The following is a 55,791-nucleotide window of genomic DNA, read 5'->3' as shown; positions in this document are numbered from 1 at the left end:
TAAGCAGCACTGAAACCAGCACATAGCACCAAACCTGCAGGTTCGGCACATTCACCAGCGGTAATGCCGCGAGGCAGATCAACAAAGCGGTGCCGTCTACCATGGCAAGCGTCATGAACCGACTGCTTCCTGCCCTGACAACGGCGTTCCAGGTGGCATGCATGAAGGCAGAGATCAAGACCAGCGTGATCGCGATATCGGAGTTGTCCATAAACCTGGCTTTTTAATTAAACCGACAAGGGGGGGCGTTATGGCTTGCGCAGCCACATACGCAACATGTAGCGATTGAGCCCGCTCGAAACCGTCAAGGATCACCACATGGTTGCCATGATCAATCAGGCTTCTGATGTTGCGTATTTCTTCACTCACGGTGGGGGAGCAATCCCTTGTCCGGTCAATAGTCTTGGGCGCTGACAGCTCTTCAAATGCAAGGTTGGACAGCCTGAATCTAGGAACTTCTTGACGAAAGTTACTGACATTTATGTTCATCGCAGTCCTTTACGGCAGTGAGGGGTGCCGCTATTTAACGTGGCCAGCCAATGCTGCAAAAAGCGAAACCTCATCAGCCCAGCCATCAAAACCTGTCATGCCTGGATGGGCCCAACTTATGCTCAGCGGCTTCAGGTGGGTCAGACTTTTCCGAGCGTGCGCACCCCCGGCGAACCAATCGACCCTCCGTCGGTCAATGTGACCGGCGCCACGGCGGCATTGCAGGCGCTGATATATAGTTCACCCCTCGGACCCCTCTCAAAACGAGTGCCCCATGCTTAACAAAGGACTGTTCCTGGCCTGTGCGCTGGCCCTGCTGAGCGCCTGTGATTCCTCCGACAAACCCGCCGCGCCGCCCGTTGCGCAGGCGCAGGCCAAGGCGGCGGTGGATGTGGCGGCGCTCAAGCAGCGGTATGCCGGGCGTGAAGTGAGTGTGGTGGATGTGTCCGAAATCCAGCTGGACGGCGCCAGTACGTTGTCGGTGACGTTCTCGATCCCCCTGGACCCCGACCAGAAGTTCGCCGACAAGCTGCACCTGGTGGACAGCAAGACCGGCACGGTCGACGGCGCCTGGGAGCTGTCCGACAACCTGATGGAACTGCGCCTGCGCCACCTGGAGCCGCAGCGCAAACTGGTGCTCACCGTCGACCCGGGCGTGCGCGGCGTCAACAGCCAGTTGCTCCCCGCCGAGTACACCAGCCGCCTCGAAACCCGCGACTTGCAGGCCACCGTCGGCTTCGCCAGCCGGGGCACGTTGCTGCCCACGCGCCTGGCCGAGGGGCTGCCGGTGATCGCGTTGAATGTCGATAAAATCGACGTCGAATTTTTCCGCATCAAGCCTGAATCCTTGCCGACGTTTCTGGCGCAGTGGGGCCGCAACACCAGCCTGCAAAGCTATGAATCCCGCGAATTGCTGCCCATGGCCGACCTGGTCTACGGCGGGCGCTTTGACCTCAACCCCGCCAGGAACACCCGCGAAACCCTGTTGCTGCCGATCGCAGGCCTCAAGCCATTGCAGCAACCCGGTGTTTATCTGGCGGTGATGCGCGCATCCGGCACCTACAACTATTCGCAGCCGGCCACGCTGTTCACCTTGAGTGACATCGGCCTGTCGGCGCACCGCTACGCCAACCGCCTGGACGTGTTCACGCAAGCCCTGGAAGGCGGTAAGGCCATCGACGGCGTGGAGTTGGAGATCCTTGACGACAAAGGCCGCGTACTCGGCCAGGGCAAGACCGAAAACGGCGGGCATGCCGAGCTGCCGCTGCCGAAAAAAGCCCAAGTGCTGCTGGCCAAACAGGGCGAGCAAACCAGCCTGTTGCGCCTCGACAGTGCGGCGCTGGACCTGGCCGAATTCGACATCGGCGGCCAGCCCGCCCACCCGCTGCAGTTTTTTGTATTCGGCCCACGCGACCTGTATCGCCCCGGCGAAACCGTGCTGCTCAATGCCCTGCTGCGCGACAAGGACGGCAACAGCGTCAAGCCGCAGCCGGTGAGTGTGGAAGTGCGCCGCCCGGATGAACAGGTCAGCCGCAAATTCGTGTGGGACGCCGACGCCTCCGGTCTGTATCAATATGCGCTGCAACTGGCGGGCGAGGCGCCGACCGGGCGCTGGCAGTTGGTGTTCGACCTGGGTGACGGCAAGCCGCAGCTTTATGAATTCCTCGTCGAGGATTTCCTGCCCGAGCGCCTCGCACTGGAACTCAAGGGCAGCGACACGCCGCTGAGCCCGGGCGATGACGCCACCATCCACGTCAACGGCCGCTACCTGTATGGCGCACCCGCCTCCGGCAACCGTGTCAGCGGGCAAGTCTATGTGCGGCCGCTGCGCGAGGCGGTGAAGTCGCTGCCGGGGTATCAGTTTGGCTCCGTCACCGAAGAGGAACTGAGCCAGGACTTCGAGCTGGACGAAAGCGTGCTGGACGCCAACGGCGATGGAAACCTGGTGCTGGAAAGCAAATGGGCCGACGCCAAGTCGCCGCTGCAACTGATCGTGCAGGCCAGCCTGCAAGAGTCCGGCGGGCGCCCGATCACCCGCCGCCTGGTGCAGCCGATCTGGCCCGCCGAGCAACTGCCCGGCCTGCGCGGTGTGTTTGACGGCAAGGAAACCAACGGCGACGGCCCTGTCGAATTCGAGGTGCTGGTGGCCAACCAGGACGGGCAGAAACTTGCCGCCGACAACCTCAAGGTGCGCCTGATTCGCGAGCGTCGCGACTACTATTGGAACTACTCCGATAGCGACGGCTGGAGCTACCACTACAACGAGAAATTCCTCAACGTCGACGAGCAGAGCATCTCCATCAAGGCGGGCGACACTGCCAAGCTGAGCTTCCAGGTGGAGTGGGGCCCGTACCGTGTCGAGGTTGAAGACCCCCAGACCGGGTTGGTCAGCAGCGAGCGGTTCTGGGCCGGTTACCAGGCCCAAGACAACACCGAAGGCGGCGCGGTACGGCCCGATCAGGTCAAGCTGGCGCTGGACAAGCCCGCTTATGGCGACGGCGACACCGCCAACGTGACGGTCACGCCGCCCGCTGCGGGCAAGGGGTATTTGCTGGTGGAGTCCAGCGAAGGGCCGTTGTGGTGGCAGGCAATCGACGTACCGGCCGAGGGCAAGTGCTTTGCCGTGAAGCTGGACCCGAAGTGGTCGCGCCATGACCTGTACGTGAGCGCCCTGGTGATTCGCCCGGGCGAGCGCAAGGCCAATATCACGCCCAAGCGGGCGGTGGGCCTATTGCATCTGCCCCTGGATCGCACGCAGCGCAAGCTGGGGCTGACCTTGAGTGCGCCGGAAAAAATGCGCCCCAAACAGCCGCTCACCGTAAAAATAGCCGCCAAAAATGCCGACGGCAGCGTGCCCAAAGAGGTGCATGTGCTGGTGGCGGCGGTGGACGTGGGCATCCTCAATATCACCGAATACCCGACGCCCGACCCGTATTCCAGCCTGTTCGGCCGCAAGGCGTACGGTGTGGACCAGTTCGACATCTACGGCCAACTGATCGAGGCCGGGCAGGGCCGCCTGGCCTCGCTGGCCTTTGGTGGCGACGCTGCGCTGGCCAAGGGCGGCAAGCGGCCTGACACCAGCGTGACCATCGTCGCCTTGCAAAGCGCGCCGGTGACGTTGAATGAGCAGGGCGAGGGGGAAGTGAGCGTGAACATCCCCGACTTCAACGGCGAACTGCGCCTGATGGCGCAAGCCTGGACCGACGACCGCTACGGCATGGCCCAAGCCAAGACCGTGGTGGCCGCGCCGCTGGTGGCCGAGTTGTCGGCGCCGCGCTTTTTGGCCGGGGGCGACCAGACCCGCTTGGCGCTGGACCTGTCCAACCTGTCGGGCAAGGCGCAGACACTGGACGTGCAACTGACCGCCGAAGGCCAGCTGACCCTGCTGGGCGAGCCCGCGCACAGCGTGCAATTGGCCGAGGGCCAGCGCACCACGTTGCAGATTCCGGTGCGGGCACTGGGCGGGTTTGGCCAGGGCACGGTCCGCGTCACCGTTAACGGCCTGGACCTGCCGGGCGAGCAACTGCCGGCGTTTACCCGTGAATGGACACTGGGCGTACGCCCGGCTTACCCCGCGTTGCTCAAGCAATACCGTGCGGTGCTCAAGGACGACACCTGGACCCTGCCGGACGCCGAGTTGTCGCTGTTTGAACCGGCGGGCCGCGAGGCGTTGCTGAGTTTGTCGAGCCGTCCGCCGTTGAACCTTGGCGAGCAGATTCGGGCACTCAAGGCCTACCCGTACGGCTGCCTGGAGCAAACCGCCAGCGGCCTGTACCCCTCGCTTTACGCCGACACCGCCGTGCTCGCCCGGCTGGGCCTCAAGGGCGAGCCGGATGCCGAGCGCAAACGCAAGATCGAAATCGGCATTGAGCGCCTGCTGGGCATGCAGCGCTACAACGGCAGTTTCGGCCTGTGGGGCGCGGACGGCGAAGAGGAATATTGGCTGACGGCTTACGTCACCGACTTCCTGCTGCGCGCCCGCGACCAAGGGTTTGCCGTACCGCCCGACGCCCTGAAAAAAGCCAGCGAACGCCTGTTGCGGTATGTGCAGGAACGCAACCTGATCGAAGCCGACTACAGCGACAACGCGGACCACACCCGCTTTGCCGTGCAGGCCTACGCGGGCATGGTCTTGGCGCGCAGCCAGCAGGCGCCTTTGGGCGCGCTGCGCAGCCTGTTCGAGCGCCGCACCGATGCCCGCTCCGGTTTGCCGCTGGTGCAACTGGCCATTGCCATGCAGAAGATGGGCGACCAGCCGCGTGCCGATCAGGCCTTGATCGCCGGGCTTGCGGTAAAGCGCAAGGCCAACGAATGGCTGGCCGACTACGGCAGCCCGTTGCGCGACCAGGCGATGATCCTGGCGTTGCTTGAAGAAAACGACCTGGCCAAGGGCAAGCGCGAGGAGCGTCTGTTTGATCTGTCGGACCAGTTGGCCGCCAGCCAGTGGCTGTCGACCCAGGAGCGCAATTCGCTGTTCCTCGCCGGGCGCGGGTTGCTGGGCAAGCCGGAAACCAACTGGAGCGCCCGCTTCACCAGCGGCAGCGAAACCCGCGAGCTGAACAACGGCCAGTCGGGGCTGAAACTGGAGGGGCCTCTGTTGGCGTCTCCGCTGACCTTGCACAACGAAGGCAGCGAGCCGGTTTATCAACAGCTGAGCATTTCCGGTTACCCCACCCAGGCGCCGGTGGCGGGGGGTGAAAACCTGAGCATCCGTCGCGATTACCTGGGCATGAACGGCGAGCCGCTGAACCTGCGCAACCTCAAGAGCGGCGATCTGGTGCTGGTGCACCTGGCTGTGAGCGCGAACAAACAGCGGGTGCCGGACGCGCTGGTGGTAGACCTGCTGCCGGCGGGCCTGGAGCTGGAAAACCAGAACCTGGCGCAGAGCGCGGCAAGCCTGGACGACGCCAGCAGCCAGGTGAAGCAGTGGCGCGAGTCGATGCAGAATGCGGCGATCAAACACCAGGAGTTCCGTGATGACCGTTACGTGGCCGCGCTGAACCTGGACGGTTATGGCACCACGCACCTGTTGTACCTGGCACGTGCCGTGACCCCGGGCACTTACCGTGTGCCGCCGCCGCAAGTGGAGTCGATGTACCGTCCCAACTGGCAGGCGGTCGGTGAAACCCCAGCCGACCTTGTCATCAAGGGCCGTTGAGGCATTACGTCCGTGGGCGCCGCCGGGCGCCCACGGACGGTCAGCGAACCACCCAGCTCAGCAGCCAAAGCCCGAGCATCAACCAGATGATCCCCATGATGATCGAGGCCCGCATGAAGGCGCGCACCGCCGAATACAGCAGCATCAAGCCGATGATCAGGGTGAGGATGCTGATGATCGACGTGTCCATGCCCAAGGTTTTGGCCAGCCCGTCGATGAAGTTGCCACCGGCATGCGTGAGCGCATTGAACAACCCGCCGAGCCCGTCGACGATAAAACGGATGACCGAACCCAGGGCCTGGCCCAGCCATTCAAAAAAGCTTTCTACGTGCATGTGTGTGTCCTGATGAAGAGGTGGCTGAGCCTTTGGAAACTTTCCCCGGTGGCGGGTTCCGTGAAGCATAGAGGTTTGCAGGTTTGAATTTTCGATTAATGCGGCGCCTCACAGGCATGCGCAGCCTGCGTTGGGGGTTGGGGCTGCTGGTGCTGGCCATTGCGCTGCTGTGGCTGGCAGACCGGATCTGGCCGCTGCCGCTGCCGCAGGATGACCTGGCCCGTGTGGTGCTGGCCGAGGATGGCACGCCGTTGTGGCGGTTTGCCGATGCCCATGGTGTGTGGCGTTACCCGGTGCGCACCGATGAAGTCTCGCCGTATTACCTCGATGCCTTGCTGACGTACGAAGACCGCTGGTTTTACACGCATCCCGGCGTAAACCCGCTGGCGCTGGTACGCGCCACCTGGCAAAACCTGACGGGTGCACGGGTGGTGTCGGGTGGCAGCACCTTGTCGATGCAAGTGGCGCGGCTGTTGGATCCGCATTCGCGCACCCTGCACGGCAAGGTGCGCCAGCTGTGGCGCACGGCGCAGCTGGAGTGGCACCTGTCCAAAGACCAGATCCTCAACCTTTACCTAAACCGCGCGCCCTTTGGCGGCACCTTGCAGGGCGTGGCCGCGGCGAGTTGGGCCTACCTGGGCAAGTCGCCACAACAGCTGACCCACGCCGAAGCGGCGATGCTCGCCGTTTTGCCTCAAGCGCCCAGCCGCCTGCGGCCGGACCGCTACCCCCAACGCGCCCAGGAAGCGCGCGACAAGGTGCTGCGCCGCCTGGCCGAGTTCCAGGTGTGGCCGCCCTCGGTCGTGAATGAGGCGCTGGAAGAACCGCTGCTGCTGGCCCCCCGCCAGGAGCCGAGCCTGGCGCCCTTGCTGGCCCGGCGCCTGAACCGCCCGGACAGCCCGCCGCTGATCCGCACCACCCTGGATGCCGCCCTGCAGCGCCGCCTGGAAGACCTGCTGCTGGGCTGGCGCGCACGTTTGCCGGAACACACCTCTGCGGCGATTTTGGTGGTGCAGGCCGACACCATGGCCGTGCGCGCCTACTTAGGCTCGGTGGATATCAACGACGCCAAGCGCTTTGGCCACGTCGACATGGTCAACGCCCTGCGCTCGCCGGGCTCTACGCTCAAACCCTTCCTGTATGGCATGGCGCTGGACGCGGGGCTGATTCATTCCGAATCGCTGCTGCAAGACGTGCCGCGCCGCTACGGGGATTACCGCCCGGGCAACTTTTCCATGGGGTTTACCGGCGCGGTGCCCGCCAGCACGGCGTTGTCCAGCTCGCTGAATTTGCCGGCGGTGCAATTGCTGGAAGCCTACGGGCCCAAACGCTTTGCCGCGCAAATGCGCATCGGCGGCATGCCGTTGGCGTTGCCGCCCTTGGCCGAGCCGAACCTGGCGTTGATCCTGGGCGGCGCGGGCAGCCGTCTCGATGACCTGGTGAGCGGCTACAGTGCGTTTGCCCGGGACGGCAAAAGTGCCAGCCTGCGGTTTCAGCCAGGCGACGGGCTCAAGGAGCGCCCATTGCTCTCGCCGGGGGCCGCCTGGATTGTGCGGCGCATTCTCAGTGGCCAGGCCCGCCCCGACCGCGACCCACGCGCCGAGCTGGTGCAGCGCCCGGTGCTGGCCTGGAAAACCGGCACCAGCTACGGCTTTCGCGATGCCTGGGCGATTGGCGTGGGGCCGCGTTATTTGATCGGCGTGTGGATCGGCCGCCCGGATGGCACCCCGGTGCCGGGCCAGTTCGGCCTGGCGTCGGCGGCGCCGTTGATGTTGCAGGTGCACGACGTGCTGACCAACCGCGACAGCCAGCGCGGCATCAGTGCGCCGGTCACGCCGGTGCCGTTCAACGTGGGCGTGGCCGCGATCTGCTGGCCGTTGGGCCAGCCGCTGAGCCGCAGCGACCCCAATTGCCGTCGCCAGCGTTTTGCCTGGACGCTGGACCACACCACGCCGCCTACCTTGCAGGCGCTGGACCAGCCGTTGAGTGTGGGTTTGCAGGAAAAAGTCTGGGTCAATGCCAAGGGCCTGCGGGTGGACGCCAGCTGCCCCGGCGCCCAGGCGCGAGACATCGCCCTGTGGCCCGCGCCGCTGGAGCCGTGGCTGCCCCGGGTGGAGCGGCGCGAAGCACGCATCCCCGCAGCGGACCCCGACTGCCCACCACCCCCGTTGGCGGTGGCGTCCCCGTTGTCGGTGGTGGGGGTGCGAGAGGGCGATCAACTGCGCCTGCCCGCCGCCAGCCAGCAACCGCTGCGCCTGAAACTCTCGGCACTGGGCGGCAGTGGGCGGCGCTGGTGGTTCCTCAACGGGGCGCCGCTGGGGGACAGCGCCAATCAGGACAGCCTCAATGCAAGCCTGGAGCACCTTGGGCGGTATCAATTGAGCGTGCTCGATGAGGCGGGGCAGACGGCCCGGGTCGAGTTCAGCGTGGTGGATTGACCGGCGTCGGGGTATTCACTTGCCTTCATCCAATATCCCGCTGAAGCTATACGCCTTCAGGAGCCCCCCATGAACCTCGAACACCTCACCGAACGCCTGCACCGCATCCGCGATACCAACGACTGGAAGCCTTTTCACAGCCCCAAAAACCTGGCCATGGCCGCCAGTGTCGAAATGGCCGAGCTGGTGGAGATTTTCCAGTGGCTCACCGAAGACCAGTCCCGCCAGCTGCCCGCAGACAAACTGGCCCATGCGGGCCAGGAAGTCGGTGACATCGTGTTGTACCTGCTGCTGTTGTGCAGCGAGCTGGGCCTGGACATGGACCAGGTGGTGCGCGCCAAACTGGCCGACAGCGAGCGGCGGTTCGTCCATGACTGACCGCCATTTCGACCAGCTCGCCACGCGCTTTGCCGAGAAAATCTACGGCGGTGCCAAGGGCGCCATTCGCCTGGCCGTGCTTCAGGCCGACCTGAGCGAGGCGCTGCCACAGCGCCCGTTGCGCGTGCTGGATATCGGCGCGGGCCTGGGGCACATGTCGCTGTGGCTGGCCGAACAAGGTCACGACGTGACCCTGGCCGAACCCGCCGAGCCGATGCTCGAGGGGGCCCGCCAGCGTTTTGCCGAAGCCGGGCAGCGTGCAACGTTTATCCATGCGCCCTGGCAAGCATTGCTGGGCCAACTCACCGAGCCCTACGACCTGGTGCTGTGCCACGCCGTGCTCGAATGGCTGGCTGAACCCCACGCTATCCTGCCGGTGCTGCACCAGTTGACCGTGCCGGGCGGCTGGCTGTCGCTGGCTTTTTACAACCGTGATGCGCTGATTTACCGCAACCTGCTCAAAGGCCACTTTCGCAAAATGCGCAAGAACGACATGGCCGGCGAAAAACAGAGCCTCACGCCGCAACAACCCCTGGACCCACGGGAGTTGGCCGCGCAACTAGAGGGCGTTTGGCAGGTCCAAAGCCGTAGCGGCGTGCGGGTGTTCCACGACTACATGCCGGTGGAGTTCCAGGCCCGCGCCGATTTACAGGATTTGCTGGAGATGGAACTCGCTCACCGTCGTCACCCAAGCTTTGCCGGACTTGGGCGTTATTTACACTGGATCTGCCGTCCGGTTTAAGCGGCCCAGTCCTCGGAGGTCGAAATGAAGCGCTGTGTTGCATTGATCTTGCTGGGCCTGGGCCTGGCGGGGTGTCAGAGCCCCAACCCGTATGTCGCGGCGTCGCGCCCGCTGCCGCCTGCGCCTGCCCAGGCGGCCACCACCTTTGATGCCAGCGCTTACCCGGCGCCGGTGCGTGACTACGGCGCGTACCGCAGTTGGGGCTGGCTCAACGGCCAATTGCCAGCGGGCTCGGCCTGGGCCGACTCGGCGCAGATCGCCGAGGCGGTCAGCGGCGCCCTGGACCAGCGTGGCCTGCGCCCGCTGCATGACCAGCGCCCGCCCGACCTGTTGGTCAGCGCCGACGTACGCCTGGAAAAACGCCTGCGCCAGGTGCAGGACGATTATGGCTACGGCTATGGCGGCGGATATAACCGCTACGGCAATGGCTACGGCATGTACAACTCGGTGCCGGTGGTACGCACCTATGAAGTGACGGTCGCGGTGGTGCGGGTCAACCTGTTTGACGCCCGCAGCGGCCAGCCGGTCTGGAGCACCAGCGCCGAGACTGCCAGCAATGGCAGCCTCAGCGAACGCGCAGACGCCTTGCGCAAGGCGGTGCAAAAGGCAATGACTGCCTATCCGCCCAGTTAAACGCGATGTTCATTAAGGCTCAGTCAAATAATCCCTCGGAGAACCATCATGCTTCGTCGTATTGCCGCACTTGCTGTCGTTGTGTTGCTGAGCGGTTGCCAGACCAGTCAGGTCAACCACGATTTTGACGCCAACAGGGATTTTGGCGCCTACCGCAGCTGGAGCTGGAAAGAGCCCGCATTGCAGTACCGCCCGGATGACCCGCGGATCAAGAGCGACCTCACCGAACAACGCATCCGCCAGTCGGTGGGCGAGCAACTGGACCAGCGCGGCCTGCGCCCCGCTGCCCCCGGCACCAAGGCTGACCTGAACGTGCAGGCCTACCTGATCGTCGAAGACCGCCAGCAACAAGTCACCACCAACTACGGCGGCGCCTGGGGCGGCCCATGGCACGGCTACTGGGGCGCGCCTGCGTACAACGAAACCCGCAACATCACCTACCAGGTCGCCACCATCCAGGTCGACCTGCTCGACAGCAAGGACGGCAAACTCGTATGGCGCGGCAGCGACGAGCAGATCCTCGCCGACTCGCCCAACCCCCAGGAACGCAGCGCCGCGATTCGTAGCACCGTGACCAAGATCCTCGCCAACTACCCGCCCCACTGATCAAGCCCCGGCTCTGATCGTCCGCCAGTCGCCCCAAGTGGCGACTGGCCAGCGAGCGCCCTGCGCCTTGTCTACACTCACCTGAACCCAGGTGAGTAAGCGCGATAGGAGTGCTCGATGTCTCCTCGACTCCGTTCCGGGCAGCGTGGTGCGATCGGATTGATGGCGGCACTGACGCTGGCGATGGCGTTGGTGTTCATGTTGTTGGTCATCGACGGCAGCCGACTCTATCTGCAAAAGCGCCAATTGCAGGGCATCGCGGACGTGGCGGCGCTCGAAGCCGTTCAACGCAAAGGTAACTGCCTGCCAGCCAGCACCACGGCCGCCGCCACCTATGCAACGGCCAGTGCGCTGCGTAACGGTTATGTGACGCCGCCGGCCAGCGCGCTGGATGTGCGTTGCGGCGGCCTGGCCACCGGCGCCAATAACGTGCGGGTGTTTTCCGAAGACGCGACCAAGACCGACGCCGTCCAAGTGATTGCCTCACGCCCGGTCGCGACCAGTGCCGCCGGTGGCCTATGGGCGATGTTCAACAGTGGCATGAGCGCGACCACGCAACTGTCGGCTGTCGCCGTGGCGGCCCCCAAAATTTTGCCGCCCCAGGCCCAGTTGACGATCAAGTCCACGCTGGTGACGGTGGACTCCTCCAAGTCGGCCGCCCTGAATCTGCTGTTTAGCCAGCTACTGGGTGGTTCACTCAACCTGAGTGTGGCGGGCTGGCAAGGTTTGGTAGACACCCGTATCAACCTGCTGAGTTACCTCAATCAATTGGCGCTGAACGTCGGTGTGACGGCGGGCAACTACAACGAGCTGTTGGCCAAGAACGTCAAGATCAGCCAATTGCTGGATGCGGCCATCACCGTGCTTCAGGCCGGGGGGAGCACGGCGCAGGTGGCGGTCAATGGGCTAACCAGCATTAATACGATTATCGGCAACCTGGATGTCACCCTGGGCAGCCTGCTGCAACTGCAGACTGGGGCCGTATCAGCGGGGCTCAATACCAACCTGAACGTGTTTCAACTGGCGCAGGCTTTTGTGCAGCTGGCCAACACCAAGAACGGTGTGGTGGCTTCAATCCCGGTGAACATTCCCGGCCTGCTCAATGCTGGGGTTCAGCTCAGAGTGATTCAGCCGCCGCAGTTGTCGGCGATTGGCGATCCTACTTATGCCACGGACATAAATTTGCCAACAAGTATTTCTGTGCAGACGGCACAGCTGAGTCTTGGGCTGACGCTTGGGCTGCCGGTGCTCGATTCGCCGTTGGTTCAGACGGCCTTGAACGGTTTGGTTGGGCAGCTTTCGGACGTGTTGAACAACGCGTTGAGCCTGAACCTGGGCGCAACGATCAATTCGTTATTCTGTGTGCTGGGAGGCTACTGCCAGCGTACCGACTTGCGAGTGCTCTCGTCTTCTTCTGACCCGCCAGCCGCCCGTATCGATGTGGTGCTTGAACTGGGGGCGGCGCAAAGTTATGTGACCGGTTTCACCTGTGTCAGTGATGCCACCAAAACCCTGACCACTAAATCCAATGCCTCGATTGTGACGGTGAAAATTGGTCAGGACCCTCAATTGATCAACGCGTTCAACAGTAATACATCCCTTAGCCAGATCCCTCCGCTGCCCGTGGTGGACATTGGTGCGATTACTTGTTTCAAGCCCTTGCTTGGGCTGGGCCCGACCACTTGTGATCCATCGACGCGTAAGCCGTTCTACGGTGGTGGCCTCGGACTGAGCGTTAAAGCTGAGCTCGATAAAGTGCCAAATACACAGTTTTCTTATACGTTCCAGCAACCACCTGAAATAAACCAACCGCCGCTGTACTCCTCCTCGTCGACTTCCAGTCTTGTGAGTGCGATCGGTAATGCGCTGCAAGGCCTTCAATTCCAGGTTTACAAACCAACCGGCGTCAATGTGTTAGGGGGGTTACTGGTCACGACAGGCGACTTGCTGAACGGTATCAACGGTGCGCTGGGTACGATCATCAGCGGCGTACTCAGCCCCATTGTGGATCCGCTGGTGAACAACCTGCTGCTGACGCTGGGGGTCAACTTGAACGCGGTAGAGCTGGGGGCCAACCTCAGTTGCCGACCTCATGGGCAGGCCTCGTTGGTGAATTAGTCGGCAGTGCCCAGCGGCAGTTCCACGCAGAACCTGGCGCCATGTTCTGCGTTGGTGACGCTCAGGCGCCCGCCCATGTGTTCCACGATGCCGTAGCTCACCGACAAGCCTAGCCCCGTGCCCACGCCAATGGGCTTGGTGGTGAAAAACGGCTCGAAAATGCGCTCCATCAATCTTGGGTCAATGCCGCCGCCGTTGTCTTCAACCCATATGCGCACATACCGGCTGTCTTGCTCACTGTGCACGGCTATCCATGGTCGGAAATCGCGGTCCTTTTCGCGCTTGCTGAGCAACGCATCGCGGGCGTTGACCATCAGGTTGATCAACACCTGTTCCAACTGGTCGACGTAACCTTTGACATGCACCGTGAAATCCGCAGGCACGACCCTAAGCTCAACACCCTTGCCGCGCAGGCCTTCGGCAAGCAGCGACAGCGTGCCTTCCACCGCTTGCGCCGGGTCAAAGGGTTGCTGTTCGACCTCCGAGCGGCGGCCAAACACGCGCATATGGTCCACCACCCGGGCCGCGCGCTGGACTTGGGCGTCAATGCGTTGAAGTTTTTCCGTGAGGTAGTCGGCCTGCGCGTCGCCGTTGCCCAGGCGTTTGAGCATATTAACGATGGCCATGCGCATCACGTTCAGCGGCTGGTTGATCTCGTGTGCAAGACCTGTGGCCATCTCGCCGAGGGTCGCCATCTTTGCGCTTTGGGTCAGTTGTTGCTGTGAACGGCGCACTTCGGTGTTGTCGCGTCCCACGGCCTGGACTTCCAGCAGACGCCCGTGCTCATCAAACACGCCACGGTCGGACCATACCCACCACGCGTGCTCGCGCCCGGGCAATTGCAGGCTGATTTCAGCGGTACTGACCGGGAACTCCGGGCTCAGTTGCTCGATACGGTGCATGAATGCCTGCTGCTGTTCTTGCGAGAGCCATTGGCTCAGGTTCACGCCGGGCAGTTGTTCAGGCGTGCATTCCATGTAGTTGGCCAGCGGGGTATTGCCGAACGTGAGTGTGAGGTCCGGGCGGTAGCGGCAGATCATGGCGGGGGAGTCTTCCACGAGGATACGGTAGCGCTCCTCGCTCTCCTTGATGCGCTGGGCGGCCAGGGTGGCGTCGGTGACGTCCAGCCACAAGCCCACGGCCTCGACGGGTAGCCCCAAATCGTCGCGCAGCAGTTTGGCTTCGTCGAGCAGCCAGTGATAGTCGCCCTGTTTGTCACGTACCCGGTAGCGGCTGCGCACGTTGCCTTCACGCAGCAAATGGCGGGTCCGGTCAAAGTAGAGGTCACGGTCGTCGGGGTGGATCCACTCGTTCAAGCTGGCTTGGGTGCAGTCGGCAAGGGTGCGCCCCAGCAGGGGCAACAGGCTGTCGCTGAAAAACACCGGCTGCAAGGTGCCTTCTACATAACGCTGCACGTAGATCACCGCCGGGGAGCTGGCGATCAGGTTGTCCAGCCGCGCGTGGGCTGCGGCTGCATGTTGTTCCTGGTTCTTGACATCGCTGATGTCGAGCATGAACCCCACCAACCTGCGATGGTTGCCGGTGCCCAGCGCTTGTCCCTGAATGCGATACCAGACGGGTTGATGCGCGGGGTCGTCCTGCTGCAGGCGTACGCTGGTGGACAGTGGTTTGCCGAGGCTTTTCAGGTCTTGCAGACGGCTGGCGAGTTCTTCGCGGTCAGCGGTGTGAATCAACGCCAGCCAGGTGGACAGCGGCAGGCGCGGTGGCGCGTGAGTCAGGTTGAGCGTGCCCAGCAACTGCGGGGCCAACTGGATCTCTTCGCTATGGGGCGCCAGTTCCCACCACCCCGTACCCAGCAGACCTTGCAGCGCTTCCAGGCGGTCCAGTTGCTGCTGATGGCGTTGGTCGCGCAAGCGGCTGAGCAGCGGGGCGGCGAGGCTGGCGGCCAGTTGCAGCCAGTCGCGGTCGCAGGTCTGGTGCTGTTCCTCAAAAAAGCCGCATAACAACCATGCCGCGACGCCTTGGCTATCGGCATAGGGCACCAGCCAGCCACTGGCATTGCCAAAGATGCCCTGTAAACGCGGGTGATCGCTGTGGCTGAGGTTGACGGTGAGACTCACCGGTGCAGCGCCGCCCAGGCTATCGAGGCTGGCGCCCAGGTTTTGTCCGTTGCGCCATAGTGCCGGCGCGTCGTGAGCAGTGTAATGGCCCTGGATCATCCACCCTTGATCATGTTCATCCAGCAGGGCGATCGCCACACACGGGATGTGCCAGCCCTGAGCGATGACCTGCAGCGCATCCTGCAACACGTCGGGCAGCCGAGTCAGGCTGCACACCCGCAGTTGTGCGCAGATCTGGTCGCTGATGCGCTGGTGTTGCTCGCGGGCTTGGGCGACGTGGCGATGGGATATCAGGTCGCCGATATCCAGCAGTTGCAGCAGCCAGCCTTGGCCGTCAGGTTGAACCCAGCCGCGAGTACGCAGCACCTGGCCGGCCACGCCCTTTAAGTTCAAATCCAGGACGTGCCCTTGCCATTCGCTGGGGAGGCCTTCAAGCGTCAATGCGCTGTCGCTCGCCACGTATTCCCGCAAGGGCGTCTGTTGTGGGGGCTGCCCAGCGGGTAGGGCCAGTTGGTGGCGTAGAGCGCCCTGGATATCGGTCACATGGCCTTGAGCGTCCAGCGACACCCGCAAGGCGGCGCTTGCCGGTGCTGCTGGCGTTTGAGGTAACGGAGGGTGACGCCCGAGCAGGCGCCCGAAGAGTTTGTCTGCGGGGGTCAAAATTGCAGGCTCGATTGGGCTGAGAGCGTTGTTGGAAGGTTGGGCACAGTGCCGATGCCGGGTAACACCAGGAACGGCAGGACACTCTTGAGGTTGTCGGACGGATAGTTGATCTGCACGGTCAACAAGCCGGTAGGGCTATAGGTTGCCGTGACGTAGCCGGGTAAAAACTTGAAGGCGGGCGGGATCCAGTTCAACTGCGCCTGCGCGGCGGCAGTGGCGCGTGCAGTGACCGCTGCGTTGTAGCCTGCGGTGGCGGGGTCCAGCGCGACCGCGCGCCTGGCCCCTTCAGCGGTGGCCTGCGTGAAGGATTGCATCAACAGCAACGGCAAGCTGTAGCTGACCAAGCCATAGAACACGGCAAAAAAAATCATGAATACCATCGCGAACTCGAGCGCGGCGGCACCTTTTTGCTGGCGAGGGAGGCCTTTTTTCATGACTGAGTCTACCCTGACTACCACTACCTGATATCAGCATAGAATCATTCAGCCGAAAGGGATTTTTTTTACGTGCTTCAAAGCCTCGTTTTGTTCGTTTGGCTTGGGTTATGCGCCCTGCAGGACATCCGTTCGCGAGAGATCGCCAACCGTTTGACGTTAGGCGTTGGCTTGCTGGCACTGGTTTATCTGCTGTGGAGCGGTAAAACCTGGGTGGGGTCGCCTGCCGCAGACGGCGGTTGGGCATTTGGTCTGGCGTTGCTGTTTACGCTGCCGGGTTATGCGCTGGGCCGCCTGGGGGCGGGTGACGTGAAGCTGCTTGCTGCGTTGGCCCTGGCCACTGACGCGCTTTATCTGCTCGGTACGTTTATCGGCGCCGGGGTTGCCAGCGTTGTATGGCTGTTGATCGCCCCCAGGGTATGGCCGCTTATGAATCAGCGGGTTAGGCACCTATTGCGGCACTTGCAACCCGGGCAGACGACAAAACAACCCTTTGCGCCGTTTTTACTGGTCGGATTCGCACTGGCGTGGTTTTGGATCCATTAGTCGCGACGCGGGTATATCGCTATGTACATAGTAGGAAAGTACGTCTACGTTTATGCATAGCAGTATCGGAAGCGTGATCGGAATGGATAGGTTGGTCTTTGGCTTGCCCAGGCATGGAGTAGCGCGTGAACAAGCTTACCTCGCAATTGAAAGTGCTCGTGGTCGACGATCAACCCCTGATCGTGGAAGAGCTGTGTGAATTCCTTGAAAGCAGCGGCTATCGTTGCGTCCCCTGTCAGTCTAGCCAGCAGGCCATCGAGCGGTTTCGCGACGATGACCAGATAGGCCTTGTGCTGTGCGATCTGCACATGCCGGACATGGACGGCATTGAGTTGGTCCAGGCCCTGCAGCGCTTGAGCGGGAAGGTGCGGGTATTTGAAGCGATCATGCTGACAGGCCGCTCCGACAAACAGGACGTGATCAAGGCCCTGCGTGCAGGCATCGCTGATTACTACCAGAAACCGATCAATCTGGAGGAACTGCTCGAAGGCGTTCAACGTCAGGAAGTCGCGTTGCAAGACCGGCAGAAAAACCTTGATTTGGGGCACCTCAACCGCAAGCTGCAGTTCCTCTCGGCATCCATCGATGACTTGTACCAAGACCTGGACAAGGTCCGTAGTAGCCCCCAAGCCGTGGGGCTTCCAGGTGACGAGTCCGCGAGCGAGCCCGATGGCGTTGAAATGCCCGCGGTCTTCCTTCAGTTGTCACCACGCCAGCTTGACGTCGCGCGCCTGGTGGGCAAGGGCAAGACCAATTATCAAATTGCCTGTGAGCTGGGCATCACCGAAAACACCGTCAAGCTGTATGTGTCCCAGGTGCTGCGTTTGACCCATATGCATAACCGTACTCAACTGGCCTTGGCGTTATCGCCCGGTCTCTCGCTGGCAAGTCAGCGAGTCACCGCACATTAATTGCTGCCGCTCGGTGTCTCTCCGCCCTGTTTCTGATCGAAGTATTCAGGAATAGGGTGCTTGTAACTTTCCAGCAAACGCTGCAACGCCAGCTCCCGCTCGGCCGGAGCTGCTTTTTGTGGGCGTGTGGAGGCCAACTGTCCACTGACCTGCAACTGCAGCCAGTCCTCGGTCTGTTTCTGCTGGGCGGATGAAGGACCAGGCTCAAACGCCTGCGCTGACAGCGGCAGGCTTGCAAGCAGCAAGCTGGCGAGCAGTGTGAGTTTCATGGTGTGCACTCCCTTGTGGCTTATTTGATCGAGGGTTGTGTGTCGCCCATCGTTGCAACCTGATCACCAGCGGTCTTCGCCGATGATGCGGGCGCCTTGAGCCGCTGCGCGCGGGCCTGGGCGCTCGTGACCTGTTCAGGGCTGAGCCCCACTCGGCTGACCACTTGAGCGGCTTGTGCCCAGTTGTCCTGATAAATCAGCAGGGTGACCAGGTTCACGGCGGCCAGTGGGTCATCCTGCTTGAGTTCCATCGCGGTCAAAAACTCGAACCGCGCGTCTTCCAGGCGAAGTTGGTTGAGGTAAACCACGCCCAGGTCATTGCGGATCTTGTCATCGGTGGGCGCAATTTTTGCGGCTCGCTGCAAGTGGGCCATGGCCTGGCCGTTGTCACCCCTGGCGGCGGCCAACTGGCCAAGGCCATGCTCGCCTTCAGCCGCCATGCACGTGCCCAGCAGGCTTTTGTACAAGGGTTCTGCCTCGCTGCGCCCCAACAGGCGGTACACCTTGGCTTTGCGCTGACGCACCTGGGGCAGGGCATCGGGCAGGTTTTGCAGGTTGGCCAGGCTGGCATGCAGCTTGCCGTCATTGGCCATTTCATCGGCCAGGTTCAGCGATAGCTCTTGGTCGGAGGCCGGTTTGGCACAACTGCCGGGTGTGCCCGCGGTGGCCCACGGTAACTGCCCGTTGCCAGCACAGCCTCCCAGTAACACCAGGCTGCAGGCGAGTATCAATGTTTTCATTGCGCGTCCTCTCAAGGTCCCATCACCTTGGCGATGGCGATAAAGCCAGGGCCGGCCAGTACGATCAGTAATGCGGGAAACAGGAAGACCATCATCACGACGGACATCTTGGCCGACATCTTGGAAATGTATTCCTGCATGCGTGTCAGGCGCCGGTCATCGAGCAGTTGCTTGAGTGACTGCAGCGACTTCATCGCGCCACCGCCTTGTTGCAGCAGTTGTTGCAGAATCAGGCAGGTATCGCTGAACTCATCGACGGCCAATAGCTGACTCGTCTTGTTCAGCTCTTCGCCCAGTTCCAGGCCCGAGTCGACCCGTGCCAGTACCAGGCGCAGCTCGCTGGTAAGCACCGGCAGCAGCTTTTGCGCCTCGCCCGACAGCACCCGTAAGGTTTGCTCCACGGCCATGCCTGACTCAAACAGAATGCGCAGCAGTGGAATGAAGGTGGAGACCTCGCGCCCGATCTGCTCTTTGCGTTTATCGGCCAGCGTTACCAGGATTCGCTTGGGGAGCAGGTAGCCAATGGCCAAACCGAACAGGGCGATGAGCCAGGGATGGTCGGTATCGGCGAAAAACAGTTTTTGCACGACCAGGGTCAAGCCCAGCAGGAGGAACGGGGAGCCGACCTGGCAAGCAGCGAACATCGAACGCTGGCTGGTTTTACGCCAGCCCATGCGATTGAGCAGTGTCTGTGTTTCGTTATCGAGGCTAACGGTGCGCTGGCCAATTCGAGTGTTGCCCAACTGATGCAACAACGCGCTCATGGCCTTGTTACGGCTGGGCTCACCTTGCAGCCGTTGATTGATCAGGCGTTGCCGACGGCGGTGGCTCAACACATTGGCAAGTAATAGCAACAGCGCGGCCAGAAACAGCAATGCACCGATCAGGAGTGCCATGTCACACGCTCCTCAGCATGCGCCACAACGCCACGCAGCCGGTGATTTGCAAGGCAAATGCGCCCAGCATCATGGTTTGACCGCTGTCGTCTTGCCACATGTTCATCAGGTAAGTGGGGTTGCTCACCAGAAAATAGCCCGCGACGCTAACGGGCAATAACGCCAATACGATGGCGGTAATGCGGGTTTCGCCGGTCATTGCGCGTAATTGCCGCGCTCCCTGGTCGCGCTCGCGGATCATTTTGATCAGGTTTTCCAGCAGTTCACTGGCATTGCCGCCATAGCGATGATTGACCTTCAGCCCCAGTGCAAACAGGCGAAGCTCGTTTTGTTCATAAAACTCGGCATAGTCCTGGGCGGCCTCCGGCAGGCTGACGCCCAGTTGTACGTTGCGCTTGATGCGGCCCATGGATTTTTTCAACGGATCCTCGCTGGCATCGATCGCCCCCAGCACCGCGTCTGCCAGCGTGCGCCCGGATTTGAGGCTGCGTACCGCATGGTCGAGCAACTGAGGCAACTGCTCGATCATGCGGTGCAACCGACGCTGATACCGCCAGGCGATGTACAGTCGCAGGATCAGCGGCGGCATGAACACCATAAGAAGCAGGCCCAGCCAGTCGGCCGCCAACCACCCAAACACCGCGCCGAGCGCCCACAACGCCAACCACACGCCCAGGCGTTCGGTGGGTTTGCCCAGGCCCGCCCGAACAAACGTGCGCTCCAGGCGGGTCGTTACGGCGTTCTCTTTGGTGACCAATGGCTGCCCTTCGGCCAACCGCTCCAGCACTCGATCTGCCTGCGCCTGGCGCAACCCGTTGCGTATCAGCAGCCCTGCCATTACGAACTGGGCCAGGGACATCAGGGCAAGTAATATCGGCGCGATCATATGAGCGGCCCCTCACAGCGGCAGATGGTTTTCATGGCGCAGTTTTTCGCCAGCAGGGTTGATGGCTTCGCGCAGGAAGCCAAAACCGCTGCGCTTGTCGAGGCGAAACAGGGTGTTGGTAACGTAGACATCTTCGCGCACGCCCACCACTTCCACGACTTCGCTGACGCTACGACGGCCATCGGGTAGGCGGGTCAGTTGAATCACCACGTCGAGGGCCGCACAGATCATTTGCCGCAGGGTTTTTTCCGCCACCGTGCGTCCCGTCAGGCCTACCAGGGTTTCCAGGCGCAGCAAGGCATCCTGTGCGTTGTTGGCGTGCACGGTGCTCATTGAGCCGTCGTGGCCGGTGTTCATGGCGGTCATGACGTCCAGTACCTCGACACCCCGAATCTCGCCAAGAATGATACGGTCGGGCCGCATCCGCAGGGCGTTGCGGATCAAGTCGTTGGCGCGGACTTCGCCATGCCCCTCTGCGTTTGGCGGGCGGGTTTCCAGGCGTACGACGTGGGGATGGCCCAGTTGCAGTTCGGCCACGTCTTCAATCGTGACGATACGTTCATGAGGGTTGATCAGTTGGCTGAGAATATTGAGCAGGGTGGTTTTCCCCGTGCCAGTGCCGCCACTGATGAGGATGTTGCAGCGTTTGCCGACCGCCAACTTGAAGAAATCGAAGATCGATTGGTCGATCGTCTGCATCGCTACCAGGTCGCTGCTCTTGAGCATGTCCTTGCGAAACTTTCGAATCGACAGGCAAGGCCCGTCCAACGCAATGGGCGGGATAATCGCGTTGACGCGGCTACCGTCCGGCAAGCGGGCATCCACCATGGGTGAAGACTCATCCAGGCGCCGGCCCAGCGGTGCGAGGATGCGCTGCATGACCCGCTCCACATGGTGGTCATCGATAAAGCGTAGGTCGCTCAGGTGTAGCAAGCCTTCACGCTCGACAAACACGCGATGCGGGCCATTCACCAGAATTTCGGTCACGGAAACGTCGCGCAGCAGCACTTCGAGTGGGCCGAACCCGGTCAATTCATCAACGATTTCCTCGGCCAGGCGCTCCATTTCATAGCGAGAGATCGCCAGGTGCATGCGTGTGATGTATTCGGCGACTTTGTCGGTGACAAACTGCGCAAGGGCATGACGGGTGCTTTCCAGCAGGTTTTTCCCCGAGTCCTCAATGGCATCAATGATGTAGCGGTGCAGGACCAGCTTGAGGCCGTCATGATCGGTATTGCCGGCGCCGCCACGTACCGGGGCGCCGAACAGTTTCTCTCCGTTCATTTGGCTCTCAGCAGGCGGTTGAGCCAGTTGATGGAGGGTTTCGCAAGGCCTTCGGAGCGCTTGGCCAGACGTTCGCCCAAGGTGCGCAGCGCTTGGGTGAGAGGCTCGCGAGGGGCCAGCGCAAAGAGCGTCTGTGCCTGGTTTTTTGCACTCAGGCGAACTTCAGGCGCCAACGCCAGTACGGCGATAACCTCCAGCCCGAAGCTTTTGCCCAGGGCCTCGGAGTCTGGGGCGGCCCCTTTGATGTAGCGGTCGATCAGCAGGCGGGCGTGCTCCAGCTTCATGCCTTTTTCCCGCCACAGGTTGAGCACTGCCAGGTTGCGGCGGCAGTCCGGTACGCTTTGGTCGGTGGACCACAGCAGCTTGTCGCAATGACTGACGAAGGTGCGCAGCGCTTCACTGTCCGACTGGCCGGTGAGGTTCACCACGATGTGTTGGAAGTGCTGGCGCAGTGCACTGAGCAACATGTACAGCTCGGCGGCGCTGGTTCGTTCCAGTGGCTCGTCGGTATCGCTGTAGGCCAGGATGCGCAGGCCGTCTTCGGCACATGTGAATGCGCTGTTGATGAGCGTTGTGTCCAGGCGGCGCAGGTGGCGCAGCGCATCGCCGAAGTGAAACGAGCTTTGCAGGCCCAGCAGCGCCAAGCTGTCGGCGCGGGGTAGGCCCAGATCGAGTAGAAGGGTTTGCTGACCGGTTTTTTGCACCATCAATGCAAGGTGACTGGCGATCAAGGCGCCGTCGGCATTGCCCTGGGTGCCGTAAAGCACGGTCAGCCCCCCCAGGTGCGCACTGGGTGTGACGGCCGGCAAGCGTTTGTTCAAGCGGCGGACCAACCCGCCCACTTCGCTGGAGCGTGAGCCATAGGCGACAAAATCCCGGGCGCCGGCGCGCATGGCATTGAGCACCAACTGGTTGTCCATGCCGTCTCCCAAGGCAACGATGGCCAGCATCGGCTTGGCTTCCAGTGCACCTTCAATCAGTGCGCATTGAGTGGTGACGTGCTCGCGGTCAAGACCGATGAACACCAGGTTGGCGAAGGTGACGTCTACCAGCGCCAACAACTCGTCCAGGCTGCCCCCACCCGCGCTGACGACTTGCCCCAGCGGCGCGAGGGCACCCTGAAGCCATTCCAGATCCGTGGTATTGCGGGTGATCGCCAAAAACGTCTGGCTCAGGCTCTCACTCATTGGGAAAGTCCCGTTTGACGGTCGAAGTTGCCGTTTTCGAGAAAGTACAGGCGGTACCAATTCGGGTCGAAGTTGCGCAGCTTTTCGCCAGGCAGGGAGGGTAATTGGGCCGTGGCCGCCAGTGGCTGCACCAGGTGCGGCGTGACGATCATCAACAGCTCTTTTTCCTCGCGGCTCACGTTGGAGTCCCGGAAAAACGCACCCAGGATCGGAATGTCCCCCAGCCCCGGGAATTTGCTCACGCTGGAACGGTTGTTGGTACTGATAAGGCCACTGATCACGAAGCTTTCGCCGTCGGACAGGGAAATGCTGGTGTCGGTGCGGCGTATCGTCAGCGCAGGCACCGAAATGCCTTGGATCACGACGGCATTGCTGTAGTCCAGCTCGCTCACCTCGGGCGCCACTTTGAGGGATATACGACCGTGATCGATAACCGTTGGCGTCAGGGTCAGCCGGATGCCGAACTCTTTGTACTCAATAGAAATACTGTTGCTGCCGCTGCTGGGTACTGGGATCGGCACTTCGCCGCCGGCAAGAAAGGTTGCGCTTTGCCCACTCAGTGCAACCAGACTCGGACGAGCCAGGGTGTAGGCGAAGCCACTGCTTTCCAGGGCGTTGATCATGGCCGAGACGCGCCCGCCGCCAAAGCCTATGTTGAAGGAATCGGCATTCACCGGGAGCCCGCGAAATGCCGTTCCGACCGGGTTCGCGACATTATTCGGAGCGCCTATCAGGAAGTTGCCGCCGCGCCCGAATATCGACGTGCTGGCTTCTTTTAGTTTGGTGCGGCTCACTTCTACAAACCGGATATCGGTTTGTACCTGGCTGGGCAACAAAGGGTCATCGGACGGTGACAGGGTGAGGCTGGTAAGGGCCGAGGTGGCCTTGCCCTTTACGAACACCATGGTCTGGCGTGGGCCGGTTGCACAGCCGGTCCAGACCATCAGGCTGGTAGTGCCGGGGGCAATACCGGTCAGCAGGAAGGCTTGGCTGCCATTGACCTGAACATCGGCAATTTTCGGGTCGCCAATGGCCAGGCGAGTGATAGGCACCGGCGACTGGATAGCCTGTTGGGCGCCTTCGCCGACCTCCATCACAGCAGGTAACTGCCCTAAGCTGGCACAGTTACCCGGTGCTGCCTGCACGGCTTCGAGCGGCAAACCAAGGCTCAGCAACGCCCAGAACACGCGTGGGAATAACGGCACGAAACGACTGCTCATTCAGGCATCCTTAGCTCTTTTTTCAGGGCGTTTATTGAGTAACCTGGTTGCCACGTATCACTTCGACACCCGAGCGCCGTGCGCCCGCGCCTCCCGCTGCGGGATTCACGCCGCTGACCGGCGGGGGGCTGAATGCCAGTTGATTGAATTGATAAAGCTCACGCTTGGCGTTCTCCAGGTTGGCAGCGGCGTTGGTTTCCCCGGCCCAGTACTGACTCAACAACTGCTCGTCGGCACTGCGCACCGCCAGGCGCAGTACGCCCGATTGAGCCGCAAGCATCAGTCGACTCAGCAGTTGCTCCGGCACCGCCAATGTCACCGTACGAGCACCGGCGCGACTTTGTAGCTGCTTGGCTTTTTCTTCCGGTGTTGTCGCAGGCTTTGAGCCTGGAGTGCCATCGTTGGTCAGCCCCAACTGGTCGCCGACGCTCAACAGGCGCAGGGCAGGTATGACGATCTGCGCAGATTGCTGCGGGTTATTGGCTTCCTGGCGCAAAAACAGCAAAACATCGACGTAATCGCCAGGGCTCAGTTGCCCGCCCGCACCGATCACCTCGTCCACTGCAACGGCGAGCGCCCGCTCGCCCGGCCGGATCATCCGGGCCAGCGTGCCGCCTGAGTTAAAGCTGTCTTCTGTCAACCACGTGCCGGCCGACAGCGGCCGCCACGGTATTTTGCCCACGGCCATATCCACGCGGGTCAAGCTGCCAGCGGGTGCTGTCAGCAGTTTTTCAAGGACCAGATCTTCGGCGACAAGCGGTACAAAGGGCGCAACATCGTGTGCCAAAACCACCACAGGCTGGCGGGTCTGATCTTCCACAACGGCGAAATTCTGCGTAACGGCAGCAGGTTGCACAACGGGTGGGGCGACCGAGACGGGACTGCTGAGAACCAGTCCCCAATAAGCGGCAATGAGTGCTCCGACTAAAAGCAACCCGGCCAGGATCAAGCTGATGCGGCTGTTCATGAAGGCTCTCCCTTTCCCGCTTAACTCACTGCAATTTCCTACGAGTTCTTGCGCAAGCAGTTTGCTGGGAACCTCTAACTATTTCGCTATTTGAAGGTAGTCCAGCTAGGACGAAATGCCATTACCGCGCGCAAAATATCTGCGCGGCGTGGCGAGAGAGCCGAAATTCTGGCGCCATGAGAGGGCTAATGCTTTGTGATTAATACGTTCTTACAGTTGTTGGTATGGAGTTTGTTGACAATGCTCTAGTGGCACACCGGAATCATTTTGCAACACCGCTGGATCGGCGCATAAGCGCGTAGGAGAAGTCATTATGATCGTTGACCTGATTCGCAAGGTATTCATCCAAATCCAGATTCTGTCCTACCGCAAGGAAGGGGCGTCCGGGATTGAATATGCCATTGTCGCGGCGATGTGCGCGGTAGTGCTGGGGGTTTTCATGACGCCCATTTCAACCAAAGTCAGCGCGCTGTTTACCTCCATCAAGAACAGCATCACCTCTACCTGATTCACACCGAGCATTCGCAATCCCCGCTACACTGATGCGCCTATTTACCATCAGGTATTTTTAATGAGTGCCTCTTCGTCTCTCCGGCAACAAATCCTTTTGGTGGACGACGAAGAGGACGCCCTTGTCGAACTGGCCGAATCCCTCGAAAACGAGGGATTCGTGTGTTTCACCGCCACCTCCGTCACCTTCGCCCTCCAAGAACTCACCCTGCACCCCGACATCGCGCTGGTCATCACCGACCTGCGCATGCCCGAGGAAAGCGGTATCTCGCTGATCAAGCGCCTGCGCGAACACACCGCCCGCCAACACCTGCCGGTTATCGTGATGTCCGGTCATGCCGAGATGGATGATGTGAGCGACATGCTGCGCTTGCAGGTGCTGGACCTGTTCCGAAAGCCCATCTACCTGGTGCGGTTGATCGATACGCTCAACAACTTGTTTCCGTTGAGGGCAGAGGGAAGGGGGCGGTTTTAAGCGGCAAGTGTCAGCTTGCCGCTGTTCTCAGAGCTGATAACTGAAGCTGAGGGTGTAGCGGGGGCGTCGGTTGAAGCTGTCCAGCGCCATGTCCGACATGGGTTTGGCGGCTTCCAGTGCGACGTTGTAGTACTTGTTGTCGCCAAAGCGCAGGCCTACGGCCGCCGATGACATGTCGTTGCCCTTGACCGGCAGGTCGTTGAACCAGGTCTTGGCGCGGTCCAGTACCACGTAGGGTTGCAGGACTTTTACCCAGTCGCCTGCGCGGTTGAAGCTGTAGTTGACCTCATACGCCACCCCCCAGCCTTTATCGCCCGAGCCTTGATCGTCGGGGTAGCCGCGGCCGAAGTTCTGCCCGCCAAAGGTGGCGCGTTCGCTGTCGGGTAGGGTGTCGCGGCTCCAGTAGAGCGCGGCCGAGAGCACGCCTTGCCAGTTGTCGAAGAATTTGTCGCTCTGCACGCCGGACACGCGCAGCCGGAAGAAGTCCAGGTCTGGCTGTTGCCCTTCGAAGTCACTGCGGGTCCTGGCGCCCAGGCCGTTGATGCCCTGGTACAGGCCTGCGCTGAGGATGCGCAATTGCCGGTCGTTGCTCTTGCGCCAGTCGCCTTCGAAGGCCAGCGCGCGCAGGTCGGTTTGGAGGTCGAAACGGTTGGGGAACCCCACCAATTGATAGCGGGTGGTCTGGTCCACGGCGTAGAGCCGGGTGCCCAGGGTCAGTGACTCGGTGGGCGAGGCGATCAAGGGGTGGCTCAGGCCGATGGAGTAGCGGTCGACCTTCTGGTGAGGCTTGAGCTCGAAGCCGCCATCCAGTTGCACGTTGCTGCGCGGGTCGGCGCGGTAGCGTTCGGCGTTGAGCACCAGTTGGCTGCCCTCGGCGTTGATGAACTGGCTGTAGCCCAGGCGGTAGTAGTGTTCTTTGTCGTGGCCGGGCGGGAACAGGCCGCTGAGGCTAAGTTGCTCACCCACGGCGGTCTGCGAGTTGCTGGTGCCGGTCAGCAGCGCTTGCAGGCCGCCTCGGCTGTTGTCCACCAGGCTCATGCTGGAGGTGAACGGTTTGCGCGAGGCCGTAATGTGCATGTGCGTGCCACCGTCGGTCGTGCCCGGCGGCGGTACTTGCGCCTGCAACGTCACGCCGGGAATGCGGCCCATCAGGGTGGTGTAGCGCTCGAATGTCTTGCGGGTCAGCGGGCGTTCGGCGAGCAGTTTGTCGGCCAGTTTGTCGACGTAAGCCGACACGGCGCCGATGTCGCCCTGCACGTTGTAATCCTTGATGAAGCCTTCGACGAGGACGACGCGTACCAGGCCGTTTTCAAAGCGTTGCTCGGGCAAAAACGCGTAGGACAACAGGTAGCCGTCTTGTTGATAGCGGCGGGTGATGCTGCGGGTGGCCTCGATCAGTTGGGCGAGGTTGGTTTCACGCCCGATCAGCGGCTCGAACACCTGCGCCACGTCTTTGAGCGGGTAGACCGTCCCGCCGTCGATCTGCAGTTTGCGGATGGTCACCTTGGTGTCCATCAACAGCGGCTGCCCCTGCGTAGGGGCGGCCTCGGGGACCTGGGTTTGCGGTGTGACCGGCCGGTAGGCATCGGCGGGCAGGTTGGGCACCGGCAAGGTGCGGATGGTGTCGTTGCCGTTGAGAAAGCTGGGCAGCGTCTCGGCCCGGACGTAAGCGCTGAGGGTCAGCAAAAGCAGAGGCGTCAAAGCGCGCATAGGACACTCCATGGTCAAGACTGCAGCCGCGTTTGGCAGGGGCCCGCCGGGTTCTGGGACGCGTTCGGGCTGGCCGTTCAACGGCCCATAAAAAAGACGAGAGACTCATTGGAATCTCTCGTCTCAACCAAGCGTAGGCGCTGTAGGGGAGGCCGTCTAATCGGCCAGGTGCAATTCTATTTTTTGCCGGTCAGGCCGTTCAACACACCACCCAGACCGCCGCCGGTACTTGCGTTTGCACTACCCGAAGCACTGGCGCCCACGTTCAAACCACCCAACAAGCCACCCCCGCTGGCGTTGCCGCCGGTGACCAGCCCACCCACCGAGCCCACGGTGTTGCCCACGGCGGTCACGGTGGTGCCCAAGGCATTGGTGACCGGGTTGGCGTTGGCGGCAGTCAGGTTGGTGCCCAGGCTGCCGACGGCGCCGCCCACTTGTGTCACCAGGCCGTTGACCGGAGCACCCAGGCCCGTGGTGGCGCCGATGTTTTGGGTCAGGCTGGCAACGCCTGAGGTCACAGGGTTCAACGCTGCGCCAACGTTGGTTGCAAGGCCTGCCAGTGGCGCACTGGCCGCGGTGTTGGCCACGCCGTTGCCGCCAATGAGGGTGCCCAGCGAGGCGACGGTATTGCCCGCCGTACCGCCGGTGACGCCGGCCGCACTGATGGTGCCGTTGGTGTTGCCCGCATTCAGGCCGCCGCCGACGTTGGCAATGATGCCACCCACCAGTTCAGGCAAGCCCGGGGCCGACGCGCCGCCCGGTGTGGCCACATAACCGCCGGATTTATCCAGCACGCTGCCCACGTTACCCAGCGCGCCGCCCACCAGGGTGGTCACAGGGTTGCCCGAGCCACCGGCCCCCGATACCTGGCCGCCCAGCCCTGCCACGGTGGCGCCGACTTTATCCAGCACACCGTTGACCGGGCTGCCCAAGCCTGTGGCCTTGCCGAGGTTGCCGGTGGTGTTTTCCACCAGCGACACCACAGGCACCAGCACGCTTTTGCCCACTGTGTTGGTGACAGAACCCAGCGGGCCCGTGGTGCTTGCGGTGCTCAGGGTGTCGCCGAGCATGGTCACGGCCTGGCCGACTTTATCCACCACACCTCCAGCGACACCGCCCACGCCACCCACTACGGGCACGCCGCCCAGCGTGGTGGCCAGGGACTTGCCGGTGGCCGAAACGCCATCGCCCAGATCGGCCACGCCATTGGCGACGCCCGCAACGGTTTTGCCCAACGAGTTGCTGTCGGTGCCGAGGCTGCCCAGCCCACTGGTGACGCCTGTCCCGATGCTGGTGACGGCATTGCCGGTGGCGGTGACTAGTCCGCTTGCGGTGGTGCCGACGATCGGCACGCCTGCAACGACCGACCCGAGGTCACCGACGGCGGCCCCCACGTTACCCACCGTGTTGCCTACCACGCCGGCGATCTGGCCTGTGACCAGCGGCGTAGTAGTCGAACCGGTGCCGCCGCCCGTGCCACCACCTGTACCACCGCCCGTACCGCCGCCAGTGCCGCCGCCCGTACCACCACCTGTCCCGCCGCCAGTGCCACCGCCCGTACCACCGCCCGTACCACCACCTGTCCCGCCGCCGGTGCCACCTCCCGTGCCGCCACCTGTTCCACCGCCGGTGCCGCCACCTGAACCGTCGCCACCTGCGCTGCCGCCTGCGCCAGCATCCGGAGAAGACGCTGCCACACTGCTGTGATGCCCACCACCACCGCTGCTGCAGCCACCGAGGCTCATTGCCAGAATCAGGGCCAGCGCGGTACTTGCTTTCCAAAACACGACTTGAGTTTTCATGATTGATTTCCTTGCACCTGGTACAGCCTTTGTTGTTCTCGAAGTCCGCTGTTTCTAAAGGCCAGCGATACATTCGTCCGGTAAGGGCTATCACACGCCAGGCCGTGCAGTGTCACAACGCTCAACTTGGTATTAACAACTTATATACACCCAGGCGCGGTCGGCTTACTGATTAATACCTTGGGTATAAGCAAGCGCAGGCTAAAAGAAGGGAGGTGTTATAAATCAATCAGTTGATAAAGTTAGCGGGCTATGGAACGCCCGCTATCACTTAAGTTGTATATATACAATTTATCAGGCGACAGGCCGCCAACATCCCACCATGTGTTCAATGTCGTCGGGACTTTTTAGTTGCAGTTCCCCGCTGGAACCGGCAGCACTGGCCAATAAGATCACGTCACCGGGCAAGCGCACCGGCTTTTTAAACGCCACTTCAATCTCGACATTGGCGGCCGGCAAGTGGTCACCCAGGGCCGCCAGTGTGCGCGCCGTGTTCCACAAGCCATGGGCGATGGCCTGGGGGAAGCCGAACAGTCTGGCGGTGAGCGCGCTCAAGTGAATCGGGTTGTAATCGCCGGACACGCGGGCGTAGCGGCGCCCGATGTCGGCAGAGGCGCTCCAGCGGGTCAGTTCACTGACGCGCGCAGGCGTGGGCAAGGCGGCATCAGCGGGCGAGCCCTCACCTTTCACGCCACGGCGCAGCATGCGGCTTTCGGCCTCCCACAGCGGGCCCAGTGCATCCTCGACAACGGTGATCACATCAAAGTTCACGCCCTTGGCGTGAGGGCGCAGGTTGTGGGCATACACCCCGACCGTCAGCGCACTCACCCCGCCCAGCGGGCGCAATACGCGGATGCGATTGTTCAGGTGGATGAGCCCCAACAGCGGGAACGGAAAATCATCCCGGGTGAGCAATTGCATCTGCAGCCCGAAGGCAAGCAGGTGAGGGTAGGTCGCGGGCAATATCGGGCTGTCGGCAAACCCGCAAACCTTGCGATAGGCCGCGACCTCGGCAGGATTGACCAGCACCCGGCAGCGCAGGCCCGTCTGGGGCCGCGTGGTGCCGGTGACGTTGCGCTTGAGCGCTGCCCGCCAATACAACGGCGGTAAAAACGGCGGGTTGCTCAGTGTGTGCCACTCCATGCTTACGCTCCCAGTAGACTTTGCCCACACACCCGCAGCGCTTGCCCGCTGACGGCCCCCGAGCCTGGCTGGCCGAGCCAGGCCACCGCCTCGGCCACGTCCTGAGGCAACCCTCCCTGGCCCAGCGAGCTCATGCGCCGCCCTGCTTCGCGCAGGGCGAAGGGAATGTGCGCCGTCATTTGCGTTTCGATAAACCCGGGCGCAACGGCATTAATGCTGATACCACGCTCGCCCAGCAGCGGCGCCCAGGCCTGCGCCAGGCCGATCAACCCGGCTTTGCTCGCGGCGTAGTTGGTTTGCCCGCGGTTGCCGGCGATGCCGCTGATGGACGCCAGCACAATGACGCGGCCGTTGTCGTGCAAGGCGCCGCTGTCCAGTAGCGCCTGGGTCAGCACTTGCGGCGCCTTGAGGTTGACGGCCAGCACCGCGTCCCAGTATTCCGGCGTCATGTTGGCCAGAGTCTTGTCGCGGGTAATGCCCGCGTTGTGCACCACAATGTCGACGCCGTCCGGCAAGTGTTCGATCAGTTGGGTGCTGGCGTCGTCCGCGCAAATATCCAGGGCGATGGTGCGCGCGCCGAGGCGGGCGGCCAGGGCGTCGAGGTCGGCCTTGGCCTGGGGCACGTCCAGCAGGATCACCTGCGCACCGTCGCGGGCCAGGGTTTCGGCGATGGCCGCCCCAATGCCTCGGGCGGCGCCGGTGACCAGGGCCTTGCGCCCGGCGAGCGGGCGGGTCCAGTCGGTGACCTGGGTGGCGCAGGCGCTCAGGTGCAGCACCTGGCCCGAGATATAAGCGCTTTTGGGCGACAGGAAAAACCGCAGCGCACCCTCCAACTGCGCCTCGGCACCCTCGCCCACGTACAGCAGTTGCAAGGTGCCGCCGCCGCGCAGCTCTTTGGCCAGCGAACGGCTGAAGCCTTCCAGGGCGCGTTGGGCACTGGCGGCAAACGGGTCGCGCAGGCCCTGCGGCGCTCGGCCAAGCACCACCAAATGTGCGCTGGGCGCGAGATTTTTCAGCAGTGGTTGAAAGAATTCGCGCAGCTGTTTGAGCTGGTCGGTGTGCTGCAGGTGGCTGGCGTCGAACACCACGGCTTTGAGTTTAGGGCCGTGGCCGGGAATCCAGGCGGGCGCGTCGGAAGGCTCGGCGCCGTAGCTGTAAATGGCGTCGGTCAGTTTTTGGCCAAACGCCAGGACCTGGCCCGCCAGCGGGCCGCCGCCGATCAGCAGCGCACCCTCGACCGGGCGCAGGCGCCCCGCTTGCCAGCGTTCCAGCCGCACCGGCGACGGCAGGCCAAGGGCGCCGACCAGGCGATGGCCGAGGCTTGAGTTGGCGAAGTCGATATAACGGTCAGACATGGAACGCTCTCCGAGTACTGGGGTTCAAACGGTTGACCACCCCGGGGTGGCAGTCGTTCGATCAGCCTAGGCTAGGCTGATGATTCCACCTACACCCATCAGGGAGGCTTTCATGACTCAATTGCGCCGTGTAGCGATCATTGGCGGTAACCGCATTCCTTTCGCCCGTTCCAATGGCCCGTACGCCACCGCGAGCAACCAGGCGATGCTGACCGCCGCCCTGGAGGGCCTGATCGAGCGCTACAATCTGCACGGCCTGCGCATCGGCGAAGTGGCGGCCGGTGCAGTGCTCAAGCACTCGCGGGACTTCAACCTCACGCGCGAATGCGTGCTGGGCTCGCGCCTGTCGCCGCAAACCCCGGCCTACGACGTTCAACAAGCCTGCGGCACCGGCCTGGAGGCCGCGTTACTGGTGGCGAACAAGATCGCGCTGGGCCAGATCGACTGCGCGATAGCCGGTGGCGTGGACACGACGTCCGACGCCCCCATCGGTGTCAACGAGGGGCTGCGCAAGATCCTGTTGCGGGCCAATCGCGCCAAGTCTATGGGGGATAGGATCAAAATCCTGTTACAACTTCGCCCCCATCACCTCAAGCCGCAATTGCCGCGCAACGGTGAGCCGCGCACCGGCAAGTCCATGGGCGAGCACTGTGAATTAATGGCTCAGACCTGGCACATCCCCCGCCAGGAGCAGGACCAGTTGGCCCTGCAAAGCCATCAGAACCTGGCCGCTTCCTACGCCGAGGGCTGGCACAACGACCTGCTCACCCCGTTTCTGGGTCTGACCCGTGACAACAACCTGCGCCCCGACCTGACCCTGGAAAAACTCGCCAGCCTCAAGCCTGCATTCGAGCGCAGCGAACAAGGCACCCTCACGGCGGGCAACTCGACGCCGCTCACCGACGGGGCGTCCCTGGTATTGCTCGCCAGCGAAGAATGGGCCAACGCGCGGGGCTTGCCGGTGCTCGCCTACTTGCGCGATGGCGAAGCGGCGGCGGTGGACTTCGTCAACGGCGCCGAAGGCCTGTTGATGGCGCCGGTGTATGCCGTGCCGCGCTTGCTGGCTAGGAACGGTCTGACGCTGCAAGACTTCGATTACTACGAGATCCACGAAGCATTCGCAGCCCAAGTGTTGTGCACGCTCAAGGCCTGGGAGGATGCGCACTACTGCAAGACGCGCCTGGGCTTGGACGCGCCGCTGGGGGCCATCGACCGCAGCCGCCTCAACGTCAAGGGCAGTTCATTGGCCGCCGGGCACCCGTTTGCCGCGACGGGCGGGCGTATCGTCGCCAACCTGGCCAAGCTGCTGGACGCCGCAGGCAAGGGCCGCGGCCTGATCTCGATCTGCGCGGCGGGCGGTCAGGGCGTGACGGCGATCATTGAGCGTTGATCTCGGCTATGATCGGCCCGCCGATGCAAATTGGCATATTGGATGCATTCCCGATGGCGTGAAGGCCGGCTGCCTCTCCCCGAGACGCGAGGATTGCCGTATAACGAGTGCCACACGTCTGTTTGGTAATAAAGGACCCCTGATAAAAGCTGATGAAGACTCCTAAACGCATTGAACCCCTGATCGAGGACGGTCTGGTCGACGAGGTGCTGCGCCCACTCATGAGTGGTAAAGAAGCAGCTGTTTACGTGGTGCGCTGCGGCAAAGAGTTACGTTGCGCCAAGGTCTACAAGGAGGCGAATAAACGAAGTTTTCGTCAGGCATCCGAATACCAGGAAGGCCGCAAGGTGCGTAACAGCCGTCAGGCCCGCGCCATGGCCAAGGGCTCCAAGTACGGCAAGAAAGAAGCCGAAGACGCCTGGCAGAACGCCGAAGTGGCGGCTTTGTTCCGCCTGGCGGGCGCGGGCGTGCGCGTGCCTCAGCCGTACGACTTCCTGGAAGGCGTGCTGCTCATGGAACTGGTGGCCGACGAGTACGGCGACGCTGCCCCTCGTTTGAACGACGTGGTGCTGGAGCCGGACCAGGCGCGTGAATACCACGCCTTCCTGATCGCCCAGATCGTGCTGATGTTGTGTACCGGCCTGGTGCACGGCGACCTGTCCGAGTTCAACGTGCTGTTGACGCCGACCGGCCCGGTCATCATTGACCTGCCGCAAGCGGTGGATGCGGCAGGGAACAACCACGCGTTCAGCATGCTGGAGCGGGACGTGGGCAACATGGCGGCGTACTTCGGGCGTTTTGCGCCGGAGCTTAAAAAGACCCGCTACGCCAAAGAAATGTGGGCCCTGTATGAGGCTGGCACCTTGCACCCGGGTAGCGTGCTGACGGGCGAGTTCGAAGAGACAGAAGAGCTGGCCGATGTGGGCGGGGTGATGCGCGAGATCGAGGCGGCGCGCCTGGATGAAGAGCGTCGCCAGGCGATCCGTGCGGCCGATGACGCACCGCCGAGCAAAGCGTCGCAAGAACCGCCGACGCCGCCGTGGATGCAATAACGCGCGGCTGACCGTTCCCACGCGGGTGGGAACGATGCCCGCATCAGGCGCAGCAGGTGCCCGATGCCAATTCCTTGAGAATCGGGCAGTCGGGGCGGTGATCGCCCTGGCAGTGCTCCACCAGGTCCTGCAACGTGTCGCGCAGTTGCCCCAGTTCACGAATCTTCTGGTTCAACGCTTCGATGTGCTGATACGCCAGCGCCTTCACGTCGGCGCTGGCGCGTTGGCGGTCTTGCCACAGCGCCAGCAGCTTGCCGACTTCCTCCAGTGAAAACCCCAGGTCGCGCGAGCGCTTGATAAACGCCAGGGTGTGCAAGTCGTCGTCGCTGTACACGCGGTAGCCGCTGTCGGTGCGATGGGCTGCTTTAAGCAGGCCGATGGACTCGTAATAACGAATCATCTTGGCGCTCAGGCCGCTGTGGCGTGCCGCTTGGCCGATATTCATTGAGGCTTCTCCAGGTCCTTCGGTTTCCAGGTTTTCAACAGCAGGGCATTGCTCACCACGCTGACGCTGGACAGCGCCATCGCGGCCCCCGCCAGTACCGGGTTCAGCAGGCCAAAGGCGGCCAGCGGGATGCCGATGAGGTTATACACAAACGCCCAGAACAAATTCTGTCGAATTTTCCCATAGGTCTTGCGGCTGATGTCCAGCGCTGCGGGCACCAGGCGTGGATCGCCGCGCATCAGCGTGATCCCCGCCGCGTGCATCGCCACGTCGGTGCCGCCGCCCATGGCGATGCCGATGTCGGCCGCCGCCAGGGCCGGGGCGTCGTTGATGCCGTCACCGACCATGGCCACCACGCCCGTCTTTTTAAGCGTGCCCACCGCGGCGGCCTTGTCGGCGGGCAGCACCTCGGCGTGCACATCCTCGATCCCTAAGGCCTGGGCCACCACCTGCGCACTGCCGCGGTTGTCGCCGGTCAACAGGTGGCTACTGATGCGCTGCGCCTTGAGTTGGCGCACCGCGTCCAGCGCGCCTGGCTTTAACGTGTCGCCAAAGGCAAACAGGCCCAGCACCCGCGCGTGCGGGGCTTTTTCGATCAGCCAGGACAAGGTACGGCCTTCGGCTTCCCAGGCGGTGGCGGACGCTGCCAGTGGGCCTGGCGCCAGGGCGGTTTCGTCCAGCAGGCGGCGATTGCCCAGGGCCAGTTGCCGGCCGTCGAGGGTGCCGGCAATGCCGCGCCCGGTCAGGGACTGGCTGGCGCTCACGTCGGCCACGCGCAAACCGCGTTCGGCGCAAGCCTCCAGCACCGCTTTTGCCAGCGGGTGTTCACTGCCGCGCTGCAGGGCGCCAGCCAGTTGCAGCAGGAACGCTTCATCGCCGTCCACGGCCGCCAAATGTGCAATTTTAGGGGCGCCAGAGGTCAGCGTGCCGGTTTTGTCGAAGACCACTGCGCTCACTTCATGGGCGCGTTCCAGAGCTTGGGCGTCCTTGATCAAAATCCCGTGGCGGGCGGCCACGCCGGTGCCGGCCATGATCGCGGTCGGTGTGGCGAGGCCCAAGGCGCACGGGCACGCGATCACCAATACCGCCACGGCATTGATCAGCGCGGTTTCCAGCGGCGCGCCGTGCAACCACCAGCCCACCAGTGTGAGCAAGGCCAGCACCAGCACGGCAGGCACAAACACTTGGCTGACTTTATCCACCAGCTTCTGGATCGGCGCCTTGGCGGCCTGGGCGTCTTCGACCAGGCGGATGATCCGCGCCAGCACGCTTTCTGCGCCCAGCGCCCGGGTGCGCACCAACAAACGGCCTTCGCCATTGATGGCGCCGCCGGTGACGGTATCACCGGGCTGCTTGGGCACCGGCAGGCTTTCCCCGCTGATCAACGCTTCATCGGCGTGGCTCTGGCCTTCGATCACTTCACCGTCCACTGGAAAACGCTCGCCGGGTTTGACCAGCACCAGGTCATTGAGCTTCAGCGCGCTGATGGCCACGTCGTGTTCGCGGCCATCGACCACCTGAATCGCCCGCTCCGGGCGCAGGGCTTCAAGTGCGCGAATGGCGCTGGCGGTCTGGCGCTTGGCGCGGCTTTCCAGGTATTTGCCCAGCAGCACCAGGGCAATCACCACGGCAGAGGCCTCGAAATACAAGTGCGGCATGCTGCCCGCCGGGGCGGTGAGCCATTGGTAAAGGCTCAGGCCGTAACCGGCGCTGGTGCCGATGGCCACCAGCAGGTCCATGTTGCCAGCCCCGGCGCGCACCGCTTTGCAGGCCGCAATGTAAAAACGCGCACCCAGGATGAACTGCACCGGGGTGGCCAGCAGAAATTGCACCCAGGCGGGGAGCATCCAGTGCAGGCCAAAGGGCTCCACCAGCATGGGCGCGACCAGTGGCAGCGCCAGCAGCACCGCGAGCAAGACCGCGCCGCGCTCATGGCGCAAGCGTTGCTGTTGGTCGGCCTCGCTGGTGGTTGGGCTCTGCGTCAGGGTGGCGGTGTAGCCCGCCTTGTCGACGGCGGCGATTAATACTGCCGGGTCCATGGGCCCGAGCACGTCGACGTGGGCCCGTTCGTTGGCCAGGTTGACGCTGACACGCTGCACGCCAGGCACTTTGCCCAGCGCGCGCTCGACCCGGCCTGCGCAGCTGGCGCACGTCATGCCGCTGATGGGCAGATCGAAGGAGGTGGATAAGGTCATCGGGCAGCGCTCCAAGAGAAGTTGCCCGTAGGATCAACCTTGACCCTAAGGTAAGGTCAAGGCTCTTTTTTTGTAGGCTGTTTCAATATTCCAGGGCGGCAGGTTTGAGGTACATGCCGTCTGGCCCCAGGGCGATGCGCAGCTTACGCACGTCACCGGCCTTCAACGTGATGTTTTGCGCGGGCGGCGCGAGCAGGCCCGGTTGGCAACCCGGGGTTTGGCCCGGCAGCAATTTGAGGCGCAGCGAAACGTTCCCGGCCGGCAAGTTGAACGAGGTGGCCTGCTCCTGAAACAGCCGCCCGGCCAACTGGTCCTGGATATACAGGCCGATCTCGCAGTTGGTCGGCACCTCCAGGCGCTCCCGGGAAATGATCAGCACCGCATAGTCTTCAGCGGCGCTGGCCATGGGCGCCGCAACACAGACGCTTATCAAGCTGACAAGAGCAAACAACGACCGACGCATGGCGGATTCTCCGAGGGGGACATCGTGGTGAGGTGAAGCTTGGCCGAGCGCGCAGATGAATACCAGCCCGGCAGGTTTTTTCAGCGCTTGACCTTGCCACGGGGGCAAGGTCGAGACTGCGGGCAACCTCATCAACAGGAGACATGTCATGCAAACATTTAAAGTGCAAGGAATGACCTGCGGCCACTGCGTCCGTGCCGTCACCCAGGCGGTGCAGGGCAAAGACCCGGTCGCCAGCGTCAAGGTCGACCTCGCTGCTGGGGAAGTGGGGGTTGAAAGCCAGCTGTCGGCGCAGGAAATCATCGGCCTGATCAGCGAAGAGGGCTACAGCGTCAACCTGGCTTGATTCGATAGTTAGCGAGCTAACGTAATGTTCAAGGCATCCAGGCCCGGCTAAACTGTCGCGCTGCCGACTTACATGGATGCCTGATGAACCTTCGCATAATCCTGATTCTGGGCGCCTTGAGCGCCTTTGCGCCGCTGGCGATCGACTTTTACCTGCCGGGTTTCCCGGCCATTGCCCAAGCGTTTGCCACCGACGAAAAACATGTCCAGCTGACCTTGGCGGTATATTTCGCGGGGTTGGCCATTGGTCAACTGATCTACGGGCCGCTGGCCGACCGCTTTGGCCGACGCGGGCCACTGCTGAGCGGCGTGACTCTGTTCACCCTGGCGTCCTTTGCCTGCGCCTACGCGCCCACGCTCGACTGGCTGATTGGCGCCCGCTTCGTGCAGGCGCTGGGCGGCTGTGCGGGCATGGTGATTTCCCGGGCGGTGGTCAGCGACAAATGTGACGCCGTGGGCTCGGCCAAGGTGTTTTCCCAACTGATGCTGGTCACCGGCCTGGCGCCGATCCTTGCACCGCTGGCGGGCGGGGTGATGGTGGGGGCATATGGCTGGCAATCGATCTTCCTGGCGCTGAGTGTGTTCAGCGTGCTGGCGGCCCTCGCGGTGGTGGTGGGGTTGCCGGAAAGTCTGCCGGCGGACCAACCGCGCCAGCCGCTCTCCGGTGCGTTGCGCCAGTACGGTCGGTTGCTGTCGGACCGGGTGTACCTGGGGTACGCCCTGACCGGCGGCATCGCGATTGCTGGGATGTTTGCCTACATCGCGGGTTCGCCTTTCGTGTTTATCAAGCTCTACGGCGTGGCCCCCGAACACTACGGCTGGCTGTTTGGCTCCAACGCCGCCGGTTTTACCCTGGTGGCGCAATTGAACGCCCGCTTGCTGGCCAAGCGCGGCCCGGCGTTTTTGCTGTCGCGCACGGTGTGGGTGTATGTGCTCGCCACGCTGGCGTTGCTGCTGGTCGCCTCATGGCGCACCGAAGCCTTGTGGCCCTTGTTGGTGCCACTGTTTATTTGCATCGCGAGCCTGGGCTGCATTTTGCCCAACACCTCGGCCTGCGCCATGAGTGGGCAGGGCGCACGGGCGGGCAGCGCGTCGGCATTGCTCGGTTGCATTCAGTTTGGCGTGGCGGCGGGCGCGGCGTCGTTGGTGGGCGTGTTGCACGACGGCACGGCCATGCCGATGGCAATGGTCATCAGCCTGTGCGGCGTATTGGTGGTGACGATCGCTACCGCGACCCGGCGCCTGCAACGCAAACACGCGTGACAGGCGCAGGGCTGGACAAGGCTCAGCCAGCGGAGCGCTGCTGGCTGTCTTGGAAGTGATGGGGCGCCTGGAGGCGGGCTTGCAGGGTGTCGGCAAATGCGCGGGCTTCGGCTTCACTGCGAAAGGTAAAGGCATTGTGATCCAGGCGGACCTGCCATTTGTTGCCGTGGGATTTTGCTAACGCTTTTATCAGAATCTTCATGGCGGACTTCCTCACGTAAGACTGCGTGGCAAAGGCGGCCAATATAAACCCGAATACGCCTACAAATATGACAAGAACCAAGTCTCGGACTAGCGGTGTCGTCCGTGGCCGACAGGCATAACGGACGACACCCCAAGCGCCCTGTTTTAGAAGCCTTCAAGCACAATCTTGCCTTTGGCCTTGCCGCTTTCCAGCAGCGCATGGGCGCGGCGCAGGTTCTGGGCATTGATCGTGCCGAAGTGTTCCCCCACCGTGGTTTTGAGGGTGCCGGCGTCGATCAGCCCCGCCACGCGGTTGAGCAGGTGGTGTTGTTCGATCATGTCTGGCGTCTCGAACATCGAGCGGGTGTACATGAACTCCCAGTGCAGCGACAGGCTCTTGCGCTTGAGCTTGCTCACGTCCAGCGCCTTGGGGTCATCAATCAGCGCCAGCTTGCCTTGCGGGGCCAGGGCTTCGACCAGTTGGTCCAGGTGCTGGTCGGTCTGGGTCAGGCTGGCCACGTGCGTCACCTGCGCCACGCCCGCGCCTTTTAAGGCTTCGCTCAGCGGCTGGCGGTGGTCGATCACCAGGTCGGCGCCCAGGTCTTTGGCCCAGGCCTGGGTTTCGGGGCGCGAGGCGGTGCCGATGACCTTCAGGCCGGTCAGCTGTTTGGCCAGTTGGGTGAGGATCGAGCCTACACCGCCCGACGCACCGACGATCAGCAGGCTTTGGCCCTCATCGGCATGGCCTTCACGTACTTGCAGGCGTTCAAACAACAATTCCCAGGCCGTGATAGCCGTCAGCGGCAATGCGGCCGCGTCGGCAAAGCCGAGGCTCTTGGGCATGTGGCCAACGATGCGTTCGTCCACCGTGTGCAGTTCGCTGTTACCGCCGGGGCGTACCAGGGATCCTGCGTAAAACACCTTGTCACCGGCCTTGAACAGCGTCACTTCACTGCCCACGGCCTTGACCACACCGGCCACGTCCCAGCCCAGCACTTTGGCGGCGCCGTTTTCCGGGGCCACGTTGGTGCGCACTTTGGTGTCCACCGGGTTGACGGAGATGGCTTTGACTTCCACCAGCAGTTCACGCGGGCCTGCGACCGGCGCGGGCAGTTCGATGTCTTGCAGGGCCTGGGGATCGGTGATCGGCAGGGAGGTGTAGTAGGCAATGGCTTTCATGAAAACTCCAAAAAGACGGGATTCAGGCGAGAAACTTCAGACGCTTGAGCTCGAAATGCCCGAGCACGTCGGCGGCCTGGGCGCGAAAGTGCTGAACGTGCACGCTCTGGTAGTGGTCGGCCAGCGCGGCCTCATCGCTCCAGCGTTCGAGCATGTAGAAGGTTTCGGGGTGTTGCAGGTCTTGGTGCAGTTCGTATTGCTGGCAACCGGGCTCGACACGGGTCGGCTCTAGCAGTTCGCGCAGCAGTTTTTCCAGGGTGGCGTGTTGGCCGGGTTTGGCGATCAGCGTGGCGATGACGTTAAACGCGTTGGACATGTTCGACTCCTGAGGCGTGATGACGGGATGCACAGATGATTGGCTATTTCTCTCAGAGATAAAACCCGCTAAAAGAGAGGTCTCTTTCAACATTTTATTGATAATGGGCGGTGATCCACGGTGCTGCGCTTTGATGATTTGCAGTTGTTTGTACGCGCCGCAGACCTGGGCAGCCTGTCCGCTGCGGCGCGGGTCATGGACCTGTCGGCCGCCGTGGCCAGTGCGGCCTTGAAGCGCATCGAGCAGCAATTGGGCGCGCGTTTGCTGGCGCGCTCTACCCGCAGCCTGCGCCTGACCGCCGAGGGCGAGGGGTTTCTGGAGTACGCCCGGGCGGCCCTGAGCAGCCTGGATGAAGGCCGCCGACTGCTTGCCAGCGGCCAGGACCAGGTCAGCGGCGTGCTGCAATTGTCGGCCCCCTCGGACTTTGGCCGTAACCAGTTGTTGCCCTGGCTGGACGCGTTCCAGCGCGAATACCCCAACCTTGGCGTGCGCTTGTTATTGGGTGACCGGATTGCCGACCTGTTCCGCCAGCCAGTGGACATCGCCCTGCGCTACGGCGAGCCGGAAGACTCCAGCCTGATCGCACTGCCCATCGCGCCGCACAACGTGCGCGTGCTGTGCGCGTCCCCCGAGTACCTGGCCCGCCATGGCGAGCCACGCCAGTTGGAGCAGTTGGCCCAGCACAACTGCCTGCTGTACATGCTCGGTGGCCGGGTGCATGACCATTGGAATTTTCACGACGGCAAGCGCGAACTCGGCCTGACCGTGAGCGGCGACCGTTTCAGCGACGATGCCGATGTGGTGCGCCGCTGGGCGGTGGCTGGGGTCGGCATCGCTTACAAGTCCTGGCTGGACGTGAGCACTGATGTGCTGGCTGGGCGCCTGCGCCTGCTGTTGCCCGAGCTTCGGGGCGAGCGCACGCCGCTCAATTTGTTGTGCGCGCACCGTGCGCAACTGAGCAAGCCGATCAATCTGTTGCGAGAGATGCTCGTGTCGCGCTGTGCGAAATTGACGGCGCAGTTACCGGAGCGATCAATGCCTACGCTTTAACCTCGGCAAAACCAGGAAATTTCCTTCAGCTTCTGTCCAGTGTCGCCCGGTCAGACGGGGCGGAACCGCTGTTTTTCACGCTTATACTTTTGCGCGAATTGCAGCAGGCAAACGCCCCACGACGGAGTGAATCAGCACATGGACCACGCACCTTGTATCAGTCAGATCGCCACCTTGCTGGCCGACCCCAAGCGCACCGCAATGCTGTGGGCGCTAATGGACGGTTCGGCCAAACCCATCGATGAATTAGCCATGGTCGCCGGGGTATCGGCCGCGTCGGCCAAGGCCCATTTGCTGCGACTTGCCACCGGCGGCCTGCTGCGCGTGGAACTGAACGGCAGCCGTCGGCTGTTTCGCGTGGCGGCGCCGGATGTCAGCGTGGCGGTGAACGCGCTGGCCACCACCACCATGGCCAGCGCCGCGCGCAGCAGCCCGATGATTTGCCCGCCGTTGGTCGCGCCGACCGCCCTGCGTCAGGCCCGGGTGTGCCGGGGCCATCTGGGCGGCGAGTTGGCGGCCCGGCTGTATCAACGCATGCTCAAGGCGGGTTGGGTCGACGGCCGGGAGCTGCGCATCGAGGTCACGCCCAAGGGCGCCCGCAAACTGGAGGGCCTGGGCATTTTCACCCAGGCGCTGGCGCAGCCATTGGCGTGCGAGTGCCTTGACTGGGGGGCGCAGCAACCGCACCTGGGCGGTGCATTGGGCGCGGCGTTGTTGCAGTTGTTCATTCAGGCGGGGTGGGCCAGCGTGATCAATGAGTCCCTGGCGCTGCACATCAGCCCCGCGGGCCACGAGGAAATCGCCCGACTGGCCGCCTGCGAGCACCCTTAAGCGCAGCGGCGTCGTTCACGGGTGCAATCAGGTCGCATCCAGCCACAGCGGGCGCAAGCGTTGTCGCACACTCGGTGAGGGGATTTCTCACACAGGGGGCGCGGCATGGGCATTCAGGGTTATAGCGCGGCAGAACGGCTGGAACGGCTACCCATCAGTGGTTACCACCGCCTCATTTTTATCATCATCGCCCTGGCGTTTTTCTTCGACTCCATGGACCTGGCGATGATGACCTTCTTGCTCGGCTCGATCAAAGCCGAGTTTGGCCTGAGCAGCGCCCAGGCCGGGTTGCTGGCCAGTTCGAGTTTTTTCGGCATGGTGGTGGGCGCGTCGCTGTCGGGCATGCTCGCGGACCGGTTCGGGCGCAAACCGGTGTTTCAGTGGAGCATCGTGTTGTGGGGCGTCGCCAGCTACCTGTGCTCCACCGCGCAGACGGTGGAGGGGCTGACGCTGTTTCGCATCCTGTTGGGGATTGGCATGGGCATGGAGTTTCCGATTGCCCAGTCGATGCTCTCGGAGCTGATTCCGGCCAAGGGGCGTGGGCGCTACATCGCGTTGATGGACGGTTTCTGGCCGATGGGCTTTGTGGCGGCGGGGGTGCTGTCGTACGTTTTGCTGCCGGTGATTGGCTGGCGCGACATCTTCCTCGTGTTGGCCGTGCCGGCGGTGTTTGTATTGGCGATCCGGTTTTTCATCCCCGAGTCGCCACGCTGGCTGGAACAGGCCGGGCGACACGCGGCGGCCGACGCCGTGTTGCAGGGCATCGAGCAACGGGTGCGGGCTTCGTTGGGGCGTGCGGACTTACCCGAGCCGGTTCGTTTGCCCCGTATCGACAGCGCACCGGGGACCTTTTTTTCGGCGTTCCAGCAACTGTGGTCGGCGCACTATCGCCAGCGCACGATGATGATCTGGAGTGTGTGGTTCTTTGCCTTGCTGGGCTTTTACGGCCTCACCTCCTGGCTCAGCGCGCTGCTGCAACAGTCGGGCTTTGCGGTGACGCAGTCGGTGTATTACACGGTGATTATTTCGCTTGGGGGCATCCCCGGCTTTTTAATGGCGGCCTGGCTGGTGGAGCGCTGGGGGCGCAAGCCGGTGTGTATCGTGACATTGCTCGGCGGCGGGGTGATGGCGTTTTTATACGGCCAGAGCGCCGTGTTTGGCGGCAACGTCGGGTTACTGATTGCCTCGGGGTTGTTGATGCAGTTTTTCCTGTTTGGCATGTGGGCGGTGCTTTACACCTACACGCCTGAGCTGTACCCGACATCGGCGCGGGCCACCGGCTCGGGTTTCGCCTCGGCGATTGGCCGGGTGGGCTCGCTGCTGGGGCCGCTGGTGACGGGCCTGGTGTTTCCGGTGACCGGGCAGGGCGGGGTGTTTGCGCTGGGGGCGCTGTGTTTTGCAGTAGCGGCGGGGGTGGTGTGGTGGTTCGGGATGGAGACGCGCGGGCGTACGCTGGAAGAACTCACCCAGTCGTGAGTGGGGGAGATCGGCCATTGCCGCTGTTACTTAAAACGGATCTCTCCCCCGCCCGTGGTTAACCCTGGTTCAAGGCTTGATCAAGCGCGCGTCCAGGCTGTTTTGCGCCAGGCGCGTAGCCTGATCCTGGGTCATGCCCAGCGCCGTGTGCAGCGCATGGAAGTTCTCGGTCACATACCCGCCAAAGTACGCCGGGTCGTCCGAGTTCACCGTCACCTTCACGCCACGCTCGAGCATCTCGAGAATGTTGTGCTGGGCCATGTCGTCAAACACGCACAGTTTGGTGTTGGACAGCGGGCACACCGTCAGCGGGATCTGCTCGTCGATGATCCGCTGCATCAGGCGCTCGTCTTCGATGGCGCGCACCCCATGGTCGATACGCTGGATCTTTAACAGGTCGATGGCTTCCCAAATGTACGCCGGCGGGCCTTCTTCGCCGGCGTGGGCCACGGTCAGGAAACCTTCATGGCGGGCACGGTCGAACACGCGCTGGAATTTGCTCGGCGGGTGGCCCATTTCCGAGCTGTCCAGGCCCACGGCCACGAACGCGTCACGGAACGGTAGGGCCTGGTCGAGGGTTTTCTCGGCTTCGGCTTCGCTCAGGTGGCGCAGGAAGCTCAGGATCAGCCCGCTGGTGATGCCCAGTTGCTGCTCGCCATCTTTGAGGGCGGCGGCGATGCCGTTCAGCACCACTTCAAAAGGGATGCCCCGGTCGGTGTGGGTCTGCGGGTCGAAGAACGGTTCGGTGTGGATCACGTTCTGTTCTTTGCAGCGCAGCAGGTAGGCCCAGGTCAGGTCGTAGAAGTCCTGGGAGGTGCGCAGCACGTCGGCGCCGCGGTAGTAGAGGTCGAGAAACTCTTGCAGGTTGTTAAAGGCGTAAGCCTTGCGCAGGGTGTCGACGTCGTTCCACGGCAGCGCGATTTTATTGCGTTCGGCCAGCGCGAACAGCAGCTCAGGCTCCAGCGAGCCTTCCAGGTGCAGGTGCAATTCGGCCTTGGGCAGGGCGTTGAGCCAGTCGTACATGGTCAAAATCTCATCAGGTGCAATCGCGGCATTCTACAGACGCGCGCCGAAATAATCGGCAAAACCTGACTCGGCGGTACACATTGACTTTCTTCGCACCGGGGGCCTGTGAACTAAGGTGTTACGAAACGTTAGCGGCGCGGTGCAGTCTGTAGCCCATCACTGACCGATTCGCCGCGCTAAAAGGCTCGCCATGCTCACTTCCCTCAAGCAAGAAACATTCATGTGGCTGGCGCTGATCGCCGCCCTCGCCGCGTACCCGTTGGAACACTGGCTGCTGCACAGCGGGCAGGTGATTGCCTTGGTGGGCGGGTTGGTGCTGATCGTGTTTATCGTGATGGCGTCGATGCGCGTCGCCCACCATGCCGAGCAACTGGCCGAAAAGGTGGGCGACCCCTACGGCACCATGATCCTGACCCTCGCCGCTGTGCTGGTGGAGGTGGTGATCCTGGCGATCATGATGAGCAACGAGCCCTCGCCGACGCTGGTACGCGACACCATTTATTCGGCGGTAATGCTCGACATCAACGGCATCCTGGGCCTGGCGGCGCTGATGGGCGGCATCAAGCATGGCGAACAGTCCTACAACGATGATTCTGCGCGGACCTACAGCGTGATGATCCTCACGGCCATGGGCGTGTCCATGGTGGTGCCGGAATTTATCCCCGAGGCCGACTGGAAAATGTACTCGGCCTTCACCATCGGCGCGATGGTGGTGCTCTACACCTTGTTCCTGCGCATGCAGGTGGGGCCGCACAGTTATTTCTTCAGCTACAGCTACCCGCAAAAACGTCGCAAGAAGCAGCCCGAAGAAGAGACGCCGCCGGTCAACCTGGCGTTCTCCATCGGCACCCTGGTGTTTGGTGTGATCGTGATCGGCGCATTGGCGGAAGTGATGTCCAAGACCCTCGACCTGGGGCTGGAAGGCACAGGCGCGCCGCCGGTGATCACGGCCATCCTGGTGGCGGCCATTTCCGCCGCGCCCGAGATTTTGACCGCGTTGCGGGCGGCGTTGGCCAACCGCATGCAGTCGGTGGTCAACATCGCGTTGGGGGCGTCATTGTCGACGGTGATTCTGACGGTGCCGGTGATGGAAGCGATGGCGCTCTACACCGGCCAGCCGTTCCAGATGGCAATGACGCCGGTGCAGACGGTGATGGTGTTTATCACGCTGATTGTCAGTGCCATCAACCTGAATGACGGCGAAACCAATGCGATTGAAGGGATGACGCATTTTGTGTTGTTTGCGACCTTTATCATGCTGTCGCTGTTGGGCCTGTAGCCACTGGGGCGCGTTTAAGCGCCCGCAGTGGCGGCGGGCGTGTGTCAGGCGCCCGCGATCAGGGCGCGTGCCGCCTGGCTGTGATCGGCGATCAGGCCCTTGAGGTCCAGGCCCTCGACCTGCCCGTCGATCACCCGCCACTTGCCTGCGACCATCACGCGGTCTGCCCGGTCGGCACCGCACAGCAGCAGCGCCGAGATCGGATCATGACTGCCGGAGAAGCGCAGTTCATCCAGCTTGAACAGCGCAAGGTCTGCCTGTTTTCCTACGGCCAACTCGCCGATGTCTGTACGCCCCAGCAGCTGCGCCGACCCGCGCGTGGCCCATCCCAAGACACCTTCGGGCGTGATCTTTTCTGCCCCATAACGCAGGCGCTGAATGTACAGGGCCTGGCGCGCCTCCAGGATCATGTTGGACGCGTCATTGGACGCCGAACCGTCCACGCCCAAGCCGATGGGCGCGCCCGCGGCGAGCAGCTCCAGCGTCGGGCAAATCCCCGAGGCCAGGCGCATGTTGGAGCTTGGGCAGTGGCAGATCCCGGTGCCGGCTGCGCCGAGTCGGGCGATTTCGTCGGGGTTGAAGTGAATGCCGTGGGCCAGCCAGGTGCGCGGGCCGAGCCAGCCGACGCTGTCCAAGTAGTCCACGGTGCGCAGGCCGAAGCGCTGTAGGCAGAAGTCTTCTTCGTCGAGGGTTTCTGCCAGGTGGGTATGCAGGCGCACATCCAGGCTGTTTGCCAGATCGGCGCTGGCTTGCATGATTTCCCGGGTCACCGAAAACGGCGAGCAGGGCGCCAGGGCGATCTGGATCTGCGCGCCGTCACCGCGTTCGTGGTACTGGCGGATCAGGCGCTGGCTGTCTTGCAGAATCACCTCGCCCTGTTGCACGGTTTGCTGCGGTGGCAGCCCGCCGTCCGCTTCGCCCAGGCTCATGGAACCGCGGGTGAGCATGGCGCGCATGCCCAGTTCGCGCACGCTGTTGACTTGCACGTCGATGGCGTTTTCCAGGCCATCCGGGAACAGATAGTGGTGGTCGGCCGCCGTGGTGCAGCCCGAGAGCAGCAGTTCGGCCAGGGCCACCTGAGTGGCCAGCGCGAGTTTTTCCGGGGTGAGGCGGGCCCAGACCGGGTACAGGGTTTTCAGCCAGGGAAACAAGGGCTGGTTGACCACCGGCGCCCAGGCGCGGGTTAGGGTCTGATAGAAGTGATGGTGGGTGTTGATCAGCCCAGGAAGTACGACATGCTCGCGGGCGTCGAAAGTTTGATCGCAAGGGTTTGTAGGCTGTTGCCCAAGGGCGAGGACTTCAACGATCACGCCGTCTTGCAGCACCAGGCCGCCACGGGCATCCAGGGTGTTGGCGGTAAAAATCGCGAGGGGGTTTTTTAACCAGGTACGGGTCGCAGGCATGGGCCGGCTCCTCTGAATGATGGGTTCAGGTTTGCCAGCTCAGTGTTGCCCTGTCTGCTGATCCAGGGTCGCCGGTGAGGGCGAGGCGCAGAGTGTACGTGATTTACCAGGCAATAGTGGCGCCGGTGTAGTCCACGAAGTGATGCCCGCCTTTGCCGGTGTAGGCATTCACCTGGTCCACCAGGCCGCGCACGCTGGTTTGTACGTCAATTTGCGCGTTTTCGCCGCCCATCTCGGTCTTGACCCAGCCGGGGTGCAGCGACAGGACGGTGAGTGGGTGATCCCCCAATTGGGTAAGAAAGCTGTTGGTCATGGAGTTGAGCGCGGCCTTGCTGGCCTTGTACAGCGCCAGGTTGGAGCAGTCGGGAATCACTACGCTGCCCAGCACTGAACTCATGAAGGCCAGCACGCCATCGCCTTTGCGGATCTGCCCGATAAAGTGCTGGGCCAGGTTGATCGGGGCCACGGCGTTGGTGAAAAACAGTTGGCCGACTTGCGCTTGCGTAGCGTGCCCCGGTGCCTGATTGGCCGGGCCCAGGATGCCGGCATTGACGAAGAGCAGGTCGAAGGTGCGGTCTTGCAGGCGCTGGCTCAGGGCGAGTACGGCGTGTTGGTCATCAATGTCGAGCTTTTCGATGCGCACCGCGCCGGTGGCTTTCAAGGCTTCGGCGTTTTGTGGGTCGCGCACGGTGGCGGTCACATCCCAGCCATCGTCCAGCAATTGCTGGACCAGCCCAAGGCCCAGGCCCCGGGAGGCGCCGATGATGAGTGCGGTTTTTGGCGTAGGCATAAGCAGCGTCCGTTGCAGGTGAAGTCTCAGGTTAAGTGCGTAACGTTATCGCAGTTTTACGTCATTGCCTGTTTTGAATCGCAATGGAGGCGCCGCCTCTGGTTGCTGGTCAAAAAATGAACAGTCGCCTGAAGCCCGTATGACAGAAGGGTTGCAGGCGGGTGTGCTCAGGTTATCCACAAGCAGGTGCACAGTAGATGTGGGCAGTTTCAGCGCGCCAGCACGATGCGCCCGCGGCTGAGGTCGGCCAACTGGGTTTGCAGGGTATCGATGTGGGCTTCGCCTAGCGCCAGTTGTAGGTCGACGCCATTGGCGGTGAAGGTTTCTTCCACGACCAGGCCGCCAAGCTCGGCCACCCGCAGTTTGACCAGGGGCAGCTCGGCAAAACCGCAGGCGCAACGCAGCGGTATGCGGCTGATCAGTTCGATACGCTCGGCGTTTTGCAGGCATTTGTTGGCGCCACCGCCATAGGCCCGGGCGAGGCCGCCGGTGCCGAGCTGAATGCCGCCGTACCAGCGGATCACCAGCACGACCACTTGATCAAAGGCCTGGGCCTCGATCGCCGCGAGGATGGGCCGCCCGGCGGTGCCACCGGGTTCGCCATCATCGTTGCTGCGGTATTGCGCGCCGAGTTTCCAGGCCCAGCAGTTGTGCGTGGCGTTGAGGTCGCTGTGCTGCTCGATGAAGGCCTGGGCGTCCTGCGCGCTGGCGATGGGCGCGGCGTAGGTCATGAAGCGGCTTTTGCGAATGTCTTCGCGAAACTCGCAAAGGCCGGTAAGCGTGAAGGGCATGAGGGGCTTCGTTTAGAGGGCGGGCTTGATGCCGCAGCCTTTGAGAATGATGTGGATAAGGTTGTCGCCAGCGTCTTCCATGTCTTGCTTGGTCAGTTTGGTGCGGCCGGTCACGCGGCAGATCTGGGTGGCGAAGTCGGCGTAGTGCTGGGTGCTGCCCCACAACAGGAAGATCAAGTGGATGGGGTCGATGGGGTCCATCTTGCCCGCGTTGATCCAGGCCTGGAGCACGGCCGCGCGGCCGCTGAACCAGGTGCGGTAGTCCTGGCTGAAATATTCGGTCAGGCATTCGCCGCCGCTGATGATCTCCATGGCAAAAATCCGTGAAGCCTGGGGATGGCGGCGGGAAAACTCCATCTTGGTGCGGATGTAGCGCGTCAGTGCAACGGCGGGGTCGTCCTCGGCGGTCAGCGCGTTGAAGGTGCTGTCCCACAGTTCGAGGATGTTGCTCAGCACGGCAATGTACAGCCCCAACTTGTTGGTGAAGTAGTAGTGCAGGTTGGCTTTGGGCAACCCGGCGCTCGAAGCGATGGTGTTCATGCTGGTGCCTTTATAGCCATGGCGAGCGAACTCATCCTCGGCAGCCCGCAGGATCGCGTGTTCATTCTTTTGCCGAATGCGGCTGGCGGGCTTTGCGGCGTAGTTGCTGTGGGCAGGAACGTCGAGGCTCATGGAGGTTTCCGTGCAGATCGTAAAGGCGACGTGTGCACAGATAACCCACCCTCAAGCCTCAGACAAGTCCCGATACGATAAAAGCGTTAAAGCGACTCCAGCGTGTCGCTGTCCGGTGCCTGGTTTACGGCGGCGGCAGCGGCTTTGTCCTCTGGCAGCAGCAGGCACAACACGATGGCCGTGAGGCCGCCGCTGGTGATGGCGGAGTCGAACAGGTTTTGCACCAGCATCGGCATGCGGTGCAACAGGTCGGGCTGCGCGGCGACGCCCAGGCCAACGCCGAACGAAGTGGCGATGATCAGCATGCTGCGTCGATCCAGCGGAGCCTGCGCAAGGATGCGCACGCCCGCAGCGGCGACGCTGCCGAACATCACCAGGGTGGCGCCGCCCAGCACAGGCTTGGGGATTTGCTGCAGCACAGCGCCAATCAGCGGAAACAGGCCGAGACAAAACAGCACCACGCCGATGTACAGGCCCACGTAGCGGCTGGCGACGCCGGTGAGTTGGATCACACCGTTGTTTTGCGCAAAGGTAGTGTTGGGGAACGCGCTGAAGGTGGCGGCGAGCATGCAACTCACGCCGTCGCCCAGTACACCGCCCTTGAGCCGGCTTATATAGGAAGGCCCACTGATGGGCTGGCGAGCGATCATGCAATTGGCGGTGAGGTCGCCGACGGTTTCGATGGTGCTGATCAGATAAATCAGCGCGACCGGCAGGAAAGCGCTCCAGTCAAAGCTGAAACCGAAGCGCAAGGGCACAGGAAGGCTGATCACCGGTAATTCAGGCAACGCTTGAGGCACCAGTTTTCCGCTCAGCCAGGCGGCAAGGCTGCCCAGGACCAGGCCGATGATGATGGCCGAGAGGCGTACCCAGGGGGTATTGGAACGGTTGAGCAGGATGATAGTGAGCACCACGAACAGGCCCAGGGCCAGGTTGGCCGGGGCGCCGAAGTCGGGAGCGTTGAAGCCGCCGCCCACATCGGTGATGCCCACCTTGATCAGGCTGATGCCGATCAGGGTGATCACAATGCCGGTCACCAGGGGCGTGATGACTTTTCTGAGTTGGCCGATGAAGCGGCTCAAGACGATCTGTACCGCGGCGCCGAAAAAGCACACGCCAAACACCATGGCCATGATGTCTTCCGGGCTACCGCCGCGTTGTTTGACCATAAAACCTGCCGATAACACCGCGCCCAAAAAGGCAAAGCTGGTGCCTTGCAGGCAAATCATTCCGGCGCCAATACCAAAAGGCCTACGTGCCTGGATGAACGTGCCTACGCCCGACACCATCAACGCCATGCTGATGAGGTAGGGCAAGTACGCCGTCAGGCCCAGGGTGGAGCCGATGATCAGCGGCGGTGTGATGATGCCGACGAAACTGGCGAGCACATGTTGCAGTGCCGCAAGCAAGGCGGGGGCAGGTTTTGGGCGGTCGTTGAGGCCGTAGATCAGGTCGCTGGGGCGTGAGGCTTCTGGGGGCATGGCACGGGAACTCGGGGCTGACGGTTCTAGGTGCCTGTGCCTTGCAAAAAACTGTCCAAGTGCTCAGCTTTTTTGTAAGGCCCGCCCTAGCGCGTTGCGGCCAGGCTTTCGAGGAAACTTTCCAGCACCAAATGAGGGCGGCGGCCCTTGCGCGTGACCGAAGCGAGGCTTAAATCGTAAAAACGCGTAGGTGGTTTCAGCGCACGCAGTCGGCCTTGTTGTACCCAAAGGCTGGCGTAATGGTCGGGCAGGTAACCGATATAGCGCCCGGTGAGGATCAGAAAGGCCATGCCTTCGCGGTCCGAGGCGCTGGCAGTGCAGTTGAGCGGCTGGTAGTGGGCCTGGATCTCGGCGGGCAGGCGGAACGTGGGGGCAATGGCGTCCTGGCTGTTTATGCGCGCATCGTCCAGTTGTTTGTCGTCGGCGTAAAACAGCGGGTGGCCGACCGCGCAGTAGAGCAGTGAGCGCTCGCTGTACAACGGTTGGTACTCCAGGCCCGAGAGGGCACTGGCCTGGGGCACCACGCCAACGTGCAGGCGGCCGTCGAGTACGCCTTGTTCCACTTCATTGGGGGCGATCATGCGGATCTGGATTTGCACGTCCGGGCCACGTTCCTTTAATTGCGCCAGGGCGTGGGTGATGCGCATGTGGGGCAGGGTGACCAGGTTGTCGGTAAGGCCGATGATCAGTTCACCGCGCAAGTGCTGGTGCAGGCCGTTGACCTCGGTACGAAAACTCTCCAGGGCACTGAGCAGTTGTAGCGCGGACTGGTAAACCTCGCGCCCTTCTTCTGTCAGGGAAAACCCCGCGCGCCCCCGTTGGCAAAGCCTCAGGCCCAGGCGTTGTTCCAGGTCGCTCATTTGCTGGCTGATGGCTGAGCGCCCGATCCCCAGCACCGTTTCCGCCGCTGAAAAGCCGCCGCACTCCACCACGCTGCGAAAAATGCGCAACAGGCGGATATCAAAGTCGCTGACTTGGGCCAAGGGGTCGGGTCGACGGCTGCTCATAGTTTAGTGAAGGCCTGACTGAAGGTTAGAAGAGTTGAATTTCATAGACTTTATCCCCGTGGCAATTTAGCCGCAACAACGCTTTTTGACTCCTTACGCTGCCTTTTGCCTTGCGAGGTTTTGCTGATGAACATGCCTGAAAATGCGCCGTCTTCTGTGGCCAGCCAATTGAAGCTGGACGCGCACTGGATGCCTTACACCGCCAACCGAAATTTCCAGCGTGACCCACGCCTGATCGTCGGCGCCGAAGGCAGCTGGTTGATCGATGACAAGGGGCGCAAGGTGTATGACTCGCTGTCAGGCCTGTGGACCTGTGGCGCGGGGCACACCCGTAAGGAAATCCAGGAAGCGGTGGCCAAGCAGTTGGGCACGTTGGACTACTCGCCAGGCTTTCAATATGGCCATCCGCTGTCGTTCCAGTTGGCGGAGAAGATCACCAGCCTGACGCCAGGCAACCTCAACCATGTGTTCTTCACCGACTCCGGCTCCGAGTGCGCCGATACTGCCGTGAAGATGGTGCGTGCGTACTGGCGTTTAAAAGGCCAGGCCACCAAGACCAAGATGATCGGCCGTGCGCGGGGTTATCACGGCGTGAACATCGCCGGTACCAGCCTTGGCGGTGTGAACGGCAACCGTAAGATTTTTGGTCAAGGCTTGATGGACGTTGACCACCTGCCTCATACCCTGTTGGCGAGTAACGCGTTCTCCCGTGGCATGCCCGAGCAAGGTGGCATCGCCCTGGCCGATGAACTGCTCAAGCTGATCGAGTTGCATGACGCCTCCAACATCGCGGCGGTGTTTGTTGAGCCCATGGCCGGTTCCGCCGGGGTCCTGGTCCCGCCGCAGGGTTACTTGAAGCGTCTGCGTGAGATTTGTGATCAGCACAACATCCTGTTGGTGTTCGATGAAGTGATCACAGGCTTTGGCCGTACGGGCTCGATGTTTGGTGCCGACAGCTTTGGCGTTACACCGGACCTGATGTGCATTGCCAAACAAGTCACCAACGGCGCGATCCCGATGGGCGCGGTGATTGCCAGCACCGAGATTTATCAGACGTTCATGAATCAGGCGACGCCTGAGTACGCGGTGGAATTCCCACACGGCTACACCTATTCGGCACACCCGGTGGCGTGTGCGGCGGGCCTGGCGGCATTGGACCTGTTGCAGAAAGAAAACCTGGTGCAGAGCGTAGCCGAAGTCGCACCGCACTTTGAGAATGCGCTGCATGGCCTGAAGGGCAGCAAGAACGTTATCGACATTCGCAACTATGGCCTGGCCGGTGCGATCCAGATCGCCCCGCGTGATGGGGATGCCATCGTGCGTCCGTTCGAGGCGGGCATCGCGCTGTGGAAAGCCGGGTTTTACGTGCGCTTTGGCGGCGACACCCTGCAGTTCGGCCCAACCTTCAACAGCAAGCCGCAGGACCTGGACCGCCTGTTCGATGCGGTCGGCGAAGTGCTGAACACACTCGACTGATTTTCCTTCTACATACAACGCACACCGGGCACGACGCGCGTCGTGCCTGTGGACAACTTTTCAGGATGCCCTGCATGAGCCTTATCCAGCATTTGATCAATGGCGAACTGGTGACCGACACCGGTCGCAGCGCTGATGTGTATAACCCGTCGACGGGTCAAGTGATTCACCAGGTGCCATTGGCCAGTCGTGAAACCATTCAAGGCGCGATCGATTCGGCTAAAGCGGCGTTCCCGGCGTGGCGCAATACTCCACCGGCCAAACGGGCTCAGGTGATGTTTCGTTTCAAGCAATTGCTGGAGCAGAACGAAGCCCGTATCTCGCAGCTGATCAGCGAGGAGCACGGCAAGACGTTGGAAGACGCGGCGGGAGAGTTGAAACGCGGTATCGAAAACGTGGAATACGCGTGCTCGGCGCCGGAAATCCTCAAGGGTGAGTACAGCCGTAACGTCGGCCCGAACATTGATGCCTGGTCGGATTTCCAGCCGCTGGGGGTGGTGGCCGGTATTACCCCGTTCAACTTCCCGGCCATGGTGCCGCTGTGGATGTACCCACTGGCAATCGTGTGCGGCAACTGTTTCATCCTGAAACCGTCGGAGCGTGATCCAAGCTCGACGCTGTTGATCGCGCAACTGCTGCAGGAAGCCGGTTTGCCTAGAGGCGTGTTGAGCGTGGTGCATGGCGACAAGGGGGCGGTGGATGCACTGATCGAGGCGCCGGAAGTCAAGGCGCTGAGTTTTGTCGGCTCGACGCCGATTGCCGAGTACATCTACTCCGAGGCGACCAAGCGCGGCAAACGTGTGCAGGCGCTGGGCGGGGCGAAAAACCATGCGGTGCTGATGCCGGACGCGGATCTGGATAACGCGGTGAGTGCGTTGATGGGCGCGGCGTATGGTTCGTGTGGTGAGCGTTGCATGGCCATTTCTGTTGCCGTGTGTGTGGGTGATCAGGTGGCCGACGCGTTGATCGCCAAGCTGGTGCCGCAGATCAAGGCACTGAAGATTGGTGCAGGCACCTCCTGTGGCCTGGACATGGGGCCGTTGGTGACGGGGCAGGCACGGGACAAGGTCAGTGGCTATATAGAAGACGGTGTGGCGTCGGGCGCTGAGCTGGTGGTGGATGGTCGCGGGCTGAGTGTTGCTGGCCATGAGGACGGGTTCTTCCTGGGCGGTAGTCTGTTTGACCGTGTGACGCCTGAAATGCGCATCTATAAGGAAGAGATTTTTGGGCCGGTGCTGTGTGTAGTCCGGGTCAACAGCCTGGAAGCCGCGATGCAACTGATCAACGATCACGAGTATGGCAACGGCACCTGCATCTTTACCCGTGACGGTGAAGCGGCGCGCCTGTTCTGTGACGAGATTGAAGTGGGCATGGTGGGCGTGAACGTACCGTTGCCGGTGCCGGTGGCGTATCACAGCTTTGGCGGTTGGAAGCGTTCGCTGTTTGGCGACCTGCATGCTTACGGGCCGGATGGGGTGCGCTTCTATACGCGGCGTAAGGCGATTACCCAGCGCTGGCCGCAGCGCGCTACGCATGAAGCATCGCAGTTTGCGTTCCCTAGCTTGTAAGACAGGGTAGGTAGAAAGCCGGCCCCTCGGGGTCGGCTTTTGCGTTTTTAGGCTTCTGTGACGCAATTGTGAAAAAAGGTGTTGACGGCGAATTATATCTGTCTATAATTCGCCCCACTTCCGGCGCAGACGAAA

50 protein-coding genes (1 of these 50 only partly in view) are annotated in these 55,791 nt (G+C 62.4%); 21 read left to right on the top strand and 29 right to left on the bottom strand.

The window, feature by feature from the left end:
* A protein-coding gene (locus ACW9H9_RS12410) for an EamA family transporter (RefSeq protein ID WP_457343486.1) crosses the window boundary here: on the bottom strand, nt 1-211 show its start. It extends 638 nt beyond the left edge of the window; 211 of the gene's 849 nt are visible here — the first part of the coding sequence; it begins with the start codon at nt 209-211; its stop codon lies off the left edge, out of view.
* A gap of 552 nt (nt 212-763) precedes the next feature.
* Between ACW9H9_RS12410 and ACW9H9_RS12405 the strand changes: the two genes are divergently transcribed.
* Nucleotides 764-5,647: an alpha-2-macroglobulin family protein gene (locus tag ACW9H9_RS12405; RefSeq protein WP_457343484.1), complete on the top strand. Its 4,884-nt coding sequence runs from the start codon at nt 764-766 to the stop codon at nt 5,645-5,647.
* Between the two features lie 40 nt (nt 5,648-5,687).
* Here ACW9H9_RS12405 and ACW9H9_RS12400 read toward each other — a convergent pair whose 3' ends face one another.
* Nucleotides 5,688-5,981, bottom strand: a complete 294-nt coding sequence (locus ACW9H9_RS12400; protein ID WP_457343483.1) for a hypothetical protein — start codon at nt 5,979-5,981, stop codon at nt 5,688-5,690.
* A gap of 116 nt (nt 5,982-6,097) precedes the next feature.
* Here ACW9H9_RS12400 and pbpC point away from each other — a divergent pair, with 116 nt between their 5' ends.
* The 6 genes from pbpC (at nt 6,098) to ACW9H9_RS12370 (ending at nt 12,896) form a co-directional block, all read left to right on the top strand.
* Nucleotides 6,098-8,419, top strand: coding sequence for a peptidoglycan glycosyltransferase PbpC (pbpC, locus tag ACW9H9_RS12395; RefSeq protein ID WP_457343482.1), 2,322 nt, complete (start codon nt 6,098-6,100; stop codon nt 8,417-8,419).
* A gap of 69 nt (nt 8,420-8,488) precedes the next feature.
* The gene (locus tag ACW9H9_RS12390; protein ID WP_457343480.1) at nt 8,489-8,797 is read left to right on the top strand and encodes a MazG-like family protein; all 309 of its coding nucleotides are present in this window, start codon (nt 8,489-8,491) and stop codon (nt 8,795-8,797) included.
* On the top strand, nt 8,790-9,539 hold the full coding sequence (locus tag ACW9H9_RS12385; RefSeq protein ID WP_457343478.1) for a methyltransferase: 750 nt from the start codon (nt 8,790-8,792) through the stop codon (nt 9,537-9,539). Before ACW9H9_RS12390 ends, ACW9H9_RS12385 begins: the two co-directional genes overlap by 8 nt.
* A gap of 24 nt (nt 9,540-9,563) precedes the next feature.
* Entirely contained in the window at nt 9,564-10,172 is a 609-nt protein-coding gene (locus ACW9H9_RS12380; protein ID WP_457343476.1) for a DUF4136 domain-containing protein, read from the top strand.
* Between the two features lie 48 nt (nt 10,173-10,220).
* Nucleotides 10,221-10,778 (top strand): DUF4136 domain-containing protein, encoded by a 558-nt coding sequence (locus ACW9H9_RS12375; RefSeq protein ID WP_457343474.1) that lies wholly within the window; start codon nt 10,221-10,223, stop codon nt 10,776-10,778.
* A 117-nt stretch (nt 10,779-10,895) separates the two neighbouring features.
* Nucleotides 10,896-12,896: a pilus assembly protein TadG-related protein gene (locus ACW9H9_RS12370; RefSeq protein WP_457343472.1), complete on the top strand. Its 2,001-nt coding sequence runs from the start codon at nt 10,896-10,898 to the stop codon at nt 12,894-12,896.
* Here ACW9H9_RS12370 and ACW9H9_RS12365 read toward each other — a convergent pair.
* Together ACW9H9_RS12365 and ACW9H9_RS12360 are read right to left on the bottom strand one after the other, a co-directional pair.
* A complete protein-coding gene (locus ACW9H9_RS12365; RefSeq protein ID WP_457343470.1) occupies nt 12,893-15,637 on the bottom strand; it encodes an ATP-binding protein in 2,745 nt (914 codons plus the stop codon). The genes ACW9H9_RS12370 and ACW9H9_RS12365 overlap by 4 nt on opposite strands.
* A complete protein-coding gene (locus tag ACW9H9_RS12360; RefSeq protein WP_457343468.1) occupies nt 15,634-16,074 on the bottom strand; it encodes a TadE/TadG family type IV pilus assembly protein in 441 nt (146 codons plus the stop codon). The genes ACW9H9_RS12365 and ACW9H9_RS12360 overlap by 4 nt, the downstream gene beginning before the upstream one ends.
* A gap of 72 nt (nt 16,075-16,146) precedes the next feature.
* Between ACW9H9_RS12360 and ACW9H9_RS12355 the strand changes: the two genes are divergently transcribed.
* Together ACW9H9_RS12355 and ACW9H9_RS12350 are read left to right on the top strand one after the other, a co-directional pair.
* Nucleotides 16,147-16,620, top strand: a complete 474-nt coding sequence (locus ACW9H9_RS12355) for a prepilin peptidase (RefSeq protein ID WP_457343466.1) — start codon at nt 16,147-16,149, stop codon at nt 16,618-16,620.
* Between the two features lie 125 nt (nt 16,621-16,745).
* Nucleotides 16,746-17,531: a response regulator gene (locus tag ACW9H9_RS12350; RefSeq protein WP_457343464.1), complete on the top strand. Its 786-nt coding sequence runs from the start codon at nt 16,746-16,748 to the stop codon at nt 17,529-17,531.
* Here ACW9H9_RS12350 and ACW9H9_RS12345 read toward each other — a convergent pair.
* The 8 genes from ACW9H9_RS12345 to cpaB are packed head-to-tail and all read right to left on the bottom strand — an operon-like array spanning nt 17,528 to nt 24,980.
* On the bottom strand, nt 17,528-17,800 hold the full coding sequence (locus tag ACW9H9_RS12345; RefSeq protein WP_457343462.1) for a DUF3613 domain-containing protein: 273 nt from the start codon (nt 17,798-17,800) through the stop codon (nt 17,528-17,530). The genes ACW9H9_RS12350 and ACW9H9_RS12345 overlap by 4 nt on opposite strands.
* Before the next feature lie 20 nt (nt 17,801-17,820).
* The gene (locus ACW9H9_RS12340) at nt 17,821-18,540 is read right to left on the bottom strand and encodes a tetratricopeptide repeat protein (protein WP_457343460.1); all 720 of its coding nucleotides are present in this window, start codon (nt 18,538-18,540) and stop codon (nt 17,821-17,823) included.
* 11 nt (nt 18,541-18,551) lie between these two features.
* On the bottom strand, nt 18,552-19,436 hold the full coding sequence (locus tag ACW9H9_RS12335; protein WP_457343458.1) for a type II secretion system F family protein: 885 nt from the start codon (nt 19,434-19,436) through the stop codon (nt 18,552-18,554).
* 1 nt (nt 19,437) lies between these two features.
* Nucleotides 19,438-20,322, bottom strand: a complete 885-nt coding sequence (locus ACW9H9_RS12330; protein ID WP_457343457.1) for a type II secretion system F family protein — start codon at nt 20,320-20,322, stop codon at nt 19,438-19,440.
* A 12-nt stretch (nt 20,323-20,334) separates the two neighbouring features.
* The gene (locus ACW9H9_RS12325; RefSeq protein WP_457343455.1) at nt 20,335-21,606 is read right to left on the bottom strand and encodes a CpaF family protein; all 1,272 of its coding nucleotides are present in this window, start codon (nt 21,604-21,606) and stop codon (nt 20,335-20,337) included.
* Complete coding sequence (locus tag ACW9H9_RS12320; RefSeq protein WP_457343454.1) at nt 21,603-22,793, bottom strand: AAA family ATPase; 1,191 nt, start codon at nt 22,791-22,793, stop codon at nt 21,603-21,605. Before ACW9H9_RS12320 ends, ACW9H9_RS12325 begins: the two co-directional genes overlap by 4 nt.
* The gene (locus ACW9H9_RS12315) at nt 22,790-24,013 is read right to left on the bottom strand and encodes a type II and III secretion system protein family protein (RefSeq protein WP_457343452.1); all 1,224 of its coding nucleotides are present in this window, start codon (nt 24,011-24,013) and stop codon (nt 22,790-22,792) included. The genes ACW9H9_RS12320 and ACW9H9_RS12315 overlap by 4 nt, the downstream gene beginning before the upstream one ends.
* Before the next feature lie 31 nt (nt 24,014-24,044).
* Entirely contained in the window at nt 24,045-24,980 is a 936-nt protein-coding gene (gene cpaB, locus ACW9H9_RS12310; RefSeq protein WP_457343450.1) for a Flp pilus assembly protein CpaB, read from the bottom strand.
* A gap of 313 nt (nt 24,981-25,293) precedes the next feature.
* On the opposite strand from cpaB, the gene ACW9H9_RS12305 reads away from it, so the two are divergent.
* Nucleotides 25,294-25,488, top strand: a complete 195-nt coding sequence (locus ACW9H9_RS12305) for a Flp family type IVb pilin (RefSeq protein WP_457343449.1) — start codon at nt 25,294-25,296, stop codon at nt 25,486-25,488.
* Between the two features lie 63 nt (nt 25,489-25,551).
* On the top strand, nt 25,552-25,965 hold the full coding sequence (locus ACW9H9_RS12300; RefSeq protein WP_457343448.1) for a response regulator: 414 nt from the start codon (nt 25,552-25,554) through the stop codon (nt 25,963-25,965).
* Nucleotides 25,966-25,992: 27 nt separating this feature from the next.
* Here ACW9H9_RS12300 and ACW9H9_RS12295 read toward each other — a convergent pair whose 3' ends face one another.
* The 4 genes from ACW9H9_RS12295 to ACW9H9_RS12280 all read right to left on the bottom strand — a co-directional run bounded on the left by ACW9H9_RS12295 (nt 25,993) and on the right by ACW9H9_RS12280 (nt 31,975).
* A complete protein-coding gene (locus ACW9H9_RS12295; protein WP_457343447.1) occupies nt 25,993-27,675 on the bottom strand; it encodes a ShlB/FhaC/HecB family hemolysin secretion/activation protein in 1,683 nt (560 codons plus the stop codon).
* Between the two features lie 176 nt (nt 27,676-27,851).
* On the bottom strand, nt 27,852-29,477 hold the full coding sequence (locus tag ACW9H9_RS12290) for a collagen-like triple helix repeat-containing protein (RefSeq protein ID WP_457343445.1): 1,626 nt from the start codon (nt 29,475-29,477) through the stop codon (nt 27,852-27,854).
* A 294-nt stretch (nt 29,478-29,771) separates the two neighbouring features.
* The gene (locus tag ACW9H9_RS12285; protein WP_457343443.1) at nt 29,772-30,620 is read right to left on the bottom strand and encodes a MaoC family dehydratase; all 849 of its coding nucleotides are present in this window, start codon (nt 30,618-30,620) and stop codon (nt 29,772-29,774) included.
* A gap of 2 nt (nt 30,621-30,622) precedes the next feature.
* Nucleotides 30,623-31,975: a 3-oxoacyl-ACP reductase gene (locus ACW9H9_RS12280; protein ID WP_457343442.1), complete on the bottom strand. Its 1,353-nt coding sequence runs from the start codon at nt 31,973-31,975 to the stop codon at nt 30,623-30,625.
* A 112-nt stretch (nt 31,976-32,087) separates the two neighbouring features.
* Between ACW9H9_RS12280 and ACW9H9_RS12275 the strand changes: the two genes are divergently transcribed.
* Nucleotides 32,088-33,365, top strand: a complete 1,278-nt coding sequence (locus tag ACW9H9_RS12275) for an acetyl-CoA C-acetyltransferase (protein ID WP_457343441.1) — start codon at nt 32,088-32,090, stop codon at nt 33,363-33,365.
* A gap of 152 nt (nt 33,366-33,517) precedes the next feature.
* Nucleotides 33,518-34,417, top strand: coding sequence for a PA4780 family RIO1-like protein kinase (locus ACW9H9_RS12270; protein ID WP_457343440.1), 900 nt, complete (start codon nt 33,518-33,520; stop codon nt 34,415-34,417).
* Between the two features lie 43 nt (nt 34,418-34,460).
* On the opposite strand, the gene cueR is transcribed toward ACW9H9_RS12270, so the two are convergent.
* The 3 genes from cueR to ACW9H9_RS12255 all read right to left on the bottom strand — a co-directional run bounded on the left by cueR (nt 34,461) and on the right by ACW9H9_RS12255 (nt 37,520).
* Complete coding sequence (gene cueR / locus ACW9H9_RS12265; RefSeq protein ID WP_457343439.1) at nt 34,461-34,862, bottom strand: Cu(I)-responsive transcriptional regulator; 402 nt, start codon at nt 34,860-34,862, stop codon at nt 34,461-34,463.
* On the bottom strand, nt 34,859-37,057 hold the full coding sequence (locus ACW9H9_RS12260; protein WP_457343437.1) for a heavy metal translocating P-type ATPase: 2,199 nt from the start codon (nt 37,055-37,057) through the stop codon (nt 34,859-34,861). The genes cueR and ACW9H9_RS12260 overlap by 4 nt, the downstream gene beginning before the upstream one ends.
* A gap of 82 nt (nt 37,058-37,139) precedes the next feature.
* The gene (locus ACW9H9_RS12255; protein ID WP_457343436.1) at nt 37,140-37,520 is read right to left on the bottom strand and encodes a hypothetical protein; all 381 of its coding nucleotides are present in this window, start codon (nt 37,518-37,520) and stop codon (nt 37,140-37,142) included.
* A 148-nt stretch (nt 37,521-37,668) separates the two neighbouring features.
* Between ACW9H9_RS12255 and ACW9H9_RS12250 the strand changes: the two genes are divergently transcribed.
* Nucleotides 37,669-37,866, top strand: coding sequence for a heavy-metal-associated domain-containing protein (locus ACW9H9_RS12250; protein WP_457343435.1), 198 nt, complete (start codon nt 37,669-37,671; stop codon nt 37,864-37,866).
* Nucleotides 37,867-37,949: 83 nt separating this feature from the next.
* Complete coding sequence (locus ACW9H9_RS12245) at nt 37,950-39,128, top strand: Bcr/CflA family multidrug efflux MFS transporter (protein WP_457343434.1); 1,179 nt, start codon at nt 37,950-37,952, stop codon at nt 39,126-39,128.
* Between the two features lie 22 nt (nt 39,129-39,150).
* Here ACW9H9_RS12245 and ACW9H9_RS12240 read toward each other — a convergent pair whose 3' ends face one another.
* The 3 genes from ACW9H9_RS12240 to ACW9H9_RS12230 all read right to left on the bottom strand — a co-directional run bounded on the left by ACW9H9_RS12240 (nt 39,151) and on the right by ACW9H9_RS12230 (nt 40,806).
* Nucleotides 39,151-39,330 (bottom strand): hypothetical protein, encoded by a 180-nt coding sequence (locus tag ACW9H9_RS12240; RefSeq protein WP_457343433.1) that lies wholly within the window; start codon nt 39,328-39,330, stop codon nt 39,151-39,153.
* A 146-nt stretch (nt 39,331-39,476) separates the two neighbouring features.
* The gene (locus ACW9H9_RS12235; protein WP_457343432.1) at nt 39,477-40,490 is read right to left on the bottom strand and encodes a zinc-binding alcohol dehydrogenase family protein; all 1,014 of its coding nucleotides are present in this window, start codon (nt 40,488-40,490) and stop codon (nt 39,477-39,479) included.
* 22 nt (nt 40,491-40,512) lie between these two features.
* Nucleotides 40,513-40,806: a putative quinol monooxygenase gene (locus ACW9H9_RS12230; protein ID WP_457343431.1), complete on the bottom strand. Its 294-nt coding sequence runs from the start codon at nt 40,804-40,806 to the stop codon at nt 40,513-40,515.
* Nucleotides 40,807-40,926: 120 nt separating this feature from the next.
* Here ACW9H9_RS12230 and ACW9H9_RS12225 point away from each other — a divergent pair, with 120 nt between their 5' ends.
* The 3 genes from ACW9H9_RS12225 to ACW9H9_RS12215 all read left to right on the top strand — a co-directional run bounded on the left by ACW9H9_RS12225 (nt 40,927) and on the right by ACW9H9_RS12215 (nt 44,163).
* Nucleotides 40,927-41,856 carry a LysR family transcriptional regulator gene (locus tag ACW9H9_RS12225; RefSeq protein WP_457343430.1) on the top strand — a complete coding sequence of 310 codons (930 nt, stop codon included), beginning with the start codon at nt 40,927-40,929 and terminating at the stop codon, nt 41,854-41,856.
* A 138-nt stretch (nt 41,857-41,994) separates the two neighbouring features.
* Complete coding sequence (locus ACW9H9_RS12220; protein WP_457343429.1) at nt 41,995-42,687, top strand: ArsR/SmtB family transcription factor; 693 nt, start codon at nt 41,995-41,997, stop codon at nt 42,685-42,687.
* A gap of 105 nt (nt 42,688-42,792) precedes the next feature.
* Nucleotides 42,793-44,163, top strand: a complete 1,371-nt coding sequence (locus tag ACW9H9_RS12215) for an MFS transporter (RefSeq protein WP_457343427.1) — start codon at nt 42,793-42,795, stop codon at nt 44,161-44,163.
* Nucleotides 44,164-44,232: 69 nt separating this feature from the next.
* Here the strand turns inward: ACW9H9_RS12215 and ACW9H9_RS12210 are convergent, their stop codons facing one another.
* Nucleotides 44,233-45,186 (bottom strand): adenosine deaminase, encoded by a 954-nt coding sequence (locus ACW9H9_RS12210; protein ID WP_457343426.1) that lies wholly within the window; start codon nt 45,184-45,186, stop codon nt 44,233-44,235.
* Nucleotides 45,187-45,379: 193 nt separating this feature from the next.
* Here ACW9H9_RS12210 and ACW9H9_RS12205 point away from each other — a divergent pair, with 193 nt between their 5' ends.
* Nucleotides 45,380-46,468 (top strand): calcium:proton antiporter, encoded by a 1,089-nt coding sequence (locus tag ACW9H9_RS12205; RefSeq protein ID WP_457343425.1) that lies wholly within the window; start codon nt 45,380-45,382, stop codon nt 46,466-46,468.
* 44 nt (nt 46,469-46,512) lie between these two features.
* Here ACW9H9_RS12205 and ACW9H9_RS12200 read toward each other — a convergent pair whose 3' ends face one another.
* From ACW9H9_RS12200 to ACW9H9_RS12175, 6 genes are all read right to left on the bottom strand, one after another.
* Nucleotides 46,513-47,871, bottom strand: a complete 1,359-nt coding sequence (locus ACW9H9_RS12200) for an 8-oxoguanine deaminase (RefSeq protein ID WP_457343423.1) — start codon at nt 47,869-47,871, stop codon at nt 46,513-46,515.
* Between the two features lie 103 nt (nt 47,872-47,974).
* Nucleotides 47,975-48,661, bottom strand: coding sequence for an SDR family oxidoreductase (locus ACW9H9_RS12195; RefSeq protein WP_457343421.1), 687 nt, complete (start codon nt 48,659-48,661; stop codon nt 47,975-47,977).
* A 209-nt stretch (nt 48,662-48,870) separates the two neighbouring features.
* Nucleotides 48,871-49,452, bottom strand: coding sequence for an IMPACT family protein (locus ACW9H9_RS12190; RefSeq protein WP_457343420.1), 582 nt, complete (start codon nt 49,450-49,452; stop codon nt 48,871-48,873).
* 12 nt (nt 49,453-49,464) lie between these two features.
* Nucleotides 49,465-50,124: a TetR/AcrR family transcriptional regulator gene (locus tag ACW9H9_RS12185; protein ID WP_457343419.1), complete on the bottom strand. Its 660-nt coding sequence runs from the start codon at nt 50,122-50,124 to the stop codon at nt 49,465-49,467.
* Nucleotides 50,125-50,210: 86 nt separating this feature from the next.
* On the bottom strand, nt 50,211-51,605 hold the full coding sequence (locus ACW9H9_RS12180) for a uracil-xanthine permease family protein (protein WP_457343418.1): 1,395 nt from the start codon (nt 51,603-51,605) through the stop codon (nt 50,211-50,213).
* A gap of 86 nt (nt 51,606-51,691) precedes the next feature.
* Nucleotides 51,692-52,612, bottom strand: coding sequence for a LysR family transcriptional regulator (locus tag ACW9H9_RS12175; RefSeq protein ID WP_457343417.1), 921 nt, complete (start codon nt 52,610-52,612; stop codon nt 51,692-51,694).
* A gap of 126 nt (nt 52,613-52,738) precedes the next feature.
* Here ACW9H9_RS12175 and ACW9H9_RS12170 point away from each other — a divergent pair, with 126 nt between their 5' ends.
* Together ACW9H9_RS12170 and ACW9H9_RS12165 are read left to right on the top strand one after the other, a co-directional pair.
* Complete coding sequence (locus ACW9H9_RS12170) at nt 52,739-54,088, top strand: aminotransferase class III-fold pyridoxal phosphate-dependent enzyme (protein WP_457343415.1); 1,350 nt, start codon at nt 52,739-52,741, stop codon at nt 54,086-54,088.
* Between the two features lie 74 nt (nt 54,089-54,162).
* Nucleotides 54,163-55,656, top strand: coding sequence for a CoA-acylating methylmalonate-semialdehyde dehydrogenase (locus ACW9H9_RS12165; RefSeq protein ID WP_457343413.1), 1,494 nt, complete (start codon nt 54,163-54,165; stop codon nt 55,654-55,656).
* The last annotated feature ends 135 nt before the right edge of the window (nt 55,657-55,791 follow it).

Source organism: Pseudomonas sp. SDO5215_S409 (assembly GCF_054071325.1).
Note: the sequence above shows the minus strand (reverse complement) of the source record. Positions and strands in the feature narration are given on the sequence as shown.

Excerpts from the sequence above, each read along its gene's own strand:
- ACW9H9_RS12240 (WP_457343433.1), bottom strand. The coding sequence starts at position 39,330 with ATGAAGATTCTGATAAAAGCGTTAGCAAAATCCCACGGCAACAAATGG.
- ACW9H9_RS12360 (WP_457343468.1), bottom strand. The coding sequence starts at position 16,074 with ATGAAAAAAGGCCTCCCTCGCCAGCAAAAAGGTGCCGCCGCGCTCGAG.
- ACW9H9_RS12320 (WP_457343454.1), bottom strand. The coding sequence starts at position 22,793 with ATGAGTGAGAGCCTGAGCCAGACGTTTTTGGCGATCACCCGCAATACC.
- ACW9H9_RS12245 (WP_457343434.1), top strand. The coding sequence starts at position 37,950 with ATGAACCTTCGCATAATCCTGATTCTGGGCGCCTTGAGCGCCTTTGCG.
- ACW9H9_RS12390 (WP_457343480.1), top strand. The coding sequence starts at position 8,489 with ATGAACCTCGAACACCTCACCGAACGCCTGCACCGCATCCGCGATACC.
- ACW9H9_RS12215 (WP_457343427.1), top strand. The coding sequence starts at position 42,793 with ATGGGCATTCAGGGTTATAGCGCGGCAGAACGGCTGGAACGGCTACCC.
- cpaB (WP_457343450.1), bottom strand. The coding sequence starts at position 24,980 with ATGAACAGCCGCATCAGCTTGATCCTGGCCGGGTTGCTTTTAGTCGGA.
- pbpC (WP_457343482.1), top strand. The coding sequence starts at position 6,098 with ATGCGCAGCCTGCGTTGGGGGTTGGGGCTGCTGGTGCTGGCCATTGCG.
- ACW9H9_RS12305 (WP_457343449.1), top strand. The coding sequence starts at position 25,294 with ATGATCGTTGACCTGATTCGCAAGGTATTCATCCAAATCCAGATTCTG.
- ACW9H9_RS12165 (WP_457343413.1), top strand. The coding sequence starts at position 54,163 with ATGAGCCTTATCCAGCATTTGATCAATGGCGAACTGGTGACCGACACC.
- ACW9H9_RS12295 (WP_457343447.1), bottom strand. The coding sequence starts at position 27,675 with ATGCGCGCTTTGACGCCTCTGCTTTTGCTGACCCTCAGCGCTTACGTC.
- ACW9H9_RS12370 (WP_457343472.1), top strand. The coding sequence starts at position 10,896 with ATGTCTCCTCGACTCCGTTCCGGGCAGCGTGGTGCGATCGGATTGATG.
- ACW9H9_RS12180 (WP_457343418.1), bottom strand. The coding sequence starts at position 51,605 with ATGCCCCCAGAAGCCTCACGCCCCAGCGACCTGATCTACGGCCTCAAC.
- ACW9H9_RS12200 (WP_457343423.1), bottom strand. The coding sequence starts at position 47,871 with ATGCCTGCGACCCGTACCTGGTTAAAAAACCCCCTCGCGATTTTTACC.
- cueR (WP_457343439.1), bottom strand. The coding sequence starts at position 34,862 with ATGAATATCGGCCAAGCGGCACGCCACAGCGGCCTGAGCGCCAAGATG.
- ACW9H9_RS12290 (WP_457343445.1), bottom strand. The coding sequence starts at position 29,477 with ATGAAAACTCAAGTCGTGTTTTGGAAAGCAAGTACCGCGCTGGCCCTG.
- ACW9H9_RS12315 (WP_457343452.1), bottom strand. The coding sequence starts at position 24,013 with ATGAGCAGTCGTTTCGTGCCGTTATTCCCACGCGTGTTCTGGGCGTTG.
- ACW9H9_RS12195 (WP_457343421.1), bottom strand. The coding sequence starts at position 48,661 with ATGCCTACGCCAAAAACCGCACTCATCATCGGCGCCTCCCGGGGCCTG.
- ACW9H9_RS12400 (WP_457343483.1), bottom strand. The coding sequence starts at position 5,981 with ATGCACGTAGAAAGCTTTTTTGAATGGCTGGGCCAGGCCCTGGGTTCG.
- ACW9H9_RS12325 (WP_457343455.1), bottom strand. The coding sequence starts at position 21,606 with ATGAACGGAGAGAAACTGTTCGGCGCCCCGGTACGTGGCGGCGCCGGC.
- ACW9H9_RS12270 (WP_457343440.1), top strand. The coding sequence starts at position 33,518 with ATGAAGACTCCTAAACGCATTGAACCCCTGATCGAGGACGGTCTGGTC.
- ACW9H9_RS12375 (WP_457343474.1), top strand. The coding sequence starts at position 10,221 with ATGCTTCGTCGTATTGCCGCACTTGCTGTCGTTGTGTTGCTGAGCGGT.
- ACW9H9_RS12170 (WP_457343415.1), top strand. The coding sequence starts at position 52,739 with ATGAACATGCCTGAAAATGCGCCGTCTTCTGTGGCCAGCCAATTGAAG.
- ACW9H9_RS12260 (WP_457343437.1), bottom strand. The coding sequence starts at position 37,057 with ATGACCTTATCCACCTCCTTCGATCTGCCCATCAGCGGCATGACGTGC.
- ACW9H9_RS12235 (WP_457343432.1), bottom strand. The coding sequence starts at position 40,490 with ATGAAAGCCATTGCCTACTACACCTCCCTGCCGATCACCGATCCCCAG.
- ACW9H9_RS12285 (WP_457343443.1), bottom strand. The coding sequence starts at position 30,620 with ATGGAGTGGCACACACTGAGCAACCCGCCGTTTTTACCGCCGTTGTAT.
- ACW9H9_RS12255 (WP_457343436.1), bottom strand. The coding sequence starts at position 37,520 with ATGCGTCGGTCGTTGTTTGCTCTTGTCAGCTTGATAAGCGTCTGTGTT.
- ACW9H9_RS12300 (WP_457343448.1), top strand. The coding sequence starts at position 25,552 with ATGAGTGCCTCTTCGTCTCTCCGGCAACAAATCCTTTTGGTGGACGAC.
- ACW9H9_RS12230 (WP_457343431.1), bottom strand. The coding sequence starts at position 40,806 with ATGTCCAACGCGTTTAACGTCATCGCCACGCTGATCGCCAAACCCGGC.
- ACW9H9_RS12335 (WP_457343458.1), bottom strand. The coding sequence starts at position 19,436 with ATGGCACTCCTGATCGGTGCATTGCTGTTTCTGGCCGCGCTGTTGCTA.
- ACW9H9_RS12275 (WP_457343441.1), top strand. The coding sequence starts at position 32,088 with ATGACTCAATTGCGCCGTGTAGCGATCATTGGCGGTAACCGCATTCCT.
- ACW9H9_RS12345 (WP_457343462.1), bottom strand. The coding sequence starts at position 17,800 with ATGAAACTCACACTGCTCGCCAGCTTGCTGCTTGCAAGCCTGCCGCTG.
- ACW9H9_RS12175 (WP_457343417.1), bottom strand. The coding sequence starts at position 52,612 with ATGAGCAGCCGTCGACCCGACCCCTTGGCCCAAGTCAGCGACTTTGAT.
- ACW9H9_RS12220 (WP_457343429.1), top strand. The coding sequence starts at position 41,995 with ATGGACCACGCACCTTGTATCAGTCAGATCGCCACCTTGCTGGCCGAC.
- ACW9H9_RS12190 (WP_457343420.1), bottom strand. The coding sequence starts at position 49,452 with ATGCCCTTCACGCTTACCGGCCTTTGCGAGTTTCGCGAAGACATTCGC.
- ACW9H9_RS12385 (WP_457343478.1), top strand. The coding sequence starts at position 8,790 with ATGACTGACCGCCATTTCGACCAGCTCGCCACGCGCTTTGCCGAGAAA.
- ACW9H9_RS12330 (WP_457343457.1), bottom strand. The coding sequence starts at position 20,322 with ATGATCGCGCCGATATTACTTGCCCTGATGTCCCTGGCCCAGTTCGTA.
- ACW9H9_RS12405 (WP_457343484.1), top strand. The coding sequence starts at position 764 with ATGCTTAACAAAGGACTGTTCCTGGCCTGTGCGCTGGCCCTGCTGAGC.
- ACW9H9_RS12250 (WP_457343435.1), top strand. The coding sequence starts at position 37,669 with ATGCAAACATTTAAAGTGCAAGGAATGACCTGCGGCCACTGCGTCCGT.
- ACW9H9_RS12280 (WP_457343442.1), bottom strand. The coding sequence starts at position 31,975 with ATGTCTGACCGTTATATCGACTTCGCCAACTCAAGCCTCGGCCATCGC.
- ACW9H9_RS12185 (WP_457343419.1), bottom strand. The coding sequence starts at position 50,124 with ATGAGCCTCGACGTTCCTGCCCACAGCAACTACGCCGCAAAGCCCGCC.
- ACW9H9_RS12205 (WP_457343425.1), top strand. The coding sequence starts at position 45,380 with ATGCTCACTTCCCTCAAGCAAGAAACATTCATGTGGCTGGCGCTGATC.
- ACW9H9_RS12380 (WP_457343476.1), top strand. The coding sequence starts at position 9,564 with ATGAAGCGCTGTGTTGCATTGATCTTGCTGGGCCTGGGCCTGGCGGGG.
- ACW9H9_RS12340 (WP_457343460.1), bottom strand. The coding sequence starts at position 18,540 with ATGAAAACATTGATACTCGCCTGCAGCCTGGTGTTACTGGGAGGCTGT.
- ACW9H9_RS12210 (WP_457343426.1), bottom strand. The coding sequence starts at position 45,186 with ATGTACGACTGGCTCAACGCCCTGCCCAAGGCCGAATTGCACCTGCAC.